Raw genomic sequence first — 56423 nt, 5'->3', positions numbered from 1 at the left:
TTAAAGCGAGTGAGAGCACACCCGCCCAGGCGTCCATCATTAAGACTCGTTCGTTGAAGTTTCTCGTCGATGCTGTCGGTGAGGAAAATGTTGCGTTGGGCCTGGATTCCAGCTTGACGCGGATAGCTGAACTCTTGCGAGGCGAGCGATTCACGCCCGAGACCGCCTTCCACATGGAAACGACGCTCGGGCTGCCTTCCGGCTTCTTCGACCAGCATCATCCCGTACTTGCGACGGAGGTAATTGCTCGCCTGAAGTCGCCGCTCGAGTTCGTGAGCAGGGACGAAACCAGCGATGAAGGCGAAGTCCAAGAGGCCTCCCTCCTCCCGAATAATCAAAAGCCGTCACTGCCTGCGAGCAGGCTGTCCGAGGAAGCGAAAATGCGTTCGAAGAGTTCGAAGGGCGCGCCCGCCGCGACTAGGGCCCGTTCAGCTGAGACCCCTAAGCAGACGGGCGGCCGACCTTCCACGGTTGGAGGTTCTTCCAACCAGAACGGGCCGCGTCAAGCGGCTCAGCGAGAACGGGCCCATTCAGACGGCGCGGTCTCAGTCGAGGGAATCCGGCGGGCCAACCTTCACGTCCTCACCGGACGCAACGGTTCCAAGGCCAAGCTCGGCGCAGTCATGGGACTGACCGGATCGAACATGGCTCATCGACTGCACGGCAAAAAGCGCATGGATGATCCTGAAGCACAGCGCTTCACCGAGCGGCTCGGTCTGCCCGAAGGCTGGCTCGACACACCTCGTTCGGAGGCCGACGTTCCTGAGTCGGTGGCGCTGCTTTTGGCTCCCGCATCACGCGCGCGCATGCCGGGTCACACGCTGCCGGCATCCGCCGCCGCACGGGACGACGACACGCTTGGCGCAGCCGCTCCCGGAAGCGAGAGCGACCGACTCCGAGCTCGCATCACGATTGACGCAAAAGCCGCGGCATCGCCGAACGAGGCGCCAAGCGCGCAAGGCGGCGTGGTCGGTCGCGAGCATGGGACGGTCAACGAGGCAGTCGCCGCGCCTGCTCACGCGACTGTCGATCCGGACGAAAGGCCAGTGGCAACAGCCGATGCCCGACCGGTGGAATTACCGCTCGCCTCCGCTACGTCCCATCGATCCAGCGCGCCCGCCATCTCCACGGTGCAAACCAATTTGGCCGGACTTGACGGGATAGCACCGATAGCAGAGGCACTTTTGAAAACGCTCGCTGGCAAGGCACGCACAGGTCGGTTAGACGAGGTGAAGGCACTCGAGCTTCTGCAACAAGCAATCCATCTGTGACGGCGAAGTCGAGGCCCGTCTCGCGGCGCGTCTCGATTCACCGTTCGCGCTGCGCTTGACGGTTGTTGCGCGGCTAACAATATCCAACGACCGCCAAGAAATTCCTGGCGGCCACTGTTCTTCCACCCGAAGACGGCCGAGGTCCACTTTAGTCTGGGGGCGCCCTTCGCCGCCGATGCCGCTCCGTCCGCGACGTCCGCGGCGCAGATGACCTTTCGAAGGGCTCGGACGTTACCGCTCAGACGCATATTGCATGTCCAACCCACTGCTGGCGCAGGCGAAGCCGCCCCGCAGCGAATATTCGCTTTCAATTTGCTCCACCACTACGCCGGCGTGCGCGTCGGCAACGTATCTTTCGACGGTCTTGCCGCTTTCCGGGTAGTAGCGATCCCTACGGGGCCAGCCGTTTCAGACAGGAAGGCCATCGAACGGCTTTTCCGCTCGACATTTTGATGGCTGCACATTGCAACGGCCTCTTTGCCCCTTCGGCCTTCCGTCGCGCCAACGCACCGGCCGAACGTCCGCCCACCTCCCGAAGCAGCGGCCGTTGCCGGTCGCGGAAACTTATCGAACGATACATTGTGTCGCGGCGCAGCCCCTGCTGGCGGGCTCGCCCATCAGCTGAGTTGCGTCGGGGGTGTACGGTTCGCTTTCGCATACCGTTCGCTACGAGCATCTTTCGTTGAAACGGACCGCTTCCGGCGGCGTCCGCAGCAACGGTTCCACGGCCCCGCGCCGGCTTCCGACGACCGCCGGCGGCTCTCAGGCAATCGCTCGCTTCGGCGTAACGGCGCGGAGGGAAGTCGCCTGCCGGGGGCAGCACGGGCGCCGTAAAGGCGGCAGCGATTCCGCCGTTCTTGGCGGTGGGCCGCGGCTACTTAATCCTGATAACTCTGGATATCAGGATTACGCTTAATCCGGTCGTTGCAGTACGACCGTTCAAAACGCCTTTGCCGGCCAGGGACACGGAAAACCGACGCCCTCTCCGCTTGATCAATGGTGATAATTCGTATTATCACCATTGCATTTAATGGGTAAAATCCGAGGGTAGGGCATCTACGTCCCGTCCCGACGGGGCTCCGACGAACGAAAAGAAGCCGCTCATGGCTAATAAACCGCAGACCGTCACAAAAAGCCGTGCCGCATACACGCGCAACCATTTCGCGGCGTTGCGCGCGTACGTGCAGCGCATCCCCGCGTCGACGATCACGCGGCTGTATTTTTCTGAGGACGAAGACGGCAACGAAGCGACGCCGGGCTGGGTCGAGTCGTTTCTGCGGCGCATGCAGGCGGAACTGGTCGAGATCGCGGTCGAGTATGGGTCGTCGGTGCTGGCCGATCATTTGAAGTCGTCCGCCAAGGCGCACGGTAGCGCCCGCCTGACCGCGGTGACGCTCAAGATGGTCGAGCAGGCGGCGCTCTTGGCCGTCGCCAAGCCCGAGCCGACGCACGGGGTCGGCATGTGGTTCCGGCCGCTGGTCGCGCGAAGGCTGAAAGACGCAGGCATCCACACGCTGGCGGAACTGGTGGACTTCTGTAACCGCCGGGGCGGAAGCTGGTGGCGGGCGGTCCCGCGCATTGGACCGGGCCGTGCACAACGGGTCGTGTCGTGGCTGCGTCAGAACGAAGACGCGATCGGTGCGCGCGTCGGCGCGGACGTGTCGCTCGACGATCCGTTTTCGGCCCCGGAAGGCGAACTCGTCACGATCGATACGGATTCGGGCGTATTGGCACCACTGGAGCGCGTGCGGCTGCCGAGCGAACTATCGGGCGCCGGTGGCCTCAACCGCCACGCGAGCTTCTCCTACATCATGGCGCATAACGACCTCGAGGCGGTCCGCGCTTACCTGCACCGCTACCGCGAGCAGCCCAAGACCCTACGCGCTTACACGAAGGAACTGGAGCGGTTCCTCTTGTGGACCGTGACCGTCAGGCGCAAACCGCTCAGTTCTCTGCTGGCCGACGATTGCGAGGCCTACCGCGATTTCCTCAAAGCGCCCTCGCCGGCTTTCGTTGGTCCGCGACAGTCACGGGCAAGCGGCCGCTGGCGGCCGTTCGCCGCGAGCGAACTGAGTCCTGAAAGCCAGCGGTACGCGGTCAGAGCACTACGCGCTGCGTTCGCGTGGTTGGTGGACGTCCGCTATTTGGCAGGCAACCCTTGGACTGCCGTATCGGACCCCGTCATTGTTGAACGCGAGAATCTGTTGAAGGTCGAACGCGCCCTGCCCGCCGAGCTTTGGGCGCGCATGCGCGGTTACATCGACAGCCAATGCAAGCCCGACACGGCAACCCATTGGCGATCGGTGCGCGTCGCGCTCCTCCTTGCTGCCGACTCGGGCCTTCGCCGCGAAGAACTGGCGGGCGCACGCAGAGAACGAATGTCTCCGACGACCTACGGGGACGGCGACGATGTTGTGTGGCAATTGTCGATCGTTGGGAAGCGGAATAAGGAGCGGACCGTGCCTGTGAGTCCCGCGACCATCGAAGCGCTGGCGGCACACTGGCGCGATCGCGGGGAGGATTTTGAGAGCGCAACCGCCGGGCCGCTGCTCGCGCCGATTTTCATCCCGTCCACAGAACGCGCTCTTCGGAAGCACGCCGATGGGAAGCCGCTCGCTTATAGCACCAACACCGTCAACGTACTAATGGAGTGGTTCAGGAAACGCATCATCCGAGGGTTGCCGGATTTGACAACGGATGAGATGAAGCTACTGGCAGGCACGTCGACGCACTCACTTCGTCATACGTTCGGCACACACGCCGCAGCCGAGGAAGTTCCGCTCGACGTCGTGCAGAAGATTCTCGGGCATGCGTCGCTTCAAACTACATCTATCTACGTCCAGGCTGAGAAGCAACGGATGCTTCGTGAAGCAGCAGCGTTTTATCGTCGACCCACCCCTGAATCGACTGTGTGACAGCATCGAGCAAACTGCTCACCCCGAAAGAAAACTCAAATGGAATCAAAGACCGTAGCCGAAGCCCTTCTGTCCAGTGGCTTCACCGAGGTACTGCCCGGCACGACCGGACCAACCGGCGTGCAGAACCGAACCGGCCTGATGCCGCGCATCTTCATCAATAACAGTCGTGACCGAGTGGCGAAGATCGCTTCGGACGGCGCATATGCAGTGTTCGTCGACTGGGCGAGACGCAACCCCTCCGTCACCGTACCGAAGTGTTACTGCCATCGCGAACGCGGTAAGCGCGATGCCTACGGGTATTGGACTTACATGCGCATGGAGCGCCTGTTCGAGCTCACAACAAGCGAAGCTTCCGGAGTCGAGAGTTGGTTCAAAGAGTTTGTTGACTCACGCGGACAGACCGCACATGACCCGTTCCGACTGCTATCGACGCTTAAATCGTTGTGGCAGCTCGCTATAGCTTCGTCTTACGGTGTTGAGGTAACGAAGTCCTCTAATGTCATGGTCCGTGTCTGCGGCAATGCCAGACAGTTTGTGTTTTCCGATATGTTGAACTAGCGACGCAACGACAGATGTCCAACGGCCCGTCGGCCGCTGCTGCTCGATGAAGAGGCGTCTCGCGCGACGATCGGCGCGGGGCCGCGCCGATTCGCTACCCCGCTCTGGTGCCGCGCCATGTCATTGCGTTTTCCGCTTCGGTTTGCCCCATGCGGCCCATAGCAACGCTAGCGCAAGTAGCGGCGCGCCTATTACCTGGCCTGCCGAATACGCGGCATTCGACGAACCAGGTGCGGTAATCACGTAGACGAGTACGGCAAGCGCGTACACGGTGACCGCGATACGAACAAACCAGCGGGTCACGCTTACGCGTAAAACGGCGCGCGGGGGCGCGGTGGCCGGCCCGGCAGGAGCTCCGAAAGTCGGCTCGATGCGGTCTTCACGGTCGAATTTAGTCATTTGTTAAAATCCCGATTTATTAGAGAGCCAACGGTAGAAAAGGCAGAGAGCGCTGTACCTCCGCGCGCGCCAACTAGTGCGTCGTTGGTAAAGTCAGTCGACAGACGGTTGGAACTTCGGCCCGCTTAAGTTGATATCGATCCGATAGACGGGGAACTTGGTAGGAACGACGAGGGCCGCACTGAGCTGCGACGACGAAGTAGACATGTATTTTGGTTCGACCATTAGCAGGTGCTCGCCCTTAGCCAGGTAGAGCTCGACCGCGTCGTTAGTACCCAACTCCGCAGTCTTCTCACCGTCCACCTTGAGAAGCAGGTGCATCCCCGAACCGATCATCGTTCCACCGTTGCGGACCACGGTGATCTTCTGTTTTCCCTCACCGGGTGTGGTCTTGTCCGCAGAAAACAGACGCTCGGTCGGGACTTTGTCCGCATCTTTCAATGGCGACATGGTGGAGCCGCAACCGCCAAGTGCGACTGCGACGAGAAGTCCGCCTATAAAACGTTGCATACACTCTCCTTGGACAGCTACATGACTCAGTGGACGCGGGGACATTGCAAAACCTCAGCCCACTGATCATTACGGCACTACCTGCGTAGGCTTTAGGGTGCACTCGCTTGCCAATGCCGCGGCGTGTTGCAGCGACGCTTGCCGCCTGGTCGATGAGTGTAGATCTCGTTACACTGCTCACGTAATTGCTGTCCACCGACCTCGGTAATGCAGCGTTAAGCGCTTATCACCAGGGAGCCAACATGGCCAGCATTAGAGCGCGTGAAACCTCACGCGCGAAGAAAATTTCGACAGCGATCGTGGTCGCGCTCACCGCCGCGACGTCGTTGGCCGCGGCCGACGCCTCTGCTCACATCAGCGTGGGCATCGGCTTGGGATATCCGGCGTCCGTGTACGCCGCACCGCCGGTCTATTACGCCCCGCCGCCTCCGCCGCCCCCTGTGTATTACGCCCCGCCACCGCCATCGGCTGTCGTCTATCAGACGGTACCTGCGCCCGTCGTTTATGGCGAAGACTGGCGGCAACGCGAATGGCGTGAACATGAGTGGCGCGAACGCCGGGGATGGCGGGAGCGCCAAGAGTACGAGCGCCGGCGCGCGTACTACGGCTATTGAACTTTCAAACCGATGATAGGTACGACGATTGCGACGGAGGAGTGTCTTCTCCTCCATGGTCCTCCCCCTCGGACATGGAATTAGCCCGCTCCTTGTGAGCGGGCTTTTTTATTACCCCTTGATCGTCATTTCGGCGCCTGGCTTAGCTTATGCCAGAGGTCGGCCGCCGCTTCTGCCTCTTGCCAAGTGCGAAACAGGCCTGCCCGGATTTTCCAATTGTCTCTAGCAGAAGAGAATGGCAATCCCGAAAGAGGCACTGGCACGCCTGCCGCTTTAAGCCTGTCCATCTATATTTCCGCAGTGTGTTGATCATCAAATGAGGCCAAGTTGACGAAATATTCCTTCGGTGGCGGGCTAGTGCCGCCGCTTATCGGGTTAGATGCCGTTGGCTGATCCTCAGCGGCTGCTGCCGATGCTGCTGCGGCAGCCTCGAGGCCGCTGCGATCGTGCTCAACGCGGACTGATTCGCCTTCGACGACTTCGGAGCAATTGTGGGCAATGGATAACTGGCCGGCGCCGTCGCCGGCGGACTGGCCGGTGGGCTGGACGGTGTACGCGCTTTGCTCGGCGAGGGACGGCCGACCATCAGTCTTCTTGACTGCAAGATGGTCATTGATCCAGGTGTACAGGCAGCTCGCGCCCGCTGCAGATCAAAGAGAGTTCTTACTCCACCCGCGCGCATGACGATTACCGCGGCTCAAGAACGTAAAAAGCGACGACTCGACCATCCGTGGCGATAGCGAGCGCCTATACTCTCGACTATCTAGTCGTCGGGTCCGGGCCATTACCATGAACGACAATACCCCATCACAAGAAGCCGACCGCGACGAATGGAGTTTCGAGGAAGCGTTTGAGTTCACTGATGCGAATCACGAACGACTCAGGCTTCGTATAAAGGACCTGCGCGATTATCCCGAAATTAAGAAAGAGCTTACTTCAAGAAAGCTGGCCGCGTCCTGCCACGACAAGGATGTTAAACCTCATACCATTGACAGCTTTATGAGGGAGGAGTCGATTGCGCTTGGCGAACAATCTCATCACGATCTGGTACGGTATTTGGCCGATAACCATTGGCTAAACGACCAGTGGAAAAGAGAGGGCGCCGCTCGCGACTCCAACTCGCTATTTCGCGCGCTTACTCATTTTCTTCAAATTCATCAGCAAACAATAAATGAACTTGCTGACGAAGCGAGTGGCACGTATGTGATCTGGGCTCCCTCTCTTCATATTCCCGGAAAATACATCCGAGGCAGGCTCGAAATCACTACGAACGACGATGCAGTCCGCATTATCGAAACTCACAATTACTCCGGCCGCGAAGGAACTACCCCTCTAAAGGAGGAGTTTTGCGGCTTCATAATCAAGAAATCTCGGCATTATGTTTTATTCTCGCGGCTGAACAATGGCCACTCCGGTCCACCACGAATGATAATTATCGATAATGCCATCAGCGTAGATTCAAAACTGATGGTGATGCAGGGAATGGCGACCGGTTGCTATGGAGCAAACACGCTTTTTAGCGCCCCCATTTACATCGAAAGATGGATTGGAGAACCGGATGAGCTAGATCGCACCATCGACATAACGGATGATATTCCTGATGTAGTAAGGAATAAGCTTTCTTTTACTGTTTCTAATAACGTGCTTCGTTTTTGAGATTCTAATTGCATATGAAAAAGATTTGTGGTTCACTTCTCCTTCCGGTAAAAGAATCTAAGAACCTCCAAGCGAGGACTAATATGGATAATAAAAAGAACGAGGATCTGTCTACGCAGGGGGGGCGTAAAGCCAGCAAATATGCGGTCGCCTTCGCGACCGCTGCGATTGCAGCATTAGTCGGGGTCGCCTTTACATGGACTCCTGACAAGAAGGCAGAGGACGGTTCGCGCCAACATCAGGAAACGACACAGCAGAACCGCCCGGTTGCAACCAACTTCATGTACCACCAATAAAGCACCCTCAACCGGCGTACGCCAAGCCGGAATAACCGACAAGCAACACCCCAAAGGCGATGAGGCAGCACATGCGGTAGAAAATGCGCTCGTCGGTACGGGCCAGGGCGCCCTTCGCTTTCGACGCACGATAGATGCTGAGACAGGCGCCTGCGAAGATCGCGATCAACATACATCCGCTCCAGCTGAACAGCGGATGCTCGTCATCGAAAAACGAGATGTTGCCAAAAATAAGACCTATCCCGGCCGCGAAGACGAGAACCGAGAGATCAAGTATTGATACGATCGGTAATTGTTTGGGAGATGCGTCCGCAAACGCCTTCGTCACGAGCGGGTTAGCGATTGCGGCCAAGATAGACGTGCCGAACAAAATTGCGACGGCCGTCAAATCCGCAAAGTCGACGTGCGCGCCCAAGTCCAGGACAATGTGGCAGTCGCTCCAAAGATCGCCAGTCCATTGCATGCCAGCATTCCTGGCCGTGAAAACGCAGACGACTACCGTAACGAAGGGCGAAAAAACCAGACCCGTCAAAGTAGACTGATATGCCAGGGCCCATGAGTCAATGTGATCATTGTCGCTAATATCTTTTGCCATCAGATTCCCCAAGGAGAACAGGATTCCAGCGACAAGCGGCGATATGATGGAGAAAAAGACGCTCGTCTGAGAGTTGTCATCACTCGTGAGAACCGTGTACCCCGCACCGGCTGCAATCGTAATCGCCATCGGACCGATCTGCGAGCGATAATCAGGATGCTCTCCCGTGAACAACTTGGTGAGCGCCAGCGTGACCAGCGGATGGACAAGAAACAGCGCGTAGGTAAAGGTCTGTGTTTCGCAGTATGCGAGTGCCAATGTGAGAAAAGCTGCGCACCCCGAGACAACAAGGCCGCGCATCCAGACCTTCGATGTGAGCTTACGCAAGGCGTCCAGCTCGACTGGCGACTTACCCCGCAACGCCTTGCATAGCACGATAAACAAAGTAAAAAGAACGAACGCAAAAATCGCGCGGACAAGCAACATTGGTCCAGCGCTAAATGATTTCGAGATTGGCTTAACTCCTGCCTCGACCCACGCAAACAGCACTGAGGCACCCGTCATACAGAGATACGGCGTATAGCCAGGACTCGGTGCTTTCTCGCCTCCGGTATTGTCTTGCTCCATCGCAACCTCCGCTTGATGTCTCAAGCATACATTAAAAAAGTTGTTGGAGAGGTTTACGACTATTTGGTCGTATATCGATTAACTCGTTCTTTTTGCGACAAAGTAGATGAGATTTTCAAGCTGCATCTTTCTCCTCGCGAATTCAAAGTTAAAGCCGGCGAAATGCGATCTCGATATTGCTGCATAGAACGAAATGAGTTTCGACGTTTTTCGTCTTATTCCTAGAACGTGAGTTCGTTTCGCGAGTTAGCGGAGCGAAATTCGGCCTCCTCGGTCGCGTGTCAGATCGCGCGCCGAATACTTTTCGTTTTGGCGCGCGATCGCCTGGGGCAGTTTGCTGATGTCATTCGTATAGACTCGCGCTTCCGCCCGGGCGCGCGCGATCGCGACGTAGAAGACGTGCTTAGCCGTGGTCCGGCTGTTGGTCTGAGCCTCGATAAGGACACGATCAGCGCTCAGTCCTTGGGCGCTGTGGATCGTCGTCGCATAAGCATGATCGAGGTGAAGGGGCTTGTCGGCCGTTAGCTCACCTGTCGACCAGCGTTCTGCAGGGTGATTTTCTCAGGGGTGACGGCCGCAACCTTGAAACGGTCACCGTTCGCCAGATCGAGCGCGGCATTGTTGCGAGTGATCCTCACCGTGTCGCTATCGACAGTAGCCGGCGGCCAACAGCGCAACTAGCGCCCCTGTAACTCCCGCTAGTCCGCGCAGGTGGGACTCGATCCTTTCCCACAACTTTGGAAGCGGCTTCTTCCCGTTCTCCGTCTTTACTAGCGCTCCTATGAGTCATGGGTCACTTCACTAAAGCATAGCCCTCGGCTCCCGTTTATGCACCGCGGCTATCGCGTTTGATAATTGTTGATAAGCCGTTTAGTATAGGGATGAATCTACTTGGGGACAAAGCCATGATTAGCGCAGAACTTGGACAGCAGCTCGAGGGGTACATTACCAAGCTGGTCGAATCGGGACGCTACGGCTCGAAAAGCGAAGTGCTCCGCGAGGGCGTGCGACTGATTCAGGATCGTGAGACGCAGCTTGCCGCGCTCGATGCCGTGATCGAGCGAGGCCTCGCCGATTCAGACGCGGGTCGAGGAAAACTTGCCGAAGAGGTGTTCGACCGGCTAGAAGCCAAGTATCAGGCGATGGTGAACGGCAAGGAATGATTGTTCGCATCCTTCCTGACGCCGAGTCCGAGCTTGAGGCCATCGGCGATTACATCGCCCGCGACAAGCCCCGCCGTGCCTTGAGCTTCGTTCGGGAGCTGCGTGAGAAGTGCATGAGCCTCGCAGACATGCCCCTCGCCTACCCGCTCGTGCCTCGCTACGAAGATCGCGGTGTGCGCCATCGGGTTCACGGCAGCTACCAGATTTTCTACCGTGTCACCGGGCAGCCCGAGCGCATCGACGTCATTCACGTCCTGCATAGCGCCCGCGACGTCGCCGCGATCCTTTTTCCGCAGGCATAAAAAATAGCCCAGAACGAGTTGAGTGCTGGGACGCCAGCGGCAATGCCCATTAGTCGCGGGAGGACACCCCGGGCGAACGCCCGCACTGCACTCGCACACGAACTTCTTCTTCGTCGGCAACGATCGCGCATTCACCAATGCTGCAGCCCAGCCGCCATGCGCTCCTAAAGACACACACTTGCCGGTAACTTTGATTGTCGGTAGATTCGTATGAAAATACCTGGAGCAACAATGCGTCGCTTTCGGAAGTGGTTCGCGTCAAGACCAAGGAAGAAGCTTGAGGAACTTAGCACCTGGGCGATAGCCGCGCTCGGTGCCTCGTCGTACCTTGAGGCGGTGTTCTACGGTTGGGTGCTTGAAGAATGCGGCCCGTCGTATTGGGAGATCGCGCGCCGCACGCCTCTTTCCCAATGGGGCTTCCAAGGCGTCGGTTGCACCATTGTCCTACTGGGGATTCTCGTTCAATTGTGGTTTTTCAGAGCGATGGGCGATCAATGCAGCAGCCTCCTGAAGCAACGCCTTTTCGCATAACTACGTCTTCGCACATAGAGGGATTCTTGAGGCGCATTTTCGTTCTAGCCGCGCTGGCAATAAGCGCAACCGCATACGCGTCAGCGGACGAACATTGGTGTGATCCCAACAAGGACCGACCGAACGATCCGCTTGTTCCGCACTTCGCCTGCCCGAAGCAGCGCGTCATCACGACCAAGTGCCACAAGGATAGAAATGGCGATCAAGTTTGCCGCTCGGTCGAAACTTACGAGTAACGTCCGGCCACAGCTGCGCAAGTAAGACATTCGATTGCTCTCGCAGCGGTCCGATCGATGCGCTGCCCCGCGTCGATCGGACCGCTGCGGATCTGACGGGGGAACCTCCGTTAGCTCGGCTGCCTCTTCCCCGCGATACGCAAAAAAGCCCAGTACTGTCGTGCTGGGCAAGCCATCGGCGTCGCCTGTGGCGGAGGTGCTAATAAGGAAACTGGCCGTCTGCGGTATCCCGGCAGCGGCCAGTTCTCTAGTACCTAGGCGAGCTACTTGGCTCGCTCAGTCGATTAGTGACCGAAATAGACAGGAGCGACGCTATTGCCGGTGTGAGCCGGGCCGCCCGCTGCTGATGCAGTGTCGGCAACGCCACCGTAGCTGTTCTGGCCCTTCTGTGCAGCAACCTTAGCTTCGGCCGCTTGGATCTGCGCCGGGTACGTCGTGCGATCCATGCCCGGGTTGTAGCCAGCATCCCGGAGCTGGACCAGTTTGGCCTTAACCTGCGCGCGAGTCGCCGGCTGGCTCTGAGCAAACGAGGAAACTGCTGGGATAGCGAGTGCAGCGGCGACGATGAGAGTTGCGAGTTTCATGATGCTTACCTCCAGATCTTTGTTCTTCGCAAACAGCCCTGTTTGCGTTTCAGTCATCTCAGTATAGGTAAGCGTCCGCTTAAGATTAATGAGCGATCGAACAACAATTCGTTGCTGTATTCGGGATAACCCTAACCAACCCGACTGGCCTGGCCTTATCTCTTCGCAGTTTCACCGGTGAAACTCGGCGCCGGTGGCCGCTCTTCGCTACCGCGTCCTTTCGTTGTTCAGTAAGAGGCGCAGCTTCTCGAGCGCAACGAGTTGACCATGCCCCTCCTCTCGCCAGCACTTTTCGATTACCTGCTGACGCTGGTACGCCTCGTCGACAACTCCGCGGAAGCGCTGGACCTCAAGGACGAGACGCTGCACGTCAGGATCGCGTGCCCTGTACCTGCACCAGAGCGCTCTGCGTTCGTGGTAGCTGACCGGCAAGAAACTAGGAAGCGGCATGAGGGTCCGGAACTGTATGGATATACAGTACTCCATTGCCTTTTGGCTGCGTGCTCCAATGCTCCTGGGCGCGTCGCCAAGCAATTATCAGCCGGTTCTTTAAATTCAGTATATCGACTTTGTTTGCGGCCGCGTTACCTTCATTGCTTCTGCTCAGAAGTCCAACGAGCAACCGTCGTTTTCGAAACCGCTAGATCCGCGGCGATCTCGCGAAGCGACCTTCCAGCTACGGTCATACGTTTTGCTATGGCACGCTTGTCTACGCTGTCACCCCAGCGTGCTTTGACGCGACCTGGATTAGCATCGGCATTGCGCTTGAACCGTACGTTCATCATCGCCACCTGGACCAGCGCTGCAATCTCATTGGTACCAGTCATCAACTCTTCGGTCGCGTCTAGCGGAACCTTGAACTCAAAGACCATTGCAGTCTTGTCGCGGCGAACTGCTAATTCCACTCCCTGTTCGGGCCGCACTAGCAACAGCTCCGCCAAAATCTGATCGGTTGTTCTACGGCGAGGTGCGCCCAAGATCTTTTTCGCACGCGCCGTCAACTCGCGTTCACCGATTGCGTTTCGCATTTTTACGAGGATAGCGCCAAGGTCATATGTGAGGCGCCTGAGCTCAAAGAGCTGTAACACCTCGGTCGGAAGCTCTGAGATTGCAATCGCTTTTGCAAGCCGCGTCCGGTCCCACGCCGGAGAAGCGGCGACGGCAGTGACCATCGACGTCCAGCGTCCTTCCTCAATTCCTCGCTGGTATTCGGCCGCTAGCGTCAACGGCGCGATCGCGCGGACGATTCGTTCCGGTGACCGCGCATCCCTCCCGTCAAGAAGATCGATAATCTCGGTCCAGTGCCGTCCTAGCGGATCAATTTCGGTCGCACGCTGAGAGAGGACGTCGGGACCGTGTTTCCAGATTAGTCCTGCCAGGCTTCTAGCCGTCTCATGCCATATCCCGGCCGTTACAAACAATGCCAATACCGGCGGCGGCAGCTTCGAGACAGCAATGGCGCGGTTTAGTGCTCTGTAAGTCACCTTAGGAGTGAATCGGGCGAATGCAGCGACCGCTCCACGTTGAGTTGTCCATGAAGTGCCAAGGCCCGAATGGTAGAGCTCAGCTAGTGCGAGCGGGTCGCGAGATATCGGTGTGCCAGCTAGTGCGGTCATTGTTTTTTGTTCCGTTGCTGCGGCGATTATCTGATCCAGCAGCCCCGCGCAAAACAGCGAAAGGCGGCGAATTCTTTGTTCTTTTCGGCCTATGTGTAAACCGAATGGGGTCCGTCCTACCGGCCAGAATCTTGCGTTTCTTCGCTCAGGCATCGGCCGTCTCGGCTTTGCTGCCGCCCCCGTCGTCAGCACTCAGCGTTTAGCTGGCGAGCGGTTTGGATGTCTACCTCAGCTGGCGGTGAGGGAGAAGACGCCTCATCGTCGGGCGGCTTCCACGCCTTTGCGCATCTCAAACCATTACACCGAGGCCTCGCCGTCAAGTTCCCGGGTCCAACTTTCGATAAGCTGTTTCATGCGCTCAGCTAGCATCTGTTGAGATTCGCCATCGACGCCTTGGAGACTGAGTTCTGTCCTCCCGTCGGCGAACAACTTCAATTCGCCAAGAGGACCACCATCACGCCGCTTGAACTGAACTCGCGATTGGTAGTGAACACGCCTCGAACCTGCCCGGCGCGTCGGTGCTTCTGCGGAGGCAGCTTGCTCAAGCCGTCTCACGCTCGCTCGGCCTTCCAGAATCTCTTGAAGCCAATGTTCGGCTACTGCCTGCCCTCCTCGCTCGAGAATGAGCTTGAGGTTGTACGCATGGGCAAGACCGACAGTATCCGAAGATTGAGCCATCCGGCTTAAGAACGAGGGAGGTAGACTGTTAAGAAGTATCACCTTGTTCACGTGTGTCGGCGCTTCATTCACGGCCGCGGCAAGCTCTGAGTAATCTCGGTAAATGCCTTGTTCGAGAAGGCGGCTCCACGCAATTGCGTCGTCGAAAACCGTTTGCGCGTCGCGCTCTTTGTTCGCCTTGTATGCTCGAAGATAAAGTGCCTTATTTTCCAAGCGCTCTTCGTGCAACTCCGCGTCGATGTACTCTGCGCCGCGTGATTTTGCTGCGCGTACCCGCCGTTCGCCGTCGATGATCACCCATTTTCCGGGATACTCCGAAAGCCGAGTTACCTTAATAGGCTCAAGTTGTCCGTCTACTTCTAGGCTGCGAGCCAAGCCATCAATCGTCTCCGCGCTATAAAAAGTTCGAGGGTTGTAGGGGTTCGAAACCGTATCTGCAATTTTGATTTTTTGCCTCGGGACTCTTGTCGCCACGTCATCGCCGTGAAACGGCGGCACCCCGACAACCGTTGCTGCCTCCCTCAGCGCAGTCTCGGCGACTGCATTCTTCTGCAGGCGCGCCTCCGCAGATTGACGTTCCAAAGCCATGCCGGCTCTAACCCGGCTAGTTAGGTTTAACTTAGCCATGCGACACCTCTGCAGCCTCTTCCTCGCTGTTCAACAACTCCACGAGTTCGTCGAAGAGAGCGTTGATTTCCTCTTTGGCCGGCTTCACGCCGCGAATCCCGCGGACATCAAAAACCGTTCGTCCTAGTGCCGCCGCCTGCGGATAAACCTCTCGCTGCCGTACCGCTGTTCGTAGGAGCAACACATTGCTTTCCCGTAACACCTCGCTCATTTGCTTATGTAAAACAGTTTTCGAATTTGTTTTACTGACCAAAATAGCAAATTTACCGGCTTTGTTATGAAGCCGTGTCCGCTCGATCAGTGCCATCATTCCTTCGCTACTCCAAAGGTCGAGAGGCGACGCATTGGTCGGAACTATGGTTGCATCGGCAACTGCTAGGACGCGACCGGTTGTTAAGTCGTCAATGTTCGGGGGACAGTCGACAAGAACGACGTCGTAGTCGTCCGCCAATCGCCCGATCTCGTTTCCGATGTTCTTTTCAAGCTTGCGGACCGCCCCCACTCGGAAAGGGAGCGGCTTTTCAGGATCTGCAGTCGCGGCCCAACTCATGCACGACTGCTGTCCATCCGCGTCGGCAACGAATACGCGATAGCCCGAGGCGGAGAAGGCTCCCGCCAGGTTCATCGTTGTTGTCGTTTTTCCCACCCCGCCCTTCTGATTCGCGACTGCGATTACGAGTCCCATCATCGGCTCCGGAAGATGTTTAAGAAATTTTTCTTGCGATTCTACAAGCAGGCGCGACCAGAATCTAGAAATTACTTTAGGTACGAACCCGTCTTGTGGGCTAGTCTGGAACTGGCACTACCACGCGGTATTCGTCAATCGAACCGAAACATTGGCTACATGGGCTTAACGTAATCGCTAGTTGCTCGCTTTCCATTAGCTCCGCCGGCGGCAAGCGCGGTGGGCCTTAGTCTCCTTACCGTCTGCCAAATGGTGCGCGCCGGTGTCGCCCGCCGACACACGACCGACCCGGCATTCATCTTACGAATTTGTTCATACAGGGTGTCCGCGACGCACTAGGCGCGACGAGATAGGGAATCGCACTGCGTTGCGGTGTTCCTTTCGCACTGCCACGTGGCAGGAGCGCAGTCGCCTTACGCCAGGTTTCTCTCGAACCACTAACGGTTGGCAGCACTCGCCCACGGCTACGGTTCACGTTCCGCACTACCACGTGCAGCCACGCACACTGCATGAGCGACGTTTCCTGTGCCGCACTACCACGTGGTAGGCACGCACACTGCATGCGCGACGTTTCGTGCGCCGCACTACCACGCGGTAGGCACCCGCACTGCATGAGCGACGTTTCGTGCGCCGCACTACCACGTGGTAGCCACTCATACTGCATGAGCGACGGTTCGTGTGCCGCACTACCACGTGGTAGCCACGCACACTGCATGAGCGACGTTTCGTGCGCCGCACTACCACGTGGTAGCCACGCACACTGCGCGAGCGACGTTTCGTGTGCCGCACTACCACGTGGTAGCCACGCACACTGCGCGAGCGACGTTCGTGTGGCGCACTACCACGTGGTAGGCACGCACACTGCATGAGCGACATTTTGTGTGCCGCACTACCACGTGGTAGGCCCGCACACTGCATGAGCGACGTTTCGTGTGCCGCACTACCACGTGGTAGCCACTCATACTGCATGAGCGACGGTTCGTGTGCCGCACTACCACGTGCTTGGCACGCGGGCCTCCGCGGCGACTGCTCGCGCCGCTTCGCTGGGGCCTATTGCCTCCATTGCCGCATGAACAGCAAGGCTTCCAGCCTGTACCGACCATGAGAAGTTACTAACACGAGGTAGGGGCGCGGGGCCTCCACACGAAGAGAAGAAGCGGCCGCGCTCGCGTCGCTACACGTGTACGCCCAAGCGCCCTTTTGGGAACTCGCGCACGAATATTGGCCAAGAAGTGGAGCCGTGATCGAGGAGGAGACGTTGTGTGGCGCTTGACACGAACGTGGATACCGGGCTTGAAACTTTTTAAAAATTATGGCGTTAGTGAAAACATTCAAATTACTTGTAACCGATTGAGATAATCGGCAAAGCTCGCCCTTGCAAGCGGGTGGGTGACGTCAGGCCTGCTGCCGGGCGACAGTTTTCGAGCTTGTCGGAAATGCTTTCCTTCCGGAGAGCTCAGGAAGCCGTCCCACAGTTCCTGGCGGCTGCCTTCCGGAAGTTGTACCCAATAGTCATCCATCCGATTGCTTTGGTGCTTCCGGGCCGCAGTCCGACGCCGCTCCAGCTCCCGCTCACGGCGTTGATTATCTTCTAACAGCGCCGCCTGCTGCCGCTTTTCTCGGAACAGTGAGAGTTCGGCCTTTTCCGAATTCGTTAGTAGATAACGGTCCTCTTCGTCTCGTAGGGCACTTCTAAACAAAGAGAACCAATTTTTAACGGGGTTTTTCTGTTTATTGAGAACGTAGCGATACAACAAGACATCAGAAATCGCTTCGATTCGTTCTATAGGGAAAGCTTCTGCAATTTCTTTAATCTGCTTCTGATTGAGACCGAATTCTTCCCGAAGTTCTTTGTACCGACCCGGGTCAAGGTAGGCACTCTCAGACAATAGTTTGCTGTTGGGATTTTGAACTATGACGAAGTTAAGTGAAGTGACGAATCGCTTCTCCCGGCCATATCGCACCGAGGCGAAGATGTCGCCCAGCGACTCAAGCTCCACTAGTGCCGGTTGTATCACTCTCATACTCAGACGTTTGAACTCCGTATATTCCTCTGGGCCAACGCCCATTCGCTCTCTGAACTCGTCGAGCGTCATGTAACCCGTCTCACCTCGCCACAGGTTTTCTCGCAACAACTCATATAGGTTGAGGGTGTATTTGCTTTTGAATCGCGCGTTCATCCTCATCGAGACATGATGGTACCGATCCGGCGCGGCGTAGAGCCTGCATAGGAACGCCGGAATTTTGTAGTGTAGGGTCGTCCCTTCGATGAGAACATCCTGAATCATCTGCGTTGAGAACCATCGATTACCATCCGGAATCTGCATTAGCGCTTGCTGCATCTCTGACAGCGACGCTTTCAAGTATGCGTAGTCGTTCACGTTGTGGTCTACTAACCACGATAGATAATCAAGCGAGACCGAGAAGACCTGCTGCGTCGACATTGTCGGACGCGCGACGAAAATGAGAGCGTTATGCAACTTGCTCTGCAGAAGCTTTAGCGGGTTTATAAACCGTACTCGCTGGCTTACTTTTTTCAGGAGGAGTTCTTCTTTTACTTGCGTAACCGGGACCCCTTCCCTGAAAAGATCGAGACTCTGCTGGTAGTTCCTCTTGCCCTCTGATTCGTTGCTCAGATAAAGCCGCGCCATGTCTGTGGAAGACAGCCTCTCAAGAAGCGCAGCCTCGTCTTCTTCAGTGAGAACCTCGACGGCATCGCTGCCGAGTTCGGCGATTGATGCGGTTGTAGCAGGGTAGGAAGGGGCTAACCTCGCCACAGCGACGGGGACCAAGAGTTGATTTTCAATTTTTCTGTTCCTGACGCCCATACTCCCTCCAACGATGTAGGCGCTACTATGACCGCCTCCAGGCCCCATGTCAAAAAAGGTATGTAGTCTTCTCGCACCGGTCACCAATAAATGTAGTCCTGAGGGCGAAGTTATGCGTCTATCAACGGTCGCAACAACCGTGCATGCGCCCATAAAAGTAGTCTTTGAGGATGTTGCGATACCACAACGCGCGACGGACAAGGCAGAAACAACCGTGAGTGAGCGGGGGAACCCTCGGTTCCTTGCCAGTGCGAGGCATTGATGACCACCTTTACTGTGGCGAAAGACGGAACGTGGTCCTTTTTGGCACTTAACGCCGTACCGGACCATCGTGAAGACTACGTTTATCTGGCGCATTGTCTGGCTACGCTTTCGAAATCGCGCTTCTAACTCGGCGGAACAGCCCATTCGCGCGCGCAAGGGCGCTGACCACGAGTGAGGACTACATCTATAGGGGCCTCCCAAGGAAAGGGCCCAATAAATGTAGTCTTTCGCGGGAATTTTGCGGACAGGCGGTGGTAGCACCTCGAGATATGTAGTCCTGGAAGCATTGGCTACGTTGGTTTCGTCGAGCGCCAGCAGGGCTCGAAGCCTTGCCCTGTGCCTTCAATGGGGTAGTGCCGAACTTTCCCGGGTCGATCTGATCTCTAAGTACCAATCCAATCTCATCTGTTAACGTCACCTAACCCATTGATACTTAAGCTGATTTATTCTCATAGGACTACATTTATAGTGGGGATAACCCCGAGAACTGTAGTCTTTGCGGTTCAGGACTACTTTTGTTGGGAGTCGAAAGACTACCTCTGTGGTGGTTTAGGGCTACGTATGTCGGTGAAAGACTACGCCTATAGGTGTAGTCCTAGAAACGCTGGGCGTTGGTTCGGAGTGTGATCTCCGCATCGATGACGACAACGCCTGTATGCGTCGGCGTTGGAACCGCGCGCTAGCCCTGAACAAGTGTTACGACTTGGTCGCCCGCAATGGGTCGAAGCTGAGTTCATCGGCGCGATCGGGTTCCCATGCGATGGGCACTCTCGAGGTTTCACCGACACGTAACCGCCGGACGCACCCCGATCAACAACAACTCCAAGGCGAGTTACCAACCAGTCACGGAAGTGGCTGTTCGATGCCTTACTGCGCAGATAGATACCGATGTCGCCTTCGCCGGCCCAGCAGAGGGGTGAGCGCGCAAAAGAGAAAGAGCAAACGGGACGGGTGCGAGCATTTCAGGGCAGGCCTTTGCTGCGACCAATGGTGACATCCAGACGATAGAGGAGCACGGTGTACTGCGCACCGACGCCGCGGGACATAGAAGTTCGAGCCGTTCAGTCAGGCACGCGCGGCGTTTACGCAATACTCGAACGACGGATGTCTAGGATCCCGCACGCCGCAGCCAGCGACGTCACAAAGCGCGGAAGCTTTTTGACCAACCGCCCTCGACGAACGCGTTGGAACGGGAGGTTCTTGGCTCGCTGAGACAACGGCTCAAACGAGTCCGCGGACGATAAGAGACGCTCTCCGGAGAGCGTCCCACTGCGACCGGGCATTTTGTTAGTTCGCTGAATTTAAAGGAAAAAAGGCTTGTTACAAAATGAGCCGGATATTCACACCCCCCTTAGTCGGCTCACTTTTTGTTTTATGAAACGCTGCATCGCGGGCGATTTGCGCGTTGGTCGCTCTCATTTTTGAGGTCAATTGTGCGCCAGACCATGGAAATGGCGCGCGAAATTAGCCTCCTTTCGAAAAAACAGAGGACGCTCGTGCTGTTTCAATGGTGACCGTTAATAAAGGGTTGCCATGCGTCTTTTCAAAAACAAGCGTCGGGCCGCGCTGTCTAGAGCTCCTGGCATGTACGCGGAGGAAGATCCGAGCCAAGTCATCTTCGAGACAAGCACAAAGCTAAAGCTCGAAGCTAATCGCTGGATGCTGATTTCGTTCGGCCTTGCCGTGATTGCCATCGGCGCGGTATGGACGCGGCAACCGCCGCCCTCGGTCACTCGTGTCGTTGGCGTCTCAGCTGATACCGGCGGTCACTCGATCGTGACCGAGCTCGTCGCCTACAAGCCCGACTCGCAAGCTGTGCGCACGACCGTCAAAGATATGGCGGTTCGTTGGTTCACGATCGAGCCCGTGCTCACGGACCGGCTCGAGACTTCGCGCATGACCGCTAACATCAACGCGGTGAAGGCGCAGATGATCGGCGCGGCAGCCGGTCAGTTTCGCGACTGGCTTAAGGCTGACACACCGTTCCAGCAGATCACGGCAAACCCGAAACTGATCCGCGAAGTCGACGTGCGCAACATCGCGTTGCTGGAAGACTCGACGGTACTTATCGAATTCACGACGACCACGTCACAAGCTGGCGCCACGGGTAAGCCGGACGTGAAGTCGTACGCACTCACGTTGCGCTATCAAATTGTCGCGCCGACTGCTGAACAGGCGTTGACGACGAACCCCTTCGGCATCTTCATTCCGTTCTTCCGCCTCGAGCGGACCGCATAAGCATGACCGCAACCATTCTCGACAAACGGCCGGTCATCGGCATGTGCGTCCTCGCCGCGTGTGCAGCGCTCCTTGCTCAACCGGCTTTGGCCAAGAAAGCCGCGAGCGATTCGGCGTTCAATGCCGCGATGGTCGCAGGCGACCCGATGAGCCCGATCAATCCGTTCAACGGCGGGGCTGATCCTTTGACGATGCCGGGCGATGCGCGCATCGGCGTCTTCCCGTACAGCCGCGACCAGATCTACCGCGTGCTGACCGCACCGCTCAAGCTGACGACGATCGAACTGGAAAAGGGCGAGAAGCTGATTGCTGACCCCGCAATGGGCGATAGCGTCCAGTGGGAGATTGACGACGACAAGATGAACCACGTGTTCATCAAGCCGCACAAGGCCGATCTCGTCAACACGCTGCATCTGACGACGAATCTGCGCGAGTATGACTTCACGCTTATCGCGTCGCCGGCGGGCGGGATGTTCTATCAGACGGTGCGCTTCCAATACCCGCGCGCGCCAATGGCTCGCGTCAGCGCACGCGACGACGCGACGGCCACTGGCAGTCGCGGCGGTGCCGACTCTGGAAGCATCAGTGTGGCGCCGGACAAGCTGAACTGGGACTACAGCGTGGATGGCCGCGCTGAGTTCACGCCGGAGACGGTCTTCGACGACGGCCATGCGGTGTGGATGCGCATGCCGGCGAAGGCACAAGAGTGGCCGGTTCCGTTCATTCTTGACCACGGCGATCGCGTCGTCGCGAACTTCATCCGCCGCGGAGACTTCCTCGTCCTGCAGCGTCTGGCCGACGAGATCGTCCTGCGTTCCGGCAAGGACGAGGTCACGGTGACGCGCGGCCGCCGCCGCCTGTTCGGGGTGTTTTGATCGTGGCGAAGAAACCGGACTCGGCTACGCCCAGCGCGGAGCAGGAAGCACTCGTCAAAGGCAAGACGCCGCGCAATGCGATCATGAGCATCGGCATTCTGGCTGCTGTCGTCATCGGTGGCCTCGGCTTCTACTATCAGTTACAGGCGACAAATAAGGCAGACGAAGAGGCCCGCATTAAGAGGGCGACCGCACTCAAGTCGAGTACGGAGGCGCCCACTGCCGCGAACAACAACGACATCGATCAGATGATCCGTCAGCAGCGCGAAGCAGCGGCGTCGGAGGCAGCAGCTCGCGCAGCGTCTGAAGCAGCGGCTCCGAAGCCCGCCATCAAACCGATGCTGACCGGTGCGGACTTCAAGGAAGAGGTCGCAGGCTCGGGCACGGACACGCGCGAGCTTTCCCGCCAAGCGGCGCAAGACGCGATCTATACGTCTTCCATCTTCAAGCAGGCAGGCGCGTCGCGTTCGGCGAACTCGTCGACCGGCGTACTCCCCGCTGGCGTCCCTTCGTTGGACGAGGTGCGAGCTGCTCGGAACGCTGCGGGAGCCAACACTCCCGATGCGATGGCGATCGCCTTGGCGAAGCAGGGCCAGGCACCGGAAGACCGCGACCGCGCCTTCCTGCGCGATGCGGGTTCGCGCGGCGGCATCGAACGGACAACCTTCAATGGCAGGTCGACCGGTTGCACGTTGACGCCGCCGCACGTCATCCACGTCAAGACGGTCGAGGGGCTGAACTCGGACAAGCCGGGTCGCGTTTCGTTGATGGTGGACGAGGACATCTATGACAGCCTGCGCGGCGACTGCTTGATGATCCCCAAGGGCGCGTTCATCAATGGCATGTACAGCGCGGACGTCAAGGTCGGCCAAGAGCGCCTGCTGGTCGCATCGACGAGTCTGCGTCTGCCCAACGGCAAGAGCGTGCCGCTCAACGGCATGCAGGGTGCCGACCAGAACGGCTACGCCGGTTTCTCGGGCGATGTGAACAACCACTTCCTGAAAATCTTCGGTGCGGGCTTCATTACGGCGATTTTGCTGAAGGCGTTCGACGGCAGTTCGCAAACGGCGACGACGGCTACGCCGAACGGCGTCACCACTTATGGTGACACGGCGGGGCAGGTCGCGGCGGCGACGGCCCAGACCGTCATGCAGCGCAACCAGAATATCCCGCCGACGATCACGGTTGAACCGGGCCAGAAGTTCCTGGTGCAGGTCACGCAGGACATCGTCATGGAGCCGTACCATGACTAAGACATTGGCGGCTGCGTGCCTGACGATGATCGCGTTCGGCGCAAATGCGGCGACCCTCGATTCGGTCATCAGCCCGACGCGCATCGTGGTCGATGACGGCACGAAGCGCGCAATCGTCGAGTTGCCAGGCGAACCGGTGTACGCATGCGGGCTGAAGCCGTTTCTCGCCTGGGCTAACCGATTTGAGGGCCAAACGGTCGAGGCAACGGCCGGCGGTGTTGCGATCAACATCGACGGATCACCCGTGAGCGTCGAAAGCCTTTTCGTGAAGGCTGGATGGCTGCGCCCTGCAACGCTTACGGATGACGCTCAAGCGAGCATCACTGAGCGGCGCGGCGGGTGGTCTTGCGCGTCCGCGCAGGCGCCGTTCGACGCGATGCACACGTCTGTCGATCCGAAAATTCTTGCTGGCATTGCGCTTAATGAGTCGGCATACAACGGTCGTGCATGGCCTTGGACGCTGAATGTCGCGGGTCGCGGCTTCTTCTTTCGCACTCGCGAAGATGCGTATCGCGCGGTCCGCTATTTGATCAGCAACGGCCGGTCGAACTTTGACGTCGGCATCATGCAGATCAACTGGGGCTACCACAGTAAGCGTTTCACGAACGCTTGGGATGCTCTTGCGCCCGCGACAAACATCCGCGTCGCCGAAGACATCCTCAACGAGAACTACCGCCTCACGCACTCCGCCGTAAAGGCCGTCGCGTACTACCACAGCGCCAATCCCGCACCGGGCCGCGAATATCTCGCGCGCTTCGTGAAGCACCTTTCTCAAATCGAACGCGGTCTATGAAGCACACGCTCTCTCTTCTCACTCTCGCGCTGGCCGCGGTCACGCTCAATGCGGCGGCCGCCGGCACCGACCCGCTCGACTTTGACTATGAGATCGCGGGCAATGTGCTCGAGCGGCCCGCGCTCGTCTTTAACGATGGCAGCGACACCTATTTTCAGCCTCGTGCCGGCCAGTCGCTGCGTGTCGATGGTGGACATCCCCAGGGACCCTATATCGTCGTGGCGGGCACGCCCGAAGTAATCCACTACTCGACGGGCGGCTCAAGTGCCACTGCTTACTGGAAGAAGGCCAATCGCTTCATTGGCGACAAGGCGCGCAGCGACACGCCGTCCGGTTTCTCTGGCTTCTCCGGCCGCCTTGCGCTGATCGGACCGCGCAGCAGCCTCGAAAGTACCCGGTCTCTGAACGCCACGCTGCCGCTCGCGCAACTGGTCAAAGCGCTGGTGCCCCAGGGTTGGACGGGATCGGCACAGAAGGACATTGACCTGACGGCCGCGACGAGCTTCGGCACGCGCGATGGCGAGAACTGGATGCAGTCGCTTGATCGGCTGGTGGCCGCGTCCGACCTGTACGCCGACGTCGACTTTAACTCTCACCATGTAACACTTCGCCGCTCGGCTCCGCAGTCAGTGGCGGTGAACTACGTCGCGCCGGTGTCGCAGGTCGCTGCTGCTCCGGCGGCTGCTACTGCGGTGGCCGCGTCGAGCGCAGCTTCTGGCGCAGACCCTATCGCAGACATCGCGAAAAAGGTCGATGCTGAAGCGGCGGCCGCATCGGGGTCCGTGCTTGCGGCCAAGTTTGGCGCACTAGCGATTCGCGATGGCGACGACAGCCATATCCAGATCAAGTTCTCGTCGAAGCCCGCTGCGGCGCTGAAGGTTACCGGTCAAGACGGCAAATCGCTGCGTCCGAAGTGGGATGAGGCGACGGCCGTGGTGACGTTCAACCGCGCGGAGCGCTTCACGATCTCCAACGACACCGACAAGGTCGAAGTTGCCCGAGTCGCGGGAACCGTCTATGAGTTCGACGCCGCGAACAAGGCTGCGCTTCAAAGCGTGTTCGACGAAAACGGCTCGACGTTCTTCAAGTTTGCCGACACCGTCGGCAAGGTGACGGTCGCCGACGTGGGGCACATGGGGTCGGGCGAGCAGAAGGGCCGCTACTACAAGTTCAACGGCACCGCCGAGCAGTTCATCGTCAACGCGGACGGCAACGTCGTCAACGTGCTGCGCAAACACGATGTGCGGTTCTTTGATCGGCCCGCGTCATGAACCGACTATCCCTCTTGTTGCCGCTTCTCTGCGCGAGCCTCCCCCTGCATGTGCGTGCCGATTGTCTTGACGATGCCGCGCGTTACCACCGCGTCAGCGTTCAAGTGGTCCGTGCGATCGCACAGCAGGAGTCCGGAATGCGCCCATATGTGACGAATCGCAATACCGATGGAAGCGAGGACATTGGCTTGATGCAAATCAACTCGTCCTGGCTTCCTAAACTGGGTCGCTTCGGCATCACCCGTCAACACCTGTTCGACGCCTGCGTGAACGCATATGTGGGGACATGGATCCTGGCTTCGAACATCAAGCAGTTCGGTCCGACATGGAAAGCGGTCGGTGCCTACAACGCGGTTTCCTCGAACAAGCAGCTCATCTACGCCAACAACATTTACCGCCGCCTGCAACGCGCGAATTGACCGACATGACGCCTACTTTTTCTCTTCAAACGCATCGCACCGCGCGCATGGTGGCTCACTTGTTCGCGTGTCTGGCACTCACGACTGTGCCGGGTCTTGCGGCCGCCGAGCCTGATCAATCGCGCCTCGCACCGCCGCCCGGGGACGGCTGGCAACTCCTTTCGGCACCCGCCGCGAAAGCCCCAGTGGCTCGAATTGCAATGGCGTCGCCCGCTGCTCCTGTCGTCCGTTCTGCCTCGGTCGCTCAATCTGCAGCTGCCTCTCCGGCCGCGTTCAACGCCGTTGTCGGTGGTGCCGCGCCCGTCGCGCTTCCCGGTGTTGGCGCGCCGTCGCCGGTTGGCTCGATGGACGTCGCCCCTGTCGTCGTACCGTCGCAAAGTGGCGCGACGGTGCCTAGTGGCGTTCTGTCTTTCTCGATCACGCCGCAGGACATCAACCTGCGCAATGCGCTCGATCGCTGGCTTCAGCAGCAGGGCTGGCAGCTCGCCTGGAAGATCGACGACGACTTGCCGCTCGAGTTCAACGCGACGTTCTCGGGCGACTTCAAGTCGGTGCTAACGCAAGTGATGCAGGCGACTAATCACATGCGCACGCCCACGCGGGTTTGCAAGCACACCAATAACGTAATACGCGTCGTCGCACGCGCAGCCAACTGCCAAGAGTAATCGCCATGCGCCTCACGAAAATCAAATCTGCCATAGCCATTCTTGTGGCTGCATCGTTGACCGGCTGCGCGGTCTCGCAATCCGACGTGAATCACGCCTATGACGCGACCAACGCGGAAGCGACGCGCGCGATGGGCAACGGCCCCGAGTCGATGTCGCTCGTTGAGGAAGTGCCGACCGCGTTCCTCGGCGACCGATTGGTGCCAGTCGCTTATGAAGCGACATTGCCCGCGATCTTCCGCGAGAAATCGGTTGTCTTCCCCGGCAATCTCCCGCTGTCGAAGATCGCCACGCTTGTCTCCACCGCTACTGGTTACCCGGTGCATCTGAGCCCGGATGTGTTCATTCCGCGTGACGCGCTGATTCCGAAGACCAACGGCGGAAACGGGCAAAGCGCCCCGATGCAGCCGCAAGCGATCGCGAAGTCGAATGTCGAGCCGGTCTATGCGCAGGCGTGTAACTGCAAGGTGGGTGAGTATCTGCGTGGCGTGACGGAAAACCTTGGCCTCGACTGGACGTTCGATGGCAGCACCATTTCCATCAGCCGGTTCGTCACCAAGACGTTCACGATCGCGGCGATCCCGGGCAAGGTCTCGATCAAGTCGACGATGTCCAAGGGTACGGATACGTCCACGGGCAACCAATCGTCCGGTGGAACGACAGGCGGCACGTCGGGCAACACGGGTTCCTTCTCGTCGGTCACCTCGACGGGCCGCGATGGGACCTTCGACCAGATTGCAATCATTCAGTCCGAGCTGGAAAAGCTGAAGTCGCCGCTCGGTGAGGTGGTGGTCAATCCGCACAGCCGCTTGGTGATGGTTCGCGACACCAAAGAAGCCGTCGATCGCATGGGTGCATTGCTTGCGCGCGAGAACGCAATCTCGACGCGTCAGGTCGCGTTGCGCGTGCGAACGCTGCAGGTCGATCTGAGCAATTCATCGCAAGCCGGCGTCAGCGCGGACATCGTTTTCAATCGCATCTCGGACGGACTGAAACGCTATTCGGTCACGGTCGCTTCGCCTACCTCGTTGGCAACTGCAATTGGCGGCACCGTTGGCCTCTCCGTCTTGAAGCCGGGTTCGCCCATGGAAGGTACCAACGCGATCATCAGCGGCCTCAACACCTTCGGCAAGACGGTTCAGGACAACACGCAGACGAAGCTGACGCTAAACGGTCTGCCGGTTTCCATCGGTTCATTCGAGACGAAGGGCTACCTTGCGGCAACCACGCCAAGTATTGGCTCGCTCACCGGCGGAACCGCCGGCGTGCCGGGTCTGCAGCCGGGATCTGTCACGGTCGGTGACTTCGTGAACATCCTGCCATCGGTCAACGACCACAACCAAATCATTCTCTCGTACTGGAGCGATAGCTCGAAGCTGAACGGTCCCTTCACGACCATCAGCACCGGTTCTGGCGACACGCTGCAGCAGATCCAGTTGCCCGACATTCTCGGCAACAAGGACGACCAGACCATTGCACTCTCGGATGGACAAACCGTTGTGCTCTATGGCGCGGTGAGTAATCGCTATGACGGAAGCAATAACAACGGCATTGGTGGTCTGTCAGGTGCCTGGAATAAGGGCCGCACGTTCCAGGTGATCATGCTGACAGCAACCGTCGTCCCGTCGATGTGAGCGCGAGGTAAGCATCCGTATGCACTTCGAATCCATACCGGGAGAAAAGGGCGCGAAGCTCGTATTCGGGCTGGATTGGCGCGCTTATTCCGCCAAGGGCGCTCGCGCCGAACGCCGACACTAGTCCGGTGCGACGCACTACATTGAATACAAGGCGAATGACGAAACCATCGTCGGGTTCTGCGAACTGGAACCTTCGCTTCGCAAGGGCGGCAAACTGTACTCGGCCGCTGCTCGTATTGCGTCGCTGGACCGCGTTCGTCGGCGTCCGGCGGTACTCGTTCTCATCCAGAACGATGAGCGCGTGCACGTGGTGCTCGTGCAGCGCGGCGCTGTCTCGCTCGATCAGGAAATAGCACTTAACGCGCTTGCCGGCAAGCGAGACGAGATCGAGGACGGGTGCGCCAAGGCAGGGCTCGAATTGGCGACCCTTGGTTACGGCGCGCAACTCCACGCGGTCGACGAGTCGTTTGACCTTCGCGAGATGCTCGTTGCGCGCAAGGTCGGGCTAATCAAGAAGGTCCCGGTGGCGGTGCCAACGACGGTGCCGTTGCTCGTCATCCTCGCCGCCGTGTTCTTCGGCGGCAAGCAGTTGATTGACGTGCTCAACCCGCCGCCTCCGCCGCCGGCGCCGCCGCCAACGTTCATGCAGGAGTACGAGTCGGCGGTGATGCGCACACTCGCCGCTCCCGCTCCACTCGCCAGCCAGCTTGCCCCGAAGCTGCTCGCGAGTTTCGGCGCGCAAGAAACGAACGTCGCAGGGTGGCAGTTTCAAAAAGCGTCTTGCTCTATCGCCGGGCCGTGCGTGGTCACGTACAAGCGACAGGGCGGCACGTTCAAGGAGTTCGACGCGCGTGCGCCGGAGTCGCTGCATCCGGTCGTCTTCAATCATGACGGTTGGCATTTGACCGCGCGTGGGCCCGAAGTGGCGGTCGCCGAACGCGTGGCGCTTGGTGAACAGAAGACATGGCCGACTCAGCAGGCTCTCATCAAGACTCTACAGAACGACCCGCAAAAGCTTTCGACCAAGCTCGACACACTCGATAGCCACGGTTACGTGGTGGATATCAAGCCGGCCGAGCGCCTTATCCAGCGCCAACCGACGGCAGGTGAAGTGCAGGGGCCGCTCGTACAGCGCGGCACGTGGCAGATAGACGGATACAAATGGCAAAGCGCCTTACTCGCGCGCCTGCCGGACAACATGGCACTGGACAGCCTCGACGTCGAGTTGAAGGAAGACGGTACCGGGGTGCATTTCACTGCGAAGGGTAAATACTATGTTCTCAACTGAGTGGCCGGTTCGTGCCGCATGCTTTGGCGCGCTCATGCTTGTCGCAAGCGCAGCTCTTTCGCAGGAAAGTCATCTCACGCTAGATGACATTGACAAACTCGCCCGCGAAAAGCTGGTTGATTCGATGCGCAAGGGCCAGGGTGGGGAAAGCAACGCAGCGCCAGCGCCCGGTGGTGTCGCATTGTCATCGGCGTTTGGCAATCCCGGGCCCACGCCTGGCCCCGCGCCAGCTCCGGCCGCTTCCAAGGCCGAACAAAAGGCCAGCTCGCCGTCCAAACGCGTTATTCCCGCCTCGTTCGTTGGCGCGTATTCCGACATGTCTGGCTCATACGTGCTCTACGACTATCAAGGCACGACCTATACCGCACGACGCGGTAGCCGCTTGCTCAACGGCTGGACCGTAGCCTCCATCGACGGCTTTACGGTCGGTCTTGTCGACGGCAAGCGTCACTGGACAGAGACTATCGCGGCACCGGCTGATGTTCCGGCCGTCGTCCCGGACGGACCGGCGGTCAGGGCGATCACGGATCTGTCGTCGCCGCTTCCCCCTGGTGGCGTTTCATCAACTGCTTCTACCTTCGTTCCATTCGGGAAATAAGACATGGGTCTTTTCGCACAAGAAGAGCAGGGCACGCCAGACTCGCCCCGTGGTGGATTCCTCAAGCGTTTTCGCACACCGCGCTCGAGCTTTGTTGAGCCAGGGACGGGGGCTGAGCCGAAATTCTCATCTGCTGAGCCGGTTGCGGGGAAGCGGAAACGGCGAGAAAGACAGTCAGAAATGGAGACGGAGCATACGTCGCCCGGGGGCACGCGCGCCGTGAATCCCCAAGTAACGTTTCTCGGTCGCGCGCTATCGGGCGGTGACGTCGAGGACGTCGAGAGCATAGAGATTGACGATGACTGGCACTCGCCCGCCCAGACTGTGCCCCCTAGGTCGGAAGCGCCGGTAGACGTGGTCACCGACGACGTGGCCTTTCGGCCTTTCGTGCCGCCCAGCTTCGAACGACCCAGCTACGCGAGCATGTCGGCGGCGATGGCTGCTAAGGAGCGCGGCGGACCGACGAATGTCGGAGCGACGAAGGCCGAGCCGTTGAATAGTGAAGCCGTGACCGTCCGAACCGCGACTGCTGCTGCTCAACCGGAACCCGAACCGCAGCCGATGGCCGCGCCGTCGCGACCCGATGCCGGCGCGAGTACAGCCATGGTCGATGCGGATCTTCCGACGCGCGCCAAGTCGGTCGAGAACGCCGATCCGCTACCGCTCGGCCCGAAGCACCCGGACGTCGAGCCCCCACGACCGGCAGGCTCAAACGCTCAAAGGATCGTGCATCCGCCGGTGGCAGTGGACGATCAGCCGTCCGACGACGAAGAACAGACCGAGGGCGGCGGCTTGTCTCCCGGGCGGCCGGAACTTGTATCGCCAGATTCGCTTCCCGATTTCAAGCGCGTTCTGACGGTAGCGGATGACGACGCGGCGCTGCGCATTCCGGCGGCCGCGCGCAAGGAGTTCGTTGCCGTTGAACTGCAACCGGGTGTGGCGATCACGGTGGCCACCGCACGGTTCGCCGAGAAGGCGCAGTACGCGACCTTCATCAAGGATCTGGGTGCGAACGACATTCTCGTGCGCGAGGAGATGATCGCGACCGATGCCGTGATCGCCGCGATCTACTCGGGGAAGGCCGCTGCGTCTGCGAACTCCACGGTTCGCGAAGCGAGCCGGGCGATCGGCAATTTCCGCGACATCGTTGAGGCCGCGCATGCATACGGCGCGAGCGACATTCACTTTGAGCCACGCGAGTTTCACAACGAGGTCGAAGTTCGTTTTCGCGTGAACGGCGACATGTACACGTTCAGCCGCATGCCGAAGGCCATCGTGCGTCGGGCCTTGTTCGCGGCGTACAGCGATCTCGTTCAGCGCAACACGAACTCGGGCAACAGCTTCCAGCCGAGCGCGCCGCAGTCGGCGATGATTCCGCTGGTCGTCAAGACGGACACGGTCAACTTGCGCTGGCAGTCGTCCCCGCTAGTTGGCGGCTACGACGTCACGCTGCGTCTGCTCGACGGCAACTTCAAGAACTATTCGGTGCTGCTGCCCAAAGACATGGGCCTGGAGAAGAGCCAGCTTGAGCTGATCGAAACGCTCAACTATGTGAGCGGCGGCATCACGGCGCTCACCGGCGAGACCGGTTCCGGCAAGACAACGACGCTGCGCGCGCTCTCATACATGCTGCCGGATCGGGAACTCAAGAAGCAGTTCGCAGTGAACGAGCCGTCCGAATATCCGATGCCGTGGCTGTCGGACTACTCGATCATCCGCCGCCCCGATGAGACTGACGACGAAGCGAACCGAAAGTACGCGGAAGTCATCCGAACGCTGATGCGGCAGGACCCAGACGATCTGACGATCGGGGAAGTCCGTGACCGCGTCGTGATGGGATTGGTCGCGGAACTGGCGCTGACCGGCCACCCGGTACGCTTTTCGTTGCACGCGGGCGACATCATCGCTGCCGTGATGCGTATGGCAGGCGGGCGACTACAACTGCCGATCGACGAGCTCGCTTCCGAAGGGTTCATCAATGCAGTCGGCAACCAGAAGCTGATTCCGACGCTTTGCGAGCAATGCAAGCTGCCGGCCGAGGACGTCATGCCCAAAGCTGACCTCGAACTGCTGCGCACAAAGTTTGGCCTCGATACCTCGGCGATGGCGTGCCGCAACTACGACGGCTGCGAACACTGCCGGCTTAAAGGGCTTTTCACGCGCAACGGGAAGGTAGCGGGTGGCACGAAGCGCCCCTCGTTGGCGGCCGAGTTGTATCGCCCGACCCCGGAATTTCTGGAGCGTGTTGCCGAGCGCGATTGGGCGGGTGCGCGCGCAGTTTGGCGCGGGGCGCGTCGTACCGGGTTCGATAACGCTGATATGACTGGAAAGACGCTATATGAACACGCTCTTTTCAAGGCTTCGCGCGGTTTGATTGATCCACAATTCGTCGATCGCTCGATGCAGTCGTTCGCGCAGTACCGCGTGATGCCCGGCATCGATGGTCTGATGGTCTAACCCTAGTCCTCCATGTTCACCACGTTCGCAAAGATGCTGCCCGTGCGGCAGCAGTTGGCCGTCGCGCGCTGGCGGTTTCAGAAAGTGCGCGAGGACTTCTACCGCGAGACGCGTCTCGATATCGCAGCCAAGGGTTTGCGCAACACCGAGACGCTGTTCGACCGGCTTGAAACGTACGAGAAGCGTAGCCGCTCGCGAGGCAAGCTCGAGTGGCGTGTGTTCGCGCGCATCCGCGAGACCATGCAGCGCGGGGAGAGCTTCGCGCTTGCAATCAAGCCATTCGTCCCCGGCGACGAGTACGCGCTGCTGGACATCGCGGACGAGTCTTCGCGCCAAGATGCGGTCGTTCGCGGCTTCGAGCTCGCGGAAATGGCCGCAAAGGCCAAGCGCGTGCTGTCGTCGACCACCTCTGTGCAGATGGCCTATCCGGCGTTGCTGCTGGTCTATATGTACGCGTACTGCATGTTGTTCGGTGGCGTCATCTTCCCGCAAGTGCTCGACGTCCGGCCGCTCGGCGAGTGGCCCGATCTTGGGCGGTTCCTGTATCACGTTGACACATTCTGCTACGAGTACTGGTGGCTCACGCTCACGGCGGTCATCGGCCTCGTGCTCGCTTACTTCTCAAGCCTGAAGCGCTGGACCGGGCCTCTGCGGGACAAGTTCGACCGCATGCCGCTGCTCTGGCGCAATCGTCGCGACCTTCGCGCGGCACTGCTCATTGTTTCGCTTGCGGGCCTGTTCGACTCAAACCTCACGCTGCGTGCGGCGCTGGACAGGCTTCTCAAGACAGCCGATCCGTGGCTGCGCTGGCATTTGAAGATCATGAATCGACGCCTGACGGCTCGATCTGATGAGCCGATGCGCGCGCTCGATACCGGCATCTTCTCGGTAACCATCGTCGACACGATCACCGACGCCGCGGGTCGCGATCAGTTCGAAGCGGCTATCAAGAGTCTAGGCCGCGAGTCGCTCGATCGCGTGGTTGAAGCAGTCAAGCGCAACGCCCGCATGACGCACTTCCTGCTGCTCGGTTTTGCCGCTGCACTGTTTCTAACCCTCGGCATTGGGTCATACGTCGTGACGGGTGCCGTCAACCTCACATCGGGAAATCCCGCCGCTTCAAGCTATTAAGGAAAAGCAAAGTGACCAACGAAAACACGCAAGCAGTTCAAGTCGACCCGATTAAGGAACGCCGGGCGCGCATCCTGAAGATTGCGCGCGCCAAGAAGCAGTCGGGCGAGTTGTCGATGATTGAGGCAGGCGCGGTGATGGCCGGTGCCGCACTGCTCGCGCTGGCCGTCTATGCGGGCGGCAAGTACGTGCTCGATCTGATTCATTCGTCGCAGTTCAAGAGCGAAGCACAGATGTTCCACACCGGGATTCTGAACGCGACGCAGAACGACGCCGATTTCTCCTCTGAAACGCTCACGGTGCTTGCGCAGAATCACGCCTTCGATTCGGCGGGATCGCGCGTCGCATCGGACAAGTCAGCGGTCAAGGGCATGTTCAACGGCACGGTGACGGCTGCCGTCGGAACGCTCGTTACCTCGAATGATTCTTTGATTCTGACGTATCCCGTCACGTCGACGGTTTGCTCGTTGAGTGCGGCTGCGCTGATCACCGTCTACACGCAGGTGACTGTAAACGGCACAACGATCTTCTCGCCGACGGTCACGTTCAACCCGCAGACGGTCGCCACTGCATGCGCGTCGAACGGCGCGATGGCGTCGATGGGACTGTGGACCACCCGTACCTGAGCGCGGATCGCCGACATGGGAAGCATTCTTGAGATGTTGATCGTCCTGGTCGGCGCGGCCTTGCTGACGGTACAGGGTATCAAGGAAGACATCGCTGCCAAACGCCAGAATCTGCTGCAGATCGAAGGGCAGAACATCGCGTCGATCAATTCTGCGCTTGGCAGTTACATCACCAATAACTACGCCTCGCTTATTCCGGTGGGGTATTCCCAGACGACGTCCACGCCGATCGCTGCGCCAACGCTGGCTCAACTTAGCGCGCAGTCGAACAACAAAGTCGCGTTCAAGAACGGGCCGTTCTGGGGCGGCACTTACCAGATCGCGTTGTCGGTTGTGCCCGACAGCTGTTCGACAGCAGCGGGCAATTGCCATATCGCCTCGCAGATCTATCCGAGCCTGCCGCTTATCAGCATGACCGACAAGACGGCTGACATCGCTGGCGCCGGTATCCTGGCTGCGGCCGGGGGAGCGCAGTTCGGCTACTCGACAAACCGAGCACCTGCGACGGTCACTGGCATCCACGGCGGGTGGACATTGCCTAATCCAGTAGGCAGCAAGGCTGGGATGGTCCTCGCGATTAATGGTTTCGGTGCGGACGGCAATTCGCCGTACTACCGCCGTGATGGCGCGCTCCCGCTGACCGGCACGATGAACGCGAATAATCAGGACATGCAGAACGTCGGCAATGTCACGCTCGGCGCGAACAAGGTCTTGAAGTTGCAGGCGGGCAACAGCCTGCAGATCGACAACGGCGCGATGTACTACGGTGACAGCGTGAACGCAGCCGTGCGTACCAAGGGCAACCTCTATGTGCAGAACTATCAGGGAACGGGACCGGCCGGGCTCAACGTCGGGGATGTGAGCTCGTCAGGGACGGTCTCTGGCAACACGATCAACGGCAATGTTGCGAACATCAACTACACCGCCAGCAAGTGCAGCTGGAACGGTGTGACGATTCGTAACAACCTCATGTACGTGTGCAATAAGTGGGGCAACTGGGTAGGTGCGAGCACTTTGGTGAGCAACCAGTCGGCGGATGCCCAGTACAGCGGCTGGTATAACGGATGGGGCGTTACACCTCCGTCGTGCGGCCCCGGCGGCACGGCATGGTATCGCATCACCCCGCAATCGCTGACGACCGACTACTCCAATCGCAATCCGCCGATCTCGGGCGCCCGTTACGCGATGGGTTGGAACGGCTCGCAATGGGTGCTCCAAATCTATGACGTTCTCGCTGACGGCGCAAATACCCTTGTGCAAGATCAGCTCGGCCTGCAAGCGCAAATCGACGTTGGCTGTAACTACTCAAACCAATAAGAACATGAAAAAAACAACGACCGGAATTTCCTTGGCATTGATGGCGACGCTGAGCGGTGTGCTGACGGCTCCAGTCACCTCCAACGCGGAATGGGTACAGAATCCCATCGGCGTTCCGCGTGCTCCCGGTTGCGATCCTGGGTATTCGTGGCAGAAACTTGGCGTGCGATATCAATGCGCCACACCACCGCCGACTTGCGCATATGGCTTCGCTAGCGGACCAGCCTGGACAGGAACAGCTTGGAGCTACTCCTGTAATGTACCGCCGCCTCCGAGCTGTCAAAGTGGGTTTCATCAGACGGCCGCGCCTAGCTGGAATGGCTCCGCCTGGGTGGGGCAGCAATGCCAGCCAGACGCACCGGTCCCAGTACCGGTTCCAAGCGTCCCGTGTGATGGCTATCCGACGCCGGGGTACACTCCCACTCGCGCTTACACATGGATTGATGCAACGGCAGATTACGGCTCCGGAGCCACGAATTGGGCCGTCGTACGTCAGAACGCGGGCGTTCCCGCCAACGCCATGCCGTACTGGGCGAGTTACGATACAGGTAACGGATATTCAATTAACTGGGCCGGCCCGGCTTACCCGACTTGCAGCGGCAGCGGGAACTATTATCGCGCGATATGCTGGGTTGACCCGGGAACCAACAGCGTGATTCGCATGTCGATGGGCGCAGCCTATGTGATGCCGCAAAACGGTTGTGGCCTCCAACATTGAGCCGGCTACCGCACACCTGATAAGCACGCAAGGACGTTTCAGTTGGATAAAGCTGAACGCCCCGCTGAATTTGCGGGGCGTTTCTGCTCTAACGACGGCGAAAAAAACCGCCAACACATCGGCTGGCGGTTCAGTGTTTCTCTTAGTCGTTAGCCAATCACGTTACCGGTGGTGAACGTGAAAGTACGCGAAAAGGCCGTTCCGTTGATCGTACCGCTGATCGAAACCGTGTATGGCGAGTTCGGCGACAACGGCGTGGACGGGTACGCAACACCCATATACGGCGGCAAGAGCTTGTTCGGGTCTTTGGCCGAGTCAAGCACTTGAAGGCTGATCGAATGTCCCGATGAATCCGTCATCGAACCCGACTGCATCACGATGGTATCCGTCACATTGCCTGCAACTGCGACAGGCGTTCCCCAGTTCCCCGACGTGGCAGGCGGGGTCGGCATCTCTCCACCAGCGGAGTACGCAACCCCGGTAGTTCCCTGGCACGGGAATGTCAACGGCACGTTCGTCTTAACAGCCGAATAGTTCGCCAACGTCATCGAGTACCACTCCGTCGGGAAGCCGTTGTACGTCGTGGCGACCTTGCCGATCCCAATGGTGGTAGTCGGCGCAATGGCAATGAAGATGTGATAGACGCCCGAAATCAACCCATAGATGGCTTGCTCACCGTACTGCGCTTCGGTCCACGTTGCGTTTGTATAGAAGCCGCCCGATACGCCGCCGACACCGTTGTTCTGCGTATAGCCAAAATGTGCTGCGCGATCAGCGTAGGACGCTCCCGTGAACCCCGCTGCGCCCGGCGTTTCGGCGTCGGAGATGGTGTTGTTCGTAGCTTGATACTGCGCATGGGCGGCGGCTGCTTGATCAAGCGCCGTGTTTTCCTGAAGCGCCGGGAATCCGCATTGTTGCCTCTGCTTGTTGAGCAGATTGAATGCAGCGAGATGGAAGCTGTCGCTCGGGTACTGAGGCGTTGTCAAATTGGCCGGACTCGTCGGAGTCGCGGGCGTGCTGGCACCGCTTGCGGGGGCCGCAGGCGATGCATCGCTGCTGCCGCCACCGCCACCGCCGCAAGCAGCGACCAAAAGCGATGCAGCGATCGCGGCCATCGAGAGTTTGAAGTCGTTCTGAATCGTCATTTATTGTTTCCGATCTAGTTGTTGCAGTCGCCCCCGCGATCTGCTTACTTTCATCTTATCGAGCGGTGTTCGAAGTCAAGGCGACTCGGAAGTCCGCCGCGAAACCGCTTTCCTCGTTGGCAAATTGCCGTTGGCCAAACGGCGGCGCAGGCATTGTAATCCCCGCTAAGGCTTCGAAATTCCGCACCGTTGTTTGATCGCAACCGTTTGCTATCGCTTCTGCCCGCGAGCGCGGAAGTGCTTTACCCGCAAGGCGACGAAAACGACGCCTAGCACCGCAGCGACGGCGACGGGCTGTGTCGCGCCGACTGAAGAGAGGAGTGCGGTGCCGCCCCAAAGGAGAATGAGAAAAGTCGCGAGCGCGCCGAATGCTTTGCTCTTCGACACAGCCGCGAACTGCCGCCGGCCTGAACCGAACTGCTGGGCGAAACGAACATTGCTTCGCTCGAGGTCGAACGCTTCGTTCGTTTGTGCGGTCGCCCGATCGGCGCGGTAGTGCTTCTCGTACCGTTGGAATCGCGTGTCCCCGCGGCCTTCGAGCCACGCGGCGACGCTGTCTGGAAAGAGGTAAGCGAAGTCCTGCATGAGTCAGTGCATCACGTCTGATTGGAACTCGATCGCACCTATTGCATCGGTGATGCAGCGTCCGTCGGACTCGGCGTGGTACTCGCCGGTCAATAAGTCGAGCCAGCCGAACTGAGGGCGACCGTCGCGGGAGAAGACCACTAGACCGGCCTCGACGTTGAATTCATGCGGCATCAACAACTCCTTTATCTGTGACTATTTTTCGGCCTTACGACCTTTGCTCTTTGGCTCGGTCAAGCGCGGCTTCAGATCGCCAGTGCAGCCGGGACATACGAAGTCCTTCGCCAATTCGATCTTCCCTTCGTCGTTGGCCAAGATGTACTCCGTCGCGCAAGTTCTGCACGGCGCGACATTCAACCTCGAATCGATCGCCATGGAGCGGGTGAGATGGTTCGCGCGGTCAGCAGAAACGGCGAGCCGACTACCGAACATCTTGTCGAGAACGTCGTTGGATGCAATCAGCGCTTCCGGAATGTTCGCTCCGTTCTTCAGCGCGCACCGGTAAAGCCATACGAGCATGGTTGCTTGAAGCCGGTGCACGGGACGCTCGACGTACCACGTCAACGAGCTTGCACTATTCCCGCACGGCGAGCTGACGCCGTGGATCTCGCGATACGTGCTGCGAGTGATGGCCGAGGTCACGCCAAACAAGTTTGTGGCGGTCGAAGCGCGACAGCCCTGGGTCATCATTAATCTTGCGTAGATCTCACGCCTAGCGCGGTCGAGCCGCAGGTCGGACCACAAATGCTTGAACGGTAGACCGCTAGGCTTGAGGTTTGAAGTGCGCATCACATAGTGAGCGACCGAATCTTCGGTGAGCGAATCCGCGCCGTATTGTTTCCAGAAGCGGTCGTCGTCAAACCGCCATCTAAACAAAGGGAAGCGAATCGCACCGATCGCTGCTTCCAGCCGTCCGATCGGCAATCCCATCAGGTAGTCGGCCAACTCAAAGGAGATACCTAGGAGCGGCGCTGCGAGCACACTCTGGTGGAGGACGTCTTTCAGCAGCGAAACATAGGCGCAGTTGTAGTGAAAAATATCGCGCGCCGTCACGTCGTCGACGAAGGGCATCGCTGAGGACAGCTTCGACACTGCAGTCGAAAACATTATCCCGTCGACAAACGTCGCCCAATCGCGAGGATCCTGCAGCGCCGGCGACAGAGCTAGGAACGGCATGTTCATAAGCTTGGCCATTGGTACGGCGTGCGCCTTGAACGTTTCCATGTTGTCGAACGAGACGCCAAAAAATGCTTCGGCGCTGCTGTACCGCGCGAGTACCTTATGGATAACCGCGGTCAGCGAAAAGTTGGTCCTTTGTATCTTCTCAGCGAGATACTGCCGAAGGGCAATGTTGGTCTCAACGGCATCAAGCGTGGTGATCGACATATTATTTGTATTTTTGCTGGCGGATGCGACCCCATCGCGTCCGCCTTATCGTTATGGCAGGTACGTCTTACAGCTTTCGCAAACCCGTCTCAATCTCGCTGAGGTGCTTGCGCATCATTGCGGCCAGGGTTTGGACCAACGGTTCATGCTGCCCAAGCCCATCGGAAGCTTGAACTGCCACCTGAGCCAGCGTGAGCTTGCCCGCGAATTGCTCAAATGCGGATAGCGCTTCTTGCATCGCTGCTTGAACGCGGTTAGCAGCTTCAATGGCGCCGGCCTCTTTCTTCCTGTCGGCCTCGAGTCGTTCCAACTCGGCGCGCCTCTCGACCAGCTGCTCTTCTAGCTGTTTGAGTTCAGCGTTGCGCTTTTCCAGTGATTCGGAAATGCTCTTATATCCAGCCGGAGTCGTCTCAACTTCCTTGATCTGGACTTCCGGCTTCCGGTTGAGCAGCGCGTTTCTTTCGTCGTTCAGCCTTGCAATTTCCTTGTCCTTGTCCGCGAGGTCCTTTTCGAGGTTGGCGAGGCCCGCCTGCCGACCGGTGTAATAGCTGTCCATGCGCTGAAGCTGGGCCTCTTTTTCGGCGATCAGTTTTGCGGTGGCGTCAAGCTGTTGCTGAAGGCGGTTGGCTTCGTCCTCCGCGACCCGCTGAGCGGTTTTGCTGTCCTCGAGCAGCGCCTCGTAGTTGTCTAGCTCTGCTTTTCGGTCAGCGAGTGCCTCTTCCTGCTTCTGCAGCGTCGCCAGCATTTTGCGAATGTCTTCGCGGGTCATATGCTCGTTGGCCTGCTTTGCCGCAAGAATGGCCGCCACCTGCTCGTCGGTCACGTGGTCGGAAGCGAGGATGTCCAGTTCGCCGACGTTGAATACGCGGATAGCCTCGGTGTTGTCAAGAAACGCCTCATAGCAACGCATGTACTTGCGGGCTGCGTGCATTTTCACGCCGAGAGCCATGTCGAAGAAGGAATATCCCAACGTCGCGGCACGTCGCAGGGCAGTTGTCTTGTTGCCCGACGTCGTGAGCAGCGCGTTTTTGATCAGGTGCATGGAGTTGATCAACAGGCCGCCTATCGTTTTGAGGTCGGTTGAAACTCGCTGTCTCGCCTCCGCGATCGTTACCATGTTCTCGACGAGCTGAGCGATAAGATCGGTGAACTCGGGGCCGTCTCCGAAAAGCTGCCGGGCAACCGTTTCGATCTTCGAGCGTTCGGCACCGCCGGCCGAAACTGGGCCAAAAATGTCGTCTAACGGATCGTGAAGTTCCGTTTTCCGCACTTGCAGGTTCTTCTTAGAATCGTCACTACTTGAGGCCATAACTTCTCTCCAGATTTTGCAGCGCCCCCGCGCGCTGCGTTCAAACCCCGCGAGGACTTCGCTCGCGGATAAGAAAATGGTGTCAGTACGCAACCAGCCGCATCCGCCGATATTCATTTGCGCCAGCGGCAGTTCTCATTTCGTGCAACGTTTCCCGCTGTGGGACGTTCTTTCTCACAGATGTAAGCGATCGTAACGGCGCTCCCCAGCGCGTCCGACATCAAAAGACGCCGTTTTTACCCCGTCTTTTGCCTTCCGGAAGCGAAAGACAGTGTTTTTCGGCACTTCTGCAAACGATTAACGGTTCAATTTTGAAACACTTAAGGGTTTCTTAAGCTTTTACATGGAAACAATTACCTAGGGTTAGCGCTTGAAACTTCTCGTGATTACCGGTAGAGGCGCTGTGCACGAACCTTGTGCGCCATGAAACCTTCGGTCGAGGTGTCCGCATACATGAGCACCGCTTCGCGGGCCTTGGCGACGTCCACCGCCGATCTGCCGGTGTGCTCTGCACGCTTCGACCGCAACCAGTGGGGGAGGTCGTCCAGTGCCATTAGATCGGTCGATAGTTCCGGATGGAGGACGACTTCTGCGGACACGAAGAGACCCGCGCCAGCGACCGGCCATATCGCAGGAAGCTGCTCTCGGACGAAACGGATCTTGCTGCGGTTTTGTTCGATAGGCGAGCGGCGCTCGTCCGCTTTTCCGTTGGGCGCAATGCGTGTCAGCATCGCGGTGCAATTTGACGGCGCGATGCGGCCGGACCAATTCTTCGTCTCGAAAACGAAGACGCCGAACGGCGTAATCGCGAGGTGATCGATCTCTGCGGTAGGGAACGCAGTCCCGGGAGCATGTTCTATAAGCAACGTCCCTTCGTGCAGGTAGAAGTTATCGCCGCACAGCCACCTGAGGGTCGTTCGAAGCTTTGCTTGAGCCAGCGCCTCGCCGGCCGCACCGATATCGTCCGACGAGCGTTTCGCGCGATGGGCGCTGCGCGGACCAGATCGGCTCCGCCGCTTGATGGCTCTGAATACGTGATAGCCGCCGACTGCGACAAGCATTTCGAAGAACATTCGCTGCCTCCTGTTGAGCACGTAACTAGCATGCCAAGGGCAAATGGAAGTCAAGGGAGCGCGGCGGCGCTGCCACGCTCCATGCCGAAAATCGAAAGGCGGTGCGAAATTGGGAGCTTTCGCGCGCACGCGCTCGCGGCCCACGCGTAAATTGCCTGTGATCCCCGCGTCACCGACGCATCGACCAAAGCCGCCGCTGAGCATGAGTGCGCGCGCTTGCGATCTCTTCTTCCATCCGCAGTGAGTTGCTTCCGCCACGCCTTCATCGAGCCGTGACGAAAGCGTCTCTCCGCGCGCCCGTTTTTCCCTGCTCACCCGAGCATCGAAAACCATCCAGCGCTGTACTGGCTGGACATCCCCTAGTGCGTCTTTTTCTGGAGAGAAAAATGCCGAAGCAGTTGGTATTGAAGGCGATGAAATCGCCCGGCTGGTTGGTCGCTGTTTGCTTTGCGTTGTGGCTTGCTGCGCACTCGTTCTTCGCCTTTCTGTTTGTTTCTGCCACCGTCGCTGTTTGGATCAAGAGATCCATCAAGGCGGCGCTGAAAGAAGAGAAAGCGGAGGATTCGAAGGCTCCCGCGCACGCCGTTGTCGCTTCGGCTCACGCCGACGCCAACGTCACGCCCATCAAACGTCAGTACGCCAAGTCCGCAGTGGTCGTTCCACTTAAGACAGGCACCGACGACTAGTCGCTACGCCAGAATGTCAAGACTGCCCGCGCGGGCGGTCTTGACCCCTCACCCCAACGGGAAACCATCCCGTTGCGGGCATGGGTTCCCGTTTTAATCGGAGATTCCCATGCAAGCAGAAGTAGCAGCATGGCAACTGGACATGTTCGACGCTCCTCCCGCGCCGATCACGCGTGCCCGACCCAAGCCTGATCCTCTGCCCGATTCGCATCTGTGGAGCGATGCGGTAAAAGACAAAATGGTCGACGCGTTGATCAGTCTTGCGACTGACAGCAGACGCGGCGACAACATGCCCGAGTCGTTGATGGACTGCGCTGTACTGTTCAGCGAGCGACTCAGAAACAGAAAGAAGATGGAACTCGAAGACTACCGAGCAACGCTCGGCTGGGTCATGGAGTTCTGGAGCGGGGCGCTGCCGTATCGGTATGTCTGCAAGATCAACGGCGTCGATCCGGAATTCTTGCAAGACATCATCCTGAGCAACCCGCTGCTCAAGCGCGACATGGAAGAGGTGCGTCGCGAGTGCTTCGGCACGCTGGTGTAGGAGGCCGATGATGAACACTTCAACGTTCGGCCGGCTGATCGGGACGCTTTTCGGAGTGACGCCGCAGCCGCAGCGTCGCAGCGACAATCCCGCAAGCCATTCATCCCCCATTGAGGTCGGCAAGGGCGGCGCCAACGAACGGCACATCGCCATCGCAGGACAACCGATGTTGTTCCGCGATGAAGGTGGCGTCGTCGTGCAGTTTCGTCCGGCGTTCGACTACGAGCTGCGACCAACGGCTGTCGGCATGAAGCTGATACCGGCGCTCGCGCCGCACTGGGAAGTGCTGCACGAGTACAAGGGCACGTTGACCGACGCCATTGCGGCTGCACTCAAGGGCGCTCATGCGCAAGACACGCCTTCGCTCGACGCCAAACCCGTTCGACCAGTCAATGTCAGCGACGCGCGACCCCGGCCAGAAGTTACGGACGCCGTCGTGACAGCGCCCCCTCGACCCGCTGAGTCGTCACATCGGCGGACCGAGCGCGCGAGGTACGGGGTCTTGAGAGAGTGGGGGGAGAAACAATTCCCCGATGGCAAGCGCCCTGGCAAGACGTATGAATCGTTTTGCGTGACGCTCGAGCATCGCGGCGAGACGCACGTTCTCCAAGGCGAGGGCCTCCGTGACGCAATCGCAGAGTCGGCCTGTCGCATCGGTGACCGCGTTGAAGTCAAGCGGATCGGCAAAACCAAAGTGCCAGCAGTCGATGGACGTGGGCGACCTAAGCTAGACGCCAGCGGCGAGCAAGTGCTGTGGGACAAGTGGCTTTGGTCTATTTCCAGAAAATCTTAAGGGAGTTAGTTATGGCATCAGTAAACAAAGTCATCCTCGTCGGCAACCTCGGGGCTGATCCTGAGACGCGCTACCTGCCGAGCGGCGATGCGGTCGCCAATATCCGACTCGCAACGACCGATCGCTATAAAGACAAGGCCTCGGGCGAAATGAAGGAGCAGACCGAATGGCATCGAGTGTCGTTCTTCGGTCGGCTGGCTGAGATCGTCAATGAGTATCTGAAGAAGGGCTCATCGGTGTACATCGAAGGCAGAATCCGCACGCGCAAGTACACGGACCAAGCCGGGCAGGAGCGGTACTCGACGGAAATCGTCGCAGACCAGATGCAAATGCTCGGCGGCCGCTCTACGGGCGATCGTTCATCCAATGACGGCTTCGAGAGCCAACGCCCGGCACGTCAAGAACGCTCGCAGCAGCCGCGATCGAGCAACCCTGCGCCGGCGAGTCGCGAACCGCAATCGACGTCGTATGGTGGAGGAGGCGGCTTCGCAGATGACGACGACATACCCTTCAGGCCGCATCTGATGGGCCGCGAGTGGGCTGCGATCTGATCCCGTAACGGCTCACCTCGCTTCCTGTTTCTTCTCACCTTCGTTGCTTCGTCGAACCGAAAACGGTCGGCGAAGCCGCGAAGCGTCTCTGTCCTACGCGACACGACCTCATTCGTCGCTACACCCACCTTTCGCTTCCCCTGCTGAAAAAAGCCGCCCGCCGCGCTCGCCTCGCGCGAGGCGGACGGCTTTTTTGAGCACGGTTTCACCGCCTGTTCAGGCATCGACCTCAACCACACCATAACTGGAGTGACAATGAATGTGAAGGACATCAAGCTGTCCCCGGAACAGTGGCTTGCGTTGCTCCGGAGGTATGGAGTGCCCGCAAGCTCATTGACCGGGAAGGGTGCACCTTGTCCCATCTGCGGCGGAGACGACCGCTTTACTTACGATAACAATCGCCGCCGGGGCGACTGGGTTTGCCGCAAGTGCAACGACGGCGACCGGAAGGCCGGCGACGGGTTCGAGCTTATCTGCAAGTCCACCGGAATGACCTTCCACGAACTTATGATCGAACTCGAGGGTGGCAGTCTGGCTGAGGTGCGGCAGAACCGAGCACAACCGGCAGCCCCGGCGCCTGGCCGAAAGGTCGATCCCGAGTGGGCGCGCAAGCGCCTCGACTCGATGTGGGATCGAGCGACGCTGGTCGGCACCGATGGCCTCGTTCCTCGGTACCTGCGCGAACGTATTCCGGGCCTCACGGCAGCGCCGTCCGCAGCGCTGCGTATGGCAATGCTCGATTACCGTCACGAGAAGAAGGTAATCGGTCAGTGGCCGGGCATCCTTGCTCGTTTCACGCTGCCGGACGGCCGGCTTGGAACGCTGCACCGCACGTTCCTTGAACGCTCGAAACCGTCGAAGGCGTCGATCGTTACTAACGATGGCGAGATCCTTCCGGCCAAGCTGAACGACGTGACGCTTCACAAGCTAAACGGCGGCGCAGTCCGGCTGATGGATCCAGTCGATGGCGAAATCGGCGTCGCGGAAGGTCTCGAGACGGCGTACGCCGCGCACATGCAGTTTGGTGTGCCGGTCTGGTATTGCCTTAATCGAATCCTTCTCGCCGATTTCGTTGTGCCGGACGGCCTCGGTATCCGCGTCGTCCACATCTTCGCGGACTTTGATGCGGTCGATCCCCGCACCGGTAAATCGCCGGGCGTTGATGCCGCATTGAAGCTGGCGAAGCGGCTGCGAGCTGAAGGCTACACGGCTCTGGTCCACCGGCCTAAAAAGCGGGAAACAGATTTCGCCGACGAGTGGTGTGCGTCTCAGGCAGCGCATCGCCCTGCGGTGGCAATGGTGGTGCGCCGCGACGAACGCGAAGCACTGCACGTTTGATTGTTTGATTCCGCGGCCGTCTGGCCGCTAATAGTAACTTTCTGCCCGGTGGGGATTCGTCCCCGCTGGGGCCGCAATCCGCCCGAGCTTTTCCAATGGAGAAAAGGAAATGAGCTTCAGCATGATTGTTGGCCGGTATGAAATCGTGGCAACTTCCGGTGTCGAGAACGGCTCGGTCAGGGTAGGGAAGTCGCAGGCGGAAGCCTATGACGTCATCGACCGGAAGCGAGGCGGTCACGCCCGACTGGAGAAACAAGGCGTCACGCTGGACACTGCTTGGTTTTACTGCATTCGTCGACAGGCGAGCGCACAAGGTGTATCTCTGCTGCATTGAAAACCCCTTAAGACAAAAGCCCCGACCATTGGTCGGGGCTTTTCTATTTGTGGCTTGCGATTCAGAGGCTACTTGTAGCGCACGACGTACCACAAACGCCACCTCAGGACGAAAAACGTGACCTTGAGGAAAGGCACGAGGAGGCCGGTTGCCCAAAAAATAATGAACGCGCCTGAGCCGATCAGCACCTGAGTCAACCCGCTCTTTGGCAGATAGGCACAGACCCACATCACGAAGAGAGACGCCATGGCGATGAGGAGGCGTCGCGCAAAAAAAGGCAGTGCCATGAATTTAGCGTACATCATCGGCTCCGTTGACTTGGCGGAACAGAGCGCGATGAAACAAATAAGCCGCCTCGCAAGCAGCCAGCGCGGCGGCCACGAGAATCCACATGCGCACGCCGCGCGTCCAGTCAAGCTGTGCCAAGTTTTCGATGAAGCTCATTATTCCTCCGTTGCGTTTGCAGATTGCACTATATATGTCCCTATTCTGCCAACAACTAGGCGAAGTCAAGCCGTCGACGAAAGCCCACGCCGCTGCGCTTCCGTTGGCGCTAAACGCCGATCTGCGAAGCGGCGTGTGCCTCCTCGATCTAGCTTAGGCTCACCCGAGGTTCAAGTTTTCGGCCAGGAACGCGTAGTCGAAATCAGGCTGATCATCCTGAACTGGTGGGATTTGCTTAGCAGCGACGGGAGTTGCCTCGCTGGGCGCAGGACCCCTTGCAGCTTTCGTCGTTGCGGATGCGTTGGCTGACGTTGGCGTGCTAGGCACGCCCGCACGAGGAACCTGGACACTGCCCCGCAAAGCATCTTCTGCTAAGCGCTTGAGCAGCGCTGCGCGTTGCCTCGGATTGGAGACCGCAACTAGAGCATCAAACAACGTTGGCGTCGCGATCTCGCTGATTGTTACCTTGATCTCCAAAGCGCCTGTCATGCGGGCACCGCTTCCTTGCGCTTCTTGTCGCGCAGCAGCGTTGCCTCACCAGCGGCGAGGAATCCCCTGACATTCGTGAAGCATGGTTCTGCCATATGGTCGATCCTCAAATGGGGAAACCGCGCTTGAATCTCGGACCTGTAGAGAGCCGCACCGCCGCCAGTGAGGACGATGGAGCGAATGTCCACTGTGTTCTTTACGCCCGCTTGGATAGCTTTAACCGCTGCGTCGATAACCGTCTGCGCCGCTGGCAGAAACTCCTGTAGGTCATAGTCGTTCCCGTTAAGCAGGAGAGTCGATCCCGTGCGCAGCGCCTTATCGATCCGCTCAATTCCCTGCGTGTCGATATGTAGTTTCTCCTTGATGACAGCGGCGATGGCTTCGTAATAGTGAGACGCACCGCTGTGGTGACCTCCGCTGCGCTCTTCGTCGATAGTCAACCCGGTTGCCACCACCCAATCGGTTGTGAAGTAGCCGACGTCAATGATGAGGTGCGGGTCCTCGTTGTCGAACTCGTGGTAGCGCGAGAAGTTGACCAATGCGCCGAGAGGCTGTGGAAGCACGATGACGCTGCCGACATCGAACTCAACATCGCCGTATGCATTCTTACCGGCGAATGCACTGCGCAAATGCGCAACGTGGGTGTGGAAGTTCCTCATCGGTAGGCCGAGAACTAGGCGGTCAATCGATGCGATGTTCGCGAAGTGAAAAGCGCCGGCTAGCAGCGCGGCATAGCTTGCAGTCGTGCAATAGTCGTCGTTAAGTGTCGCTCCCGCGTCGCCGTTACGCGAGCTCAACAGCACGCCGGGACCGACCTGATAGCGCTTACCGTCGATGTCCACTGCGACAGTCTTGGGCGTCGTTATTAAACCGGCGCTCTCTTTGGCGATCGTGTGAGCCTTGTACGGGGGAGTCAGCGACGGAAACATAAAGGTCGAAACGTCGGAGCCGTTGCGGAAGGCGATCTTGGTGTTGCCATAGCCGACGTCGACGGCAAGGACGGGCGCATGTACTTTCATCGTGTTAATTCTCTCTCCAGAGCAATTCGATAGATTCAACCCATCTTCCAGCTTTCTGACAGAAAACTGGTAGTTGGGCGGTCGCACAGGCTGCTTTTCTCGAAACGTCCGGATAACCGCCAGTTAGCTCCCCATGAACGGTTAGATGGCGAATTAACCGTGTGAAGCAGCCAATACTGTCAGTTATTGAGACGAAACTGGTGGGAAAAGTCCCCGTTACGTCTGTCCAACTCTACAGATCGGCGCGCGATGTCAAGGAAGCAAAAGCTCGCAACATTTAGGCAGCTTTTAACTCTTTGAGTGGTCACGGCGCCGATATTCTTCTAATTACCAACCGCGCGTAGTGCGCATCGACTTTCCTGGAATGGACCGTGAGGGGACCGCTTTGCCTAGCGAAAACCCCTCTGTCGCGGCCGCAAAATGAAGCGGCCTTTTTCTGAATCTAATCAAGTTCAAAGCGACCCAAATTGAGGACGCTGGACACGCGATATCGATTGGGTTTGCGGGCGGTTTTGCCCGATTGTCCGAATTGAGACGGATTGGGAGTGGTCATGGACACATATCCGTGGTCCGCCTTTCATCCCTCAATGACGATGGACGCATCCTTACAGCACACGACGCTGGGTACGTTGCATGAGGTCCGACACACCGCGACCGAGTGAACGCGCTTTGGGATGGGGGAGCAGCTAGGCCGACACGGCAAGCTGCTCCCTGTACGGAAGACGAACGGGCGGCGCACCCGGAAAAAAGACAGCGCAAAGAGATTACCGAGCACTTGGCCGAGGTCGTGCCGTCATAAAGGCGAAGCACACCGGCGCGCAGCAGCGCGCTTGTGGCCGGCGCGGTAGCCGTAGCAGCGGCAATAGCCGAATCGACCGCGCAACAGCGAGCGATTCGACTGCTGGGAGCAGCAGGAAGTACACAACGACGCGAGATCCCGCGAAGCGGGCTACGCGTTGGATGTGCGCCGGCAGCAAATCAGCGGCGGTCAACACGCGAAGCGTGACGACTGGCAGCACGCAGCAGTACGGAGGTCGATGCACGTTTCTTCCACGTGCGGGGCTATCGGATGGAATCGCTAAAGGATAGGAAGGCAGGGCCCGGCGGGGATACGCAGCAGCTGTGCGGCAAGACTCGGGGATAGGCTCCCGAGGTATGCGGCGCGGTGGCACGCAAGGGCACCGCTCATATAGGAGCGCGGTGCTGACTCGGATGCATATAAGGAGAACGCGCTTGCTAGAGCCGCTTAAGAATGACATTGCGCGAGCAGAGATGGTCGCGAACTACGTGGCGATTACGTCCGATGCCCTGGGATGCTACCGCCCGACTGCGAGCGCTGATGTTTGCTGATGCGATCGATGCGTCAGGCGCTGATGCGCTGATGGGCTGACGCGATGGCAGGCTGCGTGGAGGTCTAACGGGACGATACCGAGTGTCGTAGTCGTGGCAGTCGAGCGTTGCCAAGACCAAAGCGGCGGCGCAAATCAGAAACAGACACGGAACGTCTCGACATCCTCTAAACAATGCCAACGACGGCGGATTTTTACGCTGATAGACCACGCGTTGGAAGCCGAAGTCGCGTGGTCTTTATGGCGGCTGTCGATTTCCTACGGTTTTGACGATACCCGATCTCGGCGAAGAGCACTTCGGCACGCGGCCATAGCGGGATGGATTCCTGACACGTGCGCCGGTGGCGTTCCGGATGCCTTCGCGCGGTCGGATGAATTGGCAATGGCATTTGAGAGGGGTCGAGCAATGTACGTCACGGCTATGCAACTGCGAACAACGACCTACGAAGGAGCAACTGAATGACGGTTACCGTCTATGTGAAGGGCATCGTTGCCGATTATCCCGAGCTTCCTGCCGATTTCCGGTCTGGTCTCGAACGGATCTTTACCGACAATGTCAACCGAGTTCACAGTCGGACGCGCGTTAGCGCTAAGCCACTGTCGATAAAGACGCAAAGCTTCCGACTGCGCAGGCTTTGCCGATCGTTCGTCGAGTTGCGCCAGATTGGATTCGCGTTGCAGACGCCATATGCACTCAGGGAAAAGCACATCGAAGGCCTCGTGGCGCTGTGGCATAGGGAAGGCCAGAGTCCTGGAACCATCGAGAACAAGCTAACGTACTTCCGCGCATTTACCAAGTGGATTAACAAGCCAACCGTCGTCAAGACGATGTCGGAGTACATCGATCCCGAAGCACATAACTTTCGGCGCACCTACGTTGCTACCGAAGATAAGTCGTGGGAAGGCAAGGGAATCGACGCGGTAGCCATCATTGAAGAAATCGCGAAGACGGAGCCGGTTGTTGCTGTGCAAATGAAGCTGCAAGCCGCATTCGGTCTAAGGGTCGAAGAGAGTCTTCTTTTGCGGCCCAAAGACGCAGTCCGTAAAGACGGAAAGCTCAGCGTGGTCCACGGCACAAAGGGCGGTCGCGCTCGTGTGGTGCCGATGGACTTAAAGATGGATGTCCTAGTCGAGGCTGCTCAATACACAAACCGGTCTACTGGCTCGACTATCCCAGACGGCTATACCAAGACTCAGTGGAAGGACCATTTCTATACGGTTCTCAAGCATCATGGTGTGACGAAGTCTGGCTTGGGCGTTACGTGCCACGGCCTGAGGCATCAGTTCTTGCAGCAGATGTTTGAAAAGTACACCGGCGTTCCTGCGCCGATCAAGGGCAGCGACCAGAGGGCCGACCCGGCGCTCCACCGCGAAGCGATGCAAGCCGTGGTTGAGGCGGCCGGCCACAGCAAAGAGCAAAAGGCCGGTGCTTACTTGTCCAGCTTTTCTGTCCAGAGGCGACTGAAGGCGCCCAAGGTGACATTTGAACAAGTCCAGGAGGCACTGGCGGCAAGCGATGGCAATAAAAAGGCAGCAGCGAGCGCTCTCGGCATCTCCAGAACGGGCCTGTACCGCATTTTACAATGCGAAAAGTGAGCCGACTAAGGGGGGTGTGAATATCCGGCTCATTTTGTAACAGAGGTTTTTCTATTTGAATTCAGTAGCTTGACTCTTAGAGGTGTTTGAATGGGACGCTCTCCGGAGAGCGTCACTCTCGCGTTTCAGTCCAAGAGCCAACCCAAGTGCGGACTGGTCATCGCGTGATACGTCAGGATCACGCCCAGGGCGAGCAATGTAAAAAGCTGCGGCGCGAGTTTGTTGCGGAGCCGGTAGGCGGCGACGATGTACTGGATGGGTGACATATTCGATCCTTGTTCGCTGTGTCTAGTTTGTAGGTCCCTTCAGTATGATCGCTACCGAATGAAGTCAAGTCACCAGCGGTTGCGGTCGGGGAGGTCATCGACTGCCTCGTTGACGCTGTTCTCAAAGTTGCCTTCGTCACCGCCTGTCGCGGGAATCCGGGGAAACTGCACCGAAGCGATTCCGTCGATGTAAATGCGCTTCGCTAACTGCTGGAGCTTCCGATATCGCGCCGCATCGCGGAGGACTGTGTCGACTGGCCAGAACTCGCTCATCGTGATTTTGCTGTCGGCGATTTTCCTTGCGAGCATCTGGAAAATGGGCCCGCGTTTTTCCCAGTCGTCCTCGTTCCTCGAGAGGAGGTCGATCAGGTAAGCATCGTCAACTGCGCTGATTTCTTTCCTGACGAGCTGAAGCAAATCTCCCTCGGTGGCTTTCGGCCGCCGCATCCGCGCATTCCAAATCTCGCCGGCCTTATCCAGTGCCGCGTAGCGGTCGTTGCCGATCGGGATCCAAGGCGTCTGCATCCCACATTCTTCGCAGAAGATGCAGCAGACCTTCTCGTAAGGGACGTCATATGGTGAGCGCGGCTCCATGTCTTGCATGGGCGGCGTCAGGCTGTTGCCGAGGCGAGCGAAGTCGCGCTCAGGAGCCGACGGACGGCCGACTAATCGCTGGGAGAATCCGAAAGACCACTTTCCGCCGCAATGGTCGCAGGGAAAAAGCTCGTCAGTCATGGCGCCTGTCCTGTCGCCGGCTCGCCGGCGGTTCTAGTTTTGTAAGCCGCCGTTAATTATAGCTACCCGCGTGATGGCACCTGAGCGCGCTCGCCGCAAGTCACCTTTCCAGCCGCCCCACTAGATTTTTCAGTGACACCAGTTGCCTTTCGAGTTCATCGGCAGACAGTCGATGCAATTCGAGTTCATCATCAGTTAGCGGGATGCCGTTTGGCATGCGCTCACTTTCGACGATGTCGCGTAGTGCGTTGATCGCCGTTCGCATCGCTAAACTGGGACCGACCTTCATCGCGGTACCTCCTTGAGAGGATGACGGCGCGAAGCGTCAGTCAAGGGACGTCATGCCGCTACGCGATTCGCCGCAATCCCATTGTAGTCTTCGTGACTGACGAGGCGTAGCGGCGCGAGCGATGGTGCGTCAAAGAGCAGGCGATAGGATCGGCCAACCGGCACGGAAACCAGCTTGCCTGCCGAGGACTTGATGAACTTTCCGTCGAGTGAAAATGGATGCACGCCGCTACTGACCTTTGCGAGCAGGTCTCTTGCCTCTCGTTGTACGGCCGAAAGGTGTCGCACCATGGACAGGTCGATCGGATCGTCGGTGGTCAGGACTCGCTTCGCAGCGCGCTTCTTTTCGAGCGCGAGACGGCGCTCAGCCTTCTGCTTCTCTTCAGCCGCGCACGCGTGGCAGTACTTGCCCTTGCCGCTGTGGCCGCATTCGAAGGTTCGTTTCATGGTGCACTCCTGAGTCGTTGGCGATCTATTGCACCACTGTTCGACGGTTGGTCAAGTGTCGGTAGACGACTTATTCAGGCTTCTTTTCGCCCGGCAACATCGCATCGAGTGCCTGCGATAACTCTAGGATCCGAGCGTCGGCGAGCTCGATTCGAGATTTGAGCCGGTCGACGTGAGCCATCGCAAATGCATACTGCTCGGACAGCATCGACAGCGCCCAAATAGGACTGAGCGTGACGTGACAAACGGCGCACATGACGATATCGCTCTGTTCGACGAGTCGAAGATTTCGGTGTGCACACTTGGCCTTAACATCGCGGGGCGTGTCAGGAGCGACGGCTCGCCTGCCGAAGGGAATGACCTTGCGCATTGACGGTCTTATGAATGACGCATGGCTGTATTGATTGGCGAAGTCTCGACGGCTGCAATGGCGTTGGGCGCGAACAGGACGCTGGAGATGGCTGGGTCGCGGCGATAGCGGAGTTCAACGACATCGAGGAATCGGCGAAAAGACGCGCTATCACCGGCGGCGACTCCCTGGTCCCGATTCGCGAAGCGAAGGTCGGTTGGCGCGAACGCGTGCTGCTCTAGCCATTTAACGTGATCAACGTTGGGCAGCCACCACCGGTTCCAGCGTATCGTGAAAGCGAGCCATCCCTTGCCTGACCGCTCCAGTTCGTCCCAAGTTGCGTGGAAGTCGAGGATTGCACCGAGGGAACTGAAGAACACCGCGCGCAGGGACGTTTCGTCCGCAGCAGCAACGACGATCTGCTTGCGTCGTTCGTCGACCGCGTCGATGGTGCTTGCCATCGCGAGCGCGGGGTAATTCACTTGCCAGTCGGCGTTACGCGCGACTGCACGATTTAAAAAGAACGAGTTCGAGGCCATATCATTTGTTCAGCAGTGGCGGATGCGCTCAAAGTATCCTAGAAGCAGCGACCGTCAAGTCAACGGCTTAGGAAGCCGTACTGACGCAAGGTCGGCCGGCGGTATCCACTCAACACACGGTTTTGCGTCGCGCGCGTACAGCGCCTGTTTCTCTTTCTTGCGGGCAAGGTATTGCTCATTGCCTTGCATCCCATAAATTTCGATTGCCGTCGGCTGTCGGGTATCGGTCAGTTGAAAGTCGGGCAGCATGACGTCGCCGGCCTCGAGCCGCAAAGGCTTGATGAAACGTCGGCGCTCGGCAACGAGCCGGTTGGCCATTTCCACCTCATAGCTCGAATCGCAGGGAACGAAACTGCTGCTGCACAGTTGCAGCGCAAGGTCGATGATCCGAAGATTCCCGTCCCTTGTCCGCTCGACCAAGGCGAGAATCACGACGCGCGCGCTAGGGTCACCCGTCATCGCCCAGGCGGACCTGAACGACGCGGCGGCCGATTCGATAACGGGTGTTGAGGCGAAGAATGTGCGCTTCGTTTGGCGCAGCGCGACGACGAAGCCGTACTTCGAGGCCACCAGGCCGCGGAGCTCGCCGAGCACCAATCGGCGTTGAGAAGCGTGGGGTGTGGTCGTGATCTCGTCTAGGAACGCGTTGAACTCGGCGACAATGGATTGCGCTTGGCTCTCGTCATGTCGACGCATGACATGCAAGACCTCGTGGATGGGCTTACCGTTAAGCTTGCCATCGCCCAGAGCGGCCACGAGCTGTGCGTTGCACTGACCCTAACCGCGCGTAGAACCTCCTTGCCAGACGTGCAAATTGGCCTCGAGCCAAACGCGTTGCAGAAACCCAAGGAGCGGCGCGGCGCGGCGAGTTGTGGTGGTGAGCGAGGAGCCGCCTTCAGCGCGTATCGACCGTTCGAGCGTTCGAACAGATAGCGAGGCGTCGAGCTTGACGTTCAGCCCTGCGGGCGTTTGCTGAATCGCACTGAGGGCGTCGGGCGTTCTTCCATCTTTGATGGGCGCCGCGGCATAAAAGGGACATGAGATCTCGTCGTGGTTTGGCCCGTCGTCAGGCCATCTTGCGAGATGAAAAAGCGCGCCGTAGCGTCGCACAACGAGGCGCAAAAGTCTGCCCGCGACGCGCTCCTGGCAACGGCACACAGAGTAGCCCGGTGACTTCTTTGCGCGTTCGAGATGGCGTGCGTACCGCGCCGGGTTGTCTTGAACGTCTTCGAGTGAGACTGTGAGTCCGTCAAATGACACTTGCACGATGTCTTGAGGCCTCGCTCAGTGTGAGGTCCACCTGATTGGCAGGAACCTTGTGGATGTGTGCCCGGGTCCCGAGGAGATTGGCCACTTTGCGTACGCTTAGGCAAAACTGCTCGGCGTGCTCGCCGCTCGGAAAGCGAAGGCCGATCGTCTTTACAGCGCCGGGCGCGGCTTCGTCGCGCGAAAAGACGGAGCCGGTTCCGACGAGCGCGTCGATCCAGCTGTCGGGGAAGCCAGGAGACGGTACAGAGTCAGCACGCGCGCCGGCGGGGTCCTTCGTGAAGTCCTCGAAGCTAACAACGATCAGATTCATCTTGTTTTGATAAGGCGAGATTGGTCGCACGGCGCTAGGCGGCAATGGCATTGGCTTCGCGCGTGACTCGGCCGCGAGCCACGTGCGCGTCGTAGAGCGCAACGGCCCCCATGATGGCGACGATCGCACTAAAGCCGCATGCCGCCAGCAAAGCGGCTAATCGCTTTTCGTTGGCAGCGAGTTCCGCAGCGCGCAGTCTTTCTGCTGAGTCCAGGTCACGTCGCTGCGCTGCTAGGGCTGCAGCAAGCGCCGTCTCGTCCCTGAAGCCGTATTTAGACAGCAGCGACGGACGGCCAGCGGCCGGGACGTGTTCCATCGCGTCGGACAAGCCCTGAAGTCGTGCGGCGATGCTTGTATCAACGACGACCTGAACGGCTGAGCGTTCGATCGTGAACTGGCGCGCGACAACGCTGACCGCTCCGGTCATGCCGATGGCTGAGGCACTAAGGAACGCGATGGTCGCAATGTGACTTACTTTCATGGACGTGCTCGAAGGGATTGCACGCACGCGCGTGCACCTCGAAATTCTGATCTCAGCAGGCCAGCGGCGGACCGGCGAAAGGGACCGAAATCGTTGCGCCTTTTGAGGAGCATGCGCGCTTGCGCGTTTTCCGCCAACCGTAGATATATCGCCAACGGCGGGCGGCGGCTGAGGTTATCCCCAAGGTTAGCCACAGAAACTGTGGATAAGGTTTCCTAGCCTGAGCACGAAAGGCACCATGAAAAGATCGCCTTTCGTGTCAGCGGCGGAACCTCGTGCATGTACTGTTGCAGTATCACCCGCGCTTCTAGCGCATCGACGATGCGGCGCCTAGCAAGCTCACCGCGCAATCAATCTCCTTTTTCAACCCGCAGGGGCACGTCCCCTTTGCGGGCGTGCGCCTGCTCATTTCTTGGAGCAACGCATGTACACGCAATTGATCGAGCAGTTCAAGACGGCCCAAGCGGCAGCAGCCGTGGCATATCACGCTGTCGTTCAGGCGGAGCGCGATGTCTTCGCAGACGGGCTGACCGAGTATTCGGCGATGGAAGTGCGCAGCGAATACAAGGTCGAACGCGAGCTCAACACGTTCTGTCGTAGGGTGCTGTCTCGGCTTGTGATGGAGGCAAGCCGCAAGTTCGCGCCCGCCGGCGGCAGAATCGAGATCGACCAGAGTCGCGAACTCGACCGATGCGGTCTCGATATCGAAGAGGATCTGAGGAAAAACAAGATCCCTGACTTGGACGGCTTCTGGCAACACCTCGAGCGAACGTTCGGTGGTGAAGCTGGCGAGCGCGTTGCGTTCGAGCAGGCAGCCAAGGCCATCATCAACGGCTTCTGGCTCAAGCCCGATACCGAGATCAAGCGCACCAGCAGCGCGGTGATTCTCGAAAAGCGCGTCACCTCCCAGTCGT

At 58.8% G+C, this 56423-nt stretch carries 56 protein-coding genes and 2 pseudogenes (2 of these 58 only partly in view); 30 read left to right on the top strand and 28 right to left on the bottom strand.

All coding sequences use genetic code 11. The features are described from left to right. From AWB77_RS31095 to AWB77_RS31085, 3 genes are all read left to right on the top strand, one after another. Positions 1 to 1271, top strand: partial view of a hypothetical protein gene (locus tag AWB77_RS31095; RefSeq protein WP_061138315.1) — the 3' portion only. It extends 112 nt beyond the left edge of the window; only the last 1271 of its 1383 coding nucleotides appear in the window; its start codon lies beyond the left edge, outside the window; the stop codon is at positions 1269 to 1271. A gap of 1103 nt (positions 1272 to 2374) precedes the next feature. Next, a complete protein-coding gene (locus AWB77_RS31090) occupies positions 2375 to 4186 on the top strand; it encodes a site-specific integrase (protein WP_061138314.1) in 1812 nt (603 codons plus the stop codon). A 39-nt stretch (positions 4187 to 4225) separates the two neighbouring features. Continuing rightward, the gene (locus AWB77_RS31085; RefSeq protein ID WP_061138313.1) at positions 4226 to 4747 is read left to right on the top strand and encodes a hypothetical protein; all 522 of its coding nucleotides are present in this window, start codon (positions 4226 to 4228) and stop codon (positions 4745 to 4747) included. A gap of 120 nt (positions 4748 to 4867) precedes the next feature. Here AWB77_RS31085 and AWB77_RS36230 read toward each other — a convergent pair whose 3' ends face one another. Together AWB77_RS36230 and AWB77_RS31080 are read right to left on the bottom strand one after the other, a co-directional pair. Then, entirely contained in the window at positions 4868 to 5146 is a 279-nt protein-coding gene (locus AWB77_RS36230; RefSeq protein WP_157694963.1) for a hypothetical protein, read from the bottom strand. 93 nt (positions 5147 to 5239) lie between these two features. After that, positions 5240 to 5656 carry a hypothetical protein gene (locus AWB77_RS31080; protein WP_157694962.1) on the bottom strand — a complete coding sequence of 139 codons (417 nt, stop codon included), beginning with the start codon at positions 5654 to 5656 and terminating at the stop codon, positions 5240 to 5242. 242 nt (positions 5657 to 5898) lie between these two features. Here AWB77_RS31080 and AWB77_RS31075 point away from each other — a divergent pair, with 242 nt between their 5' ends. The 3 genes from AWB77_RS31075 (at position 5899) to AWB77_RS31065 (ending at position 8222) form a co-directional block, all read left to right on the top strand. After that, complete coding sequence (locus AWB77_RS31075; RefSeq protein ID WP_061138311.1) at positions 5899 to 6270, top strand: hypothetical protein; 372 nt, start codon at positions 5899 to 5901, stop codon at positions 6268 to 6270. 789 nt (positions 6271 to 7059) lie between these two features. Continuing rightward, positions 7060 to 7926: a hypothetical protein gene (locus AWB77_RS31070; RefSeq protein WP_061138310.1), complete on the top strand. Its 867-nt coding sequence runs from the start codon at positions 7060 to 7062 to the stop codon at positions 7924 to 7926. Positions 7927 to 8009: 83 nt separating this feature from the next. Then, positions 8010 to 8222, top strand: coding sequence for a hypothetical protein (locus tag AWB77_RS31065; RefSeq protein ID WP_157694961.1), 213 nt, complete (start codon positions 8010 to 8012; stop codon positions 8220 to 8222). 7 nt (positions 8223 to 8229) lie between these two features. On the opposite strand, the gene AWB77_RS31060 is transcribed toward AWB77_RS31065, so the two are convergent. Together AWB77_RS31060 and AWB77_RS37530 are read right to left on the bottom strand one after the other, a co-directional pair. Continuing rightward, positions 8230 to 9384, bottom strand: a complete 1155-nt coding sequence (locus AWB77_RS31060) for a DMT family transporter (RefSeq protein WP_157694960.1) — start codon at positions 9382 to 9384, stop codon at positions 8230 to 8232. Between the two features lie 246 nt (positions 9385 to 9630). Then, positions 9631 to 9885: pseudogene (locus AWB77_RS37530) on the bottom strand (ATP-binding domain-containing protein); the annotation flags it as partial. A 404-nt stretch (positions 9886 to 10289) separates the two neighbouring features. Here AWB77_RS37530 and AWB77_RS31050 point away from each other — a divergent pair. Both AWB77_RS31050 and AWB77_RS31045 read left to right on the top strand, forming a co-directional pair. Then, on the top strand, positions 10290 to 10547 hold the full coding sequence (locus AWB77_RS31050; RefSeq protein ID WP_061138330.1) for a type II toxin-antitoxin system ParD family antitoxin: 258 nt from the start codon (positions 10290 to 10292) through the stop codon (positions 10545 to 10547). Further along, positions 10544 to 10849 (top strand): type II toxin-antitoxin system RelE/ParE family toxin, encoded by a 306-nt coding sequence (locus AWB77_RS31045; protein WP_061138306.1) that lies wholly within the window; start codon positions 10544 to 10546, stop codon positions 10847 to 10849. The genes AWB77_RS31050 and AWB77_RS31045 overlap by 4 nt, the downstream gene beginning before the upstream one ends. 1051 nt (positions 10850 to 11900) lie before the next feature. On the opposite strand, the gene AWB77_RS31030 is transcribed toward AWB77_RS31045, so the two are convergent. The 5 genes from AWB77_RS31030 to AWB77_RS31005 all read right to left on the bottom strand — a co-directional run bounded on the left by AWB77_RS31030 (position 11901) and on the right by AWB77_RS31005 (position 18634). After that, complete coding sequence (locus tag AWB77_RS31030) at positions 11901 to 12200, bottom strand: DUF4148 domain-containing protein (protein WP_061138329.1); 300 nt, start codon at positions 12198 to 12200, stop codon at positions 11901 to 11903. 590 nt (positions 12201 to 12790) lie between these two features. Continuing rightward, positions 12791 to 13969, bottom strand: a complete 1179-nt coding sequence (locus tag AWB77_RS31020) for a hypothetical protein (protein ID WP_157694959.1) — start codon at positions 13967 to 13969, stop codon at positions 12791 to 12793. Positions 13970 to 14113: 144 nt separating this feature from the next. Beyond that, a complete protein-coding gene (locus tag AWB77_RS31015) occupies positions 14114 to 15082 on the bottom strand; it encodes a ParB/RepB/Spo0J family partition protein (protein WP_244158715.1) in 969 nt (322 codons plus the stop codon). Between the two features lie 31 nt (positions 15083 to 15113). Continuing rightward, positions 15114 to 15809 carry a ParA family partition ATPase gene (parA, locus tag AWB77_RS31010; protein WP_025527597.1) on the bottom strand — a complete coding sequence of 232 codons (696 nt, stop codon included), beginning with the start codon at positions 15807 to 15809 and terminating at the stop codon, positions 15114 to 15116. Between the two features lie 1328 nt (positions 15810 to 17137). After that, positions 17138 to 18634, bottom strand: coding sequence for a replication initiation protein (locus AWB77_RS31005; protein ID WP_061138300.1), 1497 nt, complete (start codon positions 18632 to 18634; stop codon positions 17138 to 17140). Between the two features lie 1797 nt (positions 18635 to 20431). Here AWB77_RS31005 and AWB77_RS31000 point away from each other — a divergent pair. The 14 genes from AWB77_RS31000 (at position 20432) to AWB77_RS30935 (ending at position 35466) form a co-directional block, all read left to right on the top strand. Beyond that, positions 20432 to 21136, top strand: coding sequence for a VirB8 family type IV secretion system protein (locus AWB77_RS31000; RefSeq protein ID WP_061138299.1), 705 nt, complete (start codon positions 20432 to 20434; stop codon positions 21134 to 21136). Positions 21137 to 21138: 2 nt separating this feature from the next. Continuing rightward, positions 21139 to 22011 (top strand): TrbG/VirB9 family P-type conjugative transfer protein, encoded by an 873-nt coding sequence (locus AWB77_RS30995; RefSeq protein ID WP_061138298.1) that lies wholly within the window; start codon positions 21139 to 21141, stop codon positions 22009 to 22011. Positions 22012 to 22013: 2 nt separating this feature from the next. After that, the gene (locus AWB77_RS30990; protein WP_061138297.1) at positions 22014 to 23264 is read left to right on the top strand and encodes a TraB/TrbI/VirB10 family type IV secretion system protein; all 1251 of its coding nucleotides are present in this window, start codon (positions 22014 to 22016) and stop codon (positions 23262 to 23264) included. Continuing rightward, a complete protein-coding gene (locus AWB77_RS30985) occupies positions 23257 to 24057 on the top strand; it encodes a transglycosylase SLT domain-containing protein (RefSeq protein WP_061138296.1) in 801 nt (266 codons plus the stop codon). Before AWB77_RS30990 ends, AWB77_RS30985 begins: the two co-directional genes overlap by 8 nt. After that, positions 24054 to 25328, top strand: a complete 1275-nt coding sequence (locus AWB77_RS30980; RefSeq protein ID WP_061138295.1) for a TrbG/VirB9 family P-type conjugative transfer protein — start codon at positions 24054 to 24056, stop codon at positions 25326 to 25328. Before AWB77_RS30985 ends, AWB77_RS30980 begins: the two co-directional genes overlap by 4 nt. After that, positions 25325 to 25747: a lytic transglycosylase domain-containing protein gene (locus AWB77_RS30975; protein WP_061138294.1), complete on the top strand. Its 423-nt coding sequence runs from the start codon at positions 25325 to 25327 to the stop codon at positions 25745 to 25747. The genes AWB77_RS30980 and AWB77_RS30975 overlap by 4 nt, the downstream gene beginning before the upstream one ends. A gap of 5 nt (positions 25748 to 25752) precedes the next feature. Continuing rightward, positions 25753 to 26412 (top strand): toxin co-regulated pilus biosynthesis Q family protein, encoded by a 660-nt coding sequence (locus AWB77_RS30970; RefSeq protein WP_061138293.1) that lies wholly within the window; start codon positions 25753 to 25755, stop codon positions 26410 to 26412. A gap of 5 nt (positions 26413 to 26417) precedes the next feature. Further along, complete coding sequence (locus AWB77_RS30965; RefSeq protein ID WP_061138292.1) at positions 26418 to 28046, top strand: hypothetical protein; 1629 nt, start codon at positions 26418 to 26420, stop codon at positions 28044 to 28046. Between the two features lie 304 nt (positions 28047 to 28350). Continuing rightward, entirely contained in the window at positions 28351 to 29337 is a 987-nt protein-coding gene (locus AWB77_RS30960) for a hypothetical protein (RefSeq protein ID WP_244158714.1), read from the top strand. A gap of 34 nt (positions 29338 to 29371) precedes the next feature. Further along, positions 29372 to 29935 (top strand): hypothetical protein, encoded by a 564-nt coding sequence (locus tag AWB77_RS30955; protein WP_061138291.1) that lies wholly within the window; start codon positions 29372 to 29374, stop codon positions 29933 to 29935. 180 nt (positions 29936 to 30115) lie between these two features. Next, on the top strand, positions 30116 to 32392 hold the full coding sequence (locus AWB77_RS30950; RefSeq protein ID WP_244158713.1) for an ATPase, T2SS/T4P/T4SS family: 2277 nt from the start codon (positions 30116 to 30118) through the stop codon (positions 32390 to 32392). Between the two features lie 12 nt (positions 32393 to 32404). Then, positions 32405 to 33523, top strand: a complete 1119-nt coding sequence (locus AWB77_RS30945) for a type II secretion system F family protein (protein WP_061138290.1) — start codon at positions 32405 to 32407, stop codon at positions 33521 to 33523. 11 nt (positions 33524 to 33534) lie between these two features. Continuing rightward, entirely contained in the window at positions 33535 to 34149 is a 615-nt protein-coding gene (locus AWB77_RS30940) for a type 4 pilus major pilin (RefSeq protein ID WP_082378246.1), read from the top strand. Between the two features lie 15 nt (positions 34150 to 34164). Next, positions 34165 to 35466: a hypothetical protein gene (locus AWB77_RS30935; protein WP_157694958.1), complete on the top strand. Its 1302-nt coding sequence runs from the start codon at positions 34165 to 34167 to the stop codon at positions 35464 to 35466. Between the two features lie 867 nt (positions 35467 to 36333). On the opposite strand, the gene AWB77_RS30930 is transcribed toward AWB77_RS30935, so the two are convergent. The 6 genes from AWB77_RS30930 to AWB77_RS30910 all read right to left on the bottom strand — a co-directional run bounded on the left by AWB77_RS30930 (position 36334) and on the right by AWB77_RS30910 (position 41682). Next, a complete protein-coding gene (locus AWB77_RS30930) occupies positions 36334 to 37329 on the bottom strand; it encodes a CAP domain-containing protein (RefSeq protein ID WP_061138288.1) in 996 nt (331 codons plus the stop codon). Between the two features lie 210 nt (positions 37330 to 37539). Continuing rightward, a complete protein-coding gene (locus tag AWB77_RS30925) occupies positions 37540 to 37914 on the bottom strand; it encodes a hypothetical protein (RefSeq protein ID WP_061138287.1) in 375 nt (124 codons plus the stop codon). 3 nt (positions 37915 to 37917) lie between these two features. Beyond that, positions 37918 to 38088, bottom strand: a complete 171-nt coding sequence (locus AWB77_RS36535) for a hypothetical protein (RefSeq protein ID WP_167354192.1) — start codon at positions 38086 to 38088, stop codon at positions 37918 to 37920. Positions 38089 to 38109: 21 nt separating this feature from the next. Further along, the gene (locus tag AWB77_RS30920; protein WP_061138286.1) at positions 38110 to 39300 is read right to left on the bottom strand and encodes a FlhC family transcriptional regulator; all 1191 of its coding nucleotides are present in this window, start codon (positions 39298 to 39300) and stop codon (positions 38110 to 38112) included. 67 nt (positions 39301 to 39367) lie between these two features. Beyond that, positions 39368 to 40726, bottom strand: a complete 1359-nt coding sequence (locus tag AWB77_RS30915; protein ID WP_061138285.1) for a hypothetical protein — start codon at positions 40724 to 40726, stop codon at positions 39368 to 39370. Positions 40727 to 40995: 269 nt separating this feature from the next. After that, a complete protein-coding gene (locus AWB77_RS30910) occupies positions 40996 to 41682 on the bottom strand; it encodes a nuclease-related domain-containing protein (RefSeq protein WP_061138284.1) in 687 nt (228 codons plus the stop codon). A gap of 386 nt (positions 41683 to 42068) precedes the next feature. Between AWB77_RS30910 and AWB77_RS30905 the strand changes: the two genes are divergently transcribed. The 6 genes from AWB77_RS30905 (at position 42069) to AWB77_RS30880 (ending at position 45928) form a co-directional block, all read left to right on the top strand. Beyond that, complete coding sequence (locus AWB77_RS30905) at positions 42069 to 42368, top strand: hypothetical protein (protein WP_061138283.1); 300 nt, start codon at positions 42069 to 42071, stop codon at positions 42366 to 42368. Between the two features lie 109 nt (positions 42369 to 42477). Beyond that, on the top strand, positions 42478 to 42912 hold the full coding sequence (locus AWB77_RS30900) for a hypothetical protein (RefSeq protein ID WP_061138282.1): 435 nt from the start codon (positions 42478 to 42480) through the stop codon (positions 42910 to 42912). A gap of 7 nt (positions 42913 to 42919) precedes the next feature. After that, entirely contained in the window at positions 42920 to 43705 is a 786-nt protein-coding gene (locus tag AWB77_RS30895) for a hypothetical protein (RefSeq protein ID WP_244158712.1), read from the top strand. 11 nt (positions 43706 to 43716) lie between these two features. Beyond that, complete coding sequence (ssb, locus tag AWB77_RS30890; protein ID WP_061138281.1) at positions 43717 to 44256, top strand: single-stranded DNA-binding protein; 540 nt, start codon at positions 43717 to 43719, stop codon at positions 44254 to 44256. A gap of 255 nt (positions 44257 to 44511) precedes the next feature. Continuing rightward, complete coding sequence (locus tag AWB77_RS30885; protein WP_061138280.1) at positions 44512 to 45594, top strand: DUF7146 domain-containing protein; 1083 nt, start codon at positions 44512 to 44514, stop codon at positions 45592 to 45594. A 109-nt stretch (positions 45595 to 45703) separates the two neighbouring features. After that, positions 45704 to 45928: a hypothetical protein gene (locus tag AWB77_RS30880; protein WP_008343128.1), complete on the top strand. Its 225-nt coding sequence runs from the start codon at positions 45704 to 45706 to the stop codon at positions 45926 to 45928. A 68-nt stretch (positions 45929 to 45996) separates the two neighbouring features. Here the strand turns inward: AWB77_RS30880 and AWB77_RS30875 are convergent, their stop codons facing one another. From AWB77_RS30875 to AWB77_RS30870, 4 genes are all read right to left on the bottom strand, one after another. Further along, positions 45997 to 46233: a hypothetical protein gene (locus tag AWB77_RS30875; protein ID WP_061138279.1), complete on the bottom strand. Its 237-nt coding sequence runs from the start codon at positions 46231 to 46233 to the stop codon at positions 45997 to 45999. Further along, complete coding sequence (locus tag AWB77_RS36225) at positions 46220 to 46372, bottom strand: hypothetical protein (protein WP_157694956.1); 153 nt, start codon at positions 46370 to 46372, stop codon at positions 46220 to 46222. The genes AWB77_RS30875 and AWB77_RS36225 overlap by 14 nt, the downstream gene beginning before the upstream one ends. 159 nt (positions 46373 to 46531) lie before the next feature. Beyond that, positions 46532 to 46861, bottom strand: coding sequence for a hypothetical protein (locus AWB77_RS36220; protein WP_157694955.1), 330 nt, complete (start codon positions 46859 to 46861; stop codon positions 46532 to 46534). Continuing rightward, entirely contained in the window at positions 46858 to 47880 is a 1023-nt protein-coding gene (locus tag AWB77_RS30870; protein WP_061138278.1) for a PRTRC system protein D, read from the bottom strand. The genes AWB77_RS36220 and AWB77_RS30870 overlap by 4 nt, the downstream gene beginning before the upstream one ends. A gap of 1808 nt (positions 47881 to 49688) precedes the next feature. Between AWB77_RS30870 and AWB77_RS30865 the strand changes: the two genes are divergently transcribed. Beyond that, positions 49689 to 50825 carry an integrase domain-containing protein gene (locus tag AWB77_RS30865; protein ID WP_061138277.1) on the top strand — a complete coding sequence of 379 codons (1137 nt, stop codon included), beginning with the start codon at positions 49689 to 49691 and terminating at the stop codon, positions 50823 to 50825. Positions 50826 to 50950: 125 nt separating this feature from the next. On the opposite strand, the gene AWB77_RS36215 is transcribed toward AWB77_RS30865, so the two are convergent. From AWB77_RS36215 to AWB77_RS30825, 9 genes and pseudogenes are all read right to left on the bottom strand, one after another. Then, positions 50951 to 51091: a hypothetical protein gene (locus AWB77_RS36215; protein WP_157694954.1), complete on the bottom strand. Its 141-nt coding sequence runs from the start codon at positions 51089 to 51091 to the stop codon at positions 50951 to 50953. Between the two features lie 69 nt (positions 51092 to 51160). Then, the gene (locus AWB77_RS30860; RefSeq protein ID WP_063936590.1) at positions 51161 to 51826 is read right to left on the bottom strand and encodes a Lar family restriction alleviation protein; all 666 of its coding nucleotides are present in this window, start codon (positions 51824 to 51826) and stop codon (positions 51161 to 51163) included. 100 nt (positions 51827 to 51926) lie between these two features. Then, positions 51927 to 52115, bottom strand: a complete 189-nt coding sequence (locus AWB77_RS30855) for a hypothetical protein (protein WP_061138275.1) — start codon at positions 52113 to 52115, stop codon at positions 51927 to 51929. Positions 52116 to 52165: 50 nt separating this feature from the next. After that, a complete protein-coding gene (locus AWB77_RS30850) occupies positions 52166 to 52561 on the bottom strand; it encodes a DUF7682 family zinc-binding protein (protein ID WP_061138274.1) in 396 nt (131 codons plus the stop codon). 70 nt (positions 52562 to 52631) lie between these two features. Beyond that, positions 52632 to 52931, bottom strand: coding sequence for a hypothetical protein (locus AWB77_RS30845; RefSeq protein ID WP_063936589.1), 300 nt, complete (start codon positions 52929 to 52931; stop codon positions 52632 to 52634). An 8-nt stretch (positions 52932 to 52939) separates the two neighbouring features. Then, positions 52940 to 53449: a hypothetical protein gene (locus AWB77_RS30840; RefSeq protein ID WP_244158711.1), complete on the bottom strand. Its 510-nt coding sequence runs from the start codon at positions 53447 to 53449 to the stop codon at positions 52940 to 52942. A gap of 54 nt (positions 53450 to 53503) precedes the next feature. Further along, positions 53504 to 54709: pseudogene (locus tag AWB77_RS30835) on the bottom strand (DUF1173 family protein). Continuing rightward, a complete protein-coding gene (locus tag AWB77_RS30830; protein ID WP_061138273.1) occupies positions 54699 to 55028 on the bottom strand; it encodes a hypothetical protein in 330 nt (109 codons plus the stop codon). The pseudogene AWB77_RS30835 and the gene AWB77_RS30830 overlap by 11 nt, the downstream one beginning before the upstream one ends. 34 nt (positions 55029 to 55062) lie before the next feature. Then, a complete protein-coding gene (locus AWB77_RS30825) occupies positions 55063 to 55509 on the bottom strand; it encodes a hypothetical protein (protein WP_061138272.1) in 447 nt (148 codons plus the stop codon). Positions 55510 to 55933: 424 nt separating this feature from the next. Here AWB77_RS30825 and AWB77_RS30820 point away from each other — a divergent pair, with 424 nt between their 5' ends. Next, positions 55934 to 56423: the 5' portion of a hypothetical protein gene (locus AWB77_RS30820; RefSeq protein WP_061138271.1), read on the top strand. 305 nt of this gene lie beyond the right edge of the window; only the first 490 of its 795 coding nucleotides appear in the window; it begins with the start codon at positions 55934 to 55936; its stop codon lies off the right edge, out of view.

This window comes from Caballeronia fortuita, assembly GCF_001544835.2.
Taxonomy (GTDB): Bacteria; Pseudomonadota; Gammaproteobacteria; order Burkholderiales; family Burkholderiaceae; genus Caballeronia; species Caballeronia fortuita.
Note: the sequence above shows the minus strand (reverse complement) of the source record. Positions and strands in the feature narration are given on the sequence as shown.

Bases quoted from the DNA above. Each gene is read 5' to 3' on its own strand.
- AWB77_RS30855 (WP_061138275.1), bottom strand. From the start codon at position 52,115: ATGAAGGTCGGTCCCAGTTTAGCGATGCGAACGGCGATCAACGCACTA.
- AWB77_RS36535 (WP_167354192.1), bottom strand. From the start codon at position 38,088: ATGCCGCATGAATTCAACGTCGAGGCCGGTCTAGTGGTCTTCTCCCGC.
- AWB77_RS30875 (WP_061138279.1), bottom strand. From the start codon at position 46,233: ATGATGTACGCTAAATTCATGGCACTGCCTTTTTTTGCGCGACGCCTC.
- ssb (WP_061138281.1), top strand. From the start codon at position 43,717: ATGGCATCAGTAAACAAAGTCATCCTCGTCGGCAACCTCGGGGCTGAT.
- AWB77_RS30825 (WP_061138272.1), bottom strand. From the start codon at position 55,509: ATGAAAGTAAGTCACATTGCGACCATCGCGTTCCTTAGTGCCTCAGCC.
- AWB77_RS30950 (WP_244158713.1), top strand. From the start codon at position 30,116: ATGGAGACGGAGCATACGTCGCCCGGGGGCACGCGCGCCGTGAATCCC.
- AWB77_RS31015 (WP_244158715.1), bottom strand. From the start codon at position 15,082: ATGGCTTTGGAACGTCAATCTGCGGAGGCGCGCCTGCAGAAGAATGCA.
- AWB77_RS30830 (WP_061138273.1), bottom strand. From the start codon at position 55,028: ATGAATCTGATCGTTGTTAGCTTCGAGGACTTCACGAAGGACCCCGCC.
- parA (WP_025527597.1), bottom strand. From the start codon at position 15,809: ATGATGGGACTCGTAATCGCAGTCGCGAATCAGAAGGGCGGGGTGGGA.
- AWB77_RS31075 (WP_061138311.1), top strand. From the start codon at position 5,899: ATGGCCAGCATTAGAGCGCGTGAAACCTCACGCGCGAAGAAAATTTCG.
- AWB77_RS30895 (WP_244158712.1), top strand. From the start codon at position 42,920: ATGATGAACACTTCAACGTTCGGCCGGCTGATCGGGACGCTTTTCGGA.
- AWB77_RS30930 (WP_061138288.1), bottom strand. From the start codon at position 37,329: ATGACGATTCAGAACGACTTCAAACTCTCGATGGCCGCGATCGCTGCA.
- AWB77_RS30860 (WP_063936590.1), bottom strand. From the start codon at position 51,826: ATGACTGACGAGCTTTTTCCCTGCGACCATTGCGGCGGAAAGTGGTCT.
- AWB77_RS36230 (WP_157694963.1), bottom strand. From the start codon at position 5,146: ATGACTAAATTCGACCGTGAAGACCGCATCGAGCCGACTTTCGGAGCT.
- AWB77_RS30980 (WP_061138295.1), top strand. From the start codon at position 24,054: ATGAAGCACACGCTCTCTCTTCTCACTCTCGCGCTGGCCGCGGTCACG.
- AWB77_RS30935 (WP_157694958.1), top strand. From the start codon at position 34,165: ATGGGAAGCATTCTTGAGATGTTGATCGTCCTGGTCGGCGCGGCCTTG.
- AWB77_RS30945 (WP_061138290.1), top strand. From the start codon at position 32,405: ATGTTCACCACGTTCGCAAAGATGCTGCCCGTGCGGCAGCAGTTGGCC.
- AWB77_RS30880 (WP_008343128.1), top strand. From the start codon at position 45,704: ATGAGCTTCAGCATGATTGTTGGCCGGTATGAAATCGTGGCAACTTCC.
- AWB77_RS31060 (WP_157694960.1), bottom strand. From the start codon at position 9,384: ATGGAGCAAGACAATACCGGAGGCGAGAAAGCACCGAGTCCTGGCTAT.
- AWB77_RS30865 (WP_061138277.1), top strand. From the start codon at position 49,689: ATGACGGTTACCGTCTATGTGAAGGGCATCGTTGCCGATTATCCCGAG.
- AWB77_RS31000 (WP_061138299.1), top strand. From the start codon at position 20,432: ATGCGTCTTTTCAAAAACAAGCGTCGGGCCGCGCTGTCTAGAGCTCCT.
- AWB77_RS30870 (WP_061138278.1), bottom strand. From the start codon at position 47,880: ATGAAAGTACATGCGCCCGTCCTTGCCGTCGACGTCGGCTATGGCAAC.
- AWB77_RS31020 (WP_157694959.1), bottom strand. From the start codon at position 13,969: ATGCCTGAGCGAAGAAACGCAAGATTCTGGCCGGTAGGACGGACCCCA.
- AWB77_RS36220 (WP_157694955.1), bottom strand. From the start codon at position 46,861: ATGACAGGCGCTTTGGAGATCAAGGTAACAATCAGCGAGATCGCGACG.
- AWB77_RS31080 (WP_157694962.1), bottom strand. From the start codon at position 5,656: ATGCAACGTTTTATAGGCGGACTTCTCGTCGCAGTCGCACTTGGCGGT.
- AWB77_RS31085 (WP_061138313.1), top strand. From the start codon at position 4,226: ATGGAATCAAAGACCGTAGCCGAAGCCCTTCTGTCCAGTGGCTTCACC.
- AWB77_RS30965 (WP_061138292.1), top strand. From the start codon at position 26,418: ATGCGCCTCACGAAAATCAAATCTGCCATAGCCATTCTTGTGGCTGCA.
- AWB77_RS30905 (WP_061138283.1), top strand. From the start codon at position 42,069: ATGCCGAAGCAGTTGGTATTGAAGGCGATGAAATCGCCCGGCTGGTTG.
- AWB77_RS31030 (WP_061138329.1), bottom strand. From the start codon at position 12,200: ATGAAACTCGCAACTCTCATCGTCGCCGCTGCACTCGCTATCCCAGCA.
- AWB77_RS30955 (WP_061138291.1), top strand. From the start codon at position 29,372: ATGCTTGTCGCAAGCGCAGCTCTTTCGCAGGAAAGTCATCTCACGCTA.
- AWB77_RS31045 (WP_061138306.1), top strand. From the start codon at position 10,544: ATGATTGTTCGCATCCTTCCTGACGCCGAGTCCGAGCTTGAGGCCATC.
- AWB77_RS30900 (WP_061138282.1), top strand. From the start codon at position 42,478: ATGCAAGCAGAAGTAGCAGCATGGCAACTGGACATGTTCGACGCTCCT.
- AWB77_RS30845 (WP_063936589.1), bottom strand. From the start codon at position 52,931: ATGCGCAAGGTCATTCCCTTCGGCAGGCGAGCCGTCGCTCCTGACACG.
- AWB77_RS30925 (WP_061138287.1), bottom strand. From the start codon at position 37,914: ATGCAGGACTTCGCTTACCTCTTTCCAGACAGCGTCGCCGCGTGGCTC.
- AWB77_RS31065 (WP_157694961.1), top strand. From the start codon at position 8,010: ATGGATAATAAAAAGAACGAGGATCTGTCTACGCAGGGGGGGCGTAAA.
- AWB77_RS36215 (WP_157694954.1), bottom strand. From the start codon at position 51,091: ATGTCACCCATCCAGTACATCGTCGCCGCCTACCGGCTCCGCAACAAA.
- AWB77_RS31090 (WP_061138314.1), top strand. From the start codon at position 2,375: ATGGCTAATAAACCGCAGACCGTCACAAAAAGCCGTGCCGCATACACG.
- AWB77_RS31070 (WP_061138310.1), top strand. From the start codon at position 7,060: ATGAACGACAATACCCCATCACAAGAAGCCGACCGCGACGAATGGAGT.
- AWB77_RS30920 (WP_061138286.1), bottom strand. From the start codon at position 39,300: ATGTCGATCACCACGCTTGATGCCGTTGAGACCAACATTGCCCTTCGG.
- AWB77_RS30995 (WP_061138298.1), top strand. From the start codon at position 21,139: ATGACCGCAACCATTCTCGACAAACGGCCGGTCATCGGCATGTGCGTC.
- AWB77_RS36225 (WP_157694956.1), bottom strand. From the start codon at position 46,372: ATGAGCTTCATCGAAAACTTGGCACAGCTTGACTGGACGCGCGGCGTG.
- AWB77_RS31005 (WP_061138300.1), bottom strand. From the start codon at position 18,634: ATGGGCGTCAGGAACAGAAAAATTGAAAATCAACTCTTGGTCCCCGTC.
- AWB77_RS30915 (WP_061138285.1), bottom strand. From the start codon at position 40,726: ATGAATATCGGCGGATGCGGCTGGTTGCGTACTGACACCATTTTCTTA.
- AWB77_RS30885 (WP_061138280.1), top strand. From the start codon at position 44,512: ATGAATGTGAAGGACATCAAGCTGTCCCCGGAACAGTGGCTTGCGTTG.
- AWB77_RS30985 (WP_061138296.1), top strand. From the start codon at position 23,257: ATGACTAAGACATTGGCGGCTGCGTGCCTGACGATGATCGCGTTCGGC.
- AWB77_RS30850 (WP_061138274.1), bottom strand. From the start codon at position 52,561: ATGAAACGAACCTTCGAATGCGGCCACAGCGGCAAGGGCAAGTACTGC.
- AWB77_RS30975 (WP_061138294.1), top strand. From the start codon at position 25,325: ATGAACCGACTATCCCTCTTGTTGCCGCTTCTCTGCGCGAGCCTCCCC.
- AWB77_RS31050 (WP_061138330.1), top strand. From the start codon at position 10,290: ATGATTAGCGCAGAACTTGGACAGCAGCTCGAGGGGTACATTACCAAG.
- AWB77_RS30840 (WP_244158711.1), bottom strand. From the start codon at position 53,449: ATGGCCTCGAACTCGTTCTTTTTAAATCGTGCAGTCGCGCGTAACGCC.
- AWB77_RS30910 (WP_061138284.1), bottom strand. From the start codon at position 41,682: ATGTTCTTCGAAATGCTTGTCGCAGTCGGCGGCTATCACGTATTCAGA.
- AWB77_RS30970 (WP_061138293.1), top strand. From the start codon at position 25,753: ATGACGCCTACTTTTTCTCTTCAAACGCATCGCACCGCGCGCATGGTG.